The sequence below is a fragment of the Paenibacillus sp. 2003 genome, assembly GCF_031455635.1.
In the GTDB taxonomy this organism is placed as follows: Bacteria; Bacillota; Bacilli; order Paenibacillales; family Paenibacillaceae; genus Paenibacillus; species Paenibacillus amylolyticus_B.
In genome coordinates, this window is record NZ_JAVDTB010000001.1 from 2,710,560 (window position 1) to 2,768,230 (window position 57,671).

General features: G+C 46.7%; 62 protein-coding genes (2 of these 62 cut by a window edge). 2 read left to right on the top strand and 60 right to left on the bottom strand.

What is annotated here, in order from left to right; all coding sequences use genetic code 11:
• The 21 genes from asnS to J2X75_RS11735 all read right to left on the bottom strand — a co-directional run.
• On the bottom strand, positions 1-600 hold the 5' portion of the coding sequence (asnS, locus tag J2X75_RS11635; RefSeq protein ID WP_310336534.1) for an asparagine--tRNA ligase. Its footprint begins 696 nt before the window's first position; only the first 600 of its 1,296 coding nucleotides appear in the window; the start codon lies at positions 598-600; its stop codon lies off the left edge, out of view.
• Positions 601-701: 101 nt separating this feature from the next.
• Entirely contained in the window at positions 702-1,907 is a 1,206-nt protein-coding gene (locus J2X75_RS11640) for an acetate/propionate family kinase (RefSeq protein WP_124116234.1), read from the bottom strand.
• A complete protein-coding gene (locus J2X75_RS11645) occupies positions 1,904-2,776 on the bottom strand; it encodes a 3-hydroxyacyl-CoA dehydrogenase family protein (protein WP_017687750.1) in 873 nt (290 codons plus the stop codon). Before J2X75_RS11645 ends, J2X75_RS11640 begins: the two co-directional genes overlap by 4 nt.
• Before the next feature lie 133 nt (positions 2,777-2,909).
• Positions 2,910-4,412 (bottom strand): AAA family ATPase, encoded by a 1,503-nt coding sequence (locus tag J2X75_RS11650; protein WP_124116233.1) that lies wholly within the window; start codon positions 4,410-4,412, stop codon positions 2,910-2,912.
• Positions 4,405-4,932 carry a hypothetical protein gene (locus J2X75_RS11655; RefSeq protein ID WP_091017992.1) on the bottom strand — a complete coding sequence of 176 codons (528 nt, stop codon included), beginning with the start codon at positions 4,930-4,932 and terminating at the stop codon, positions 4,405-4,407. Before J2X75_RS11655 ends, J2X75_RS11650 begins: the two co-directional genes overlap by 8 nt.
• A gap of 300 nt (positions 4,933-5,232) precedes the next feature.
• Positions 5,233-5,763 carry a cell wall elongation regulator TseB-like domain-containing protein gene (locus J2X75_RS11660; protein ID WP_310336537.1) on the bottom strand — a complete coding sequence of 177 codons (531 nt, stop codon included), beginning with the start codon at positions 5,761-5,763 and terminating at the stop codon, positions 5,233-5,235.
• Between the two features lie 39 nt (positions 5,764-5,802).
• Positions 5,803-7,110 carry an amidohydrolase gene (locus J2X75_RS11665; RefSeq protein WP_310336538.1) on the bottom strand — a complete coding sequence of 436 codons (1,308 nt, stop codon included), beginning with the start codon at positions 7,108-7,110 and terminating at the stop codon, positions 5,803-5,805.
• On the bottom strand, positions 7,097-7,750 hold the full coding sequence (locus J2X75_RS11670; protein WP_036607616.1) for a redox-sensing transcriptional repressor Rex: 654 nt from the start codon (positions 7,748-7,750) through the stop codon (positions 7,097-7,099). Before J2X75_RS11670 ends, J2X75_RS11665 begins: the two co-directional genes overlap by 14 nt.
• A gap of 213 nt (positions 7,751-7,963) precedes the next feature.
• Entirely contained in the window at positions 7,964-10,825 is a 2,862-nt protein-coding gene (dinG, locus tag J2X75_RS11675; protein ID WP_310336540.1) for an ATP-dependent DNA helicase DinG, read from the bottom strand.
• Between the two features lie 141 nt (positions 10,826-10,966).
• The gene (locus J2X75_RS11680; RefSeq protein ID WP_091017999.1) at positions 10,967-11,614 is read right to left on the bottom strand and encodes a tetratricopeptide repeat protein; all 648 of its coding nucleotides are present in this window, start codon (positions 11,612-11,614) and stop codon (positions 10,967-10,969) included.
• A 93-nt stretch (positions 11,615-11,707) separates the two neighbouring features.
• Complete coding sequence (gene panD, locus J2X75_RS11685; protein ID WP_017687742.1) at positions 11,708-12,091, bottom strand: aspartate 1-decarboxylase; 384 nt, start codon at positions 12,089-12,091, stop codon at positions 11,708-11,710.
• Positions 12,084-12,980: a pantoate--beta-alanine ligase gene (gene panC / locus J2X75_RS11690; protein WP_310336543.1), complete on the bottom strand. Its 897-nt coding sequence runs from the start codon at positions 12,978-12,980 to the stop codon at positions 12,084-12,086. The genes panD and panC overlap by 8 nt, the downstream gene beginning before the upstream one ends.
• Entirely contained in the window at positions 12,977-13,855 is an 879-nt protein-coding gene (gene panB, locus J2X75_RS11695) for a 3-methyl-2-oxobutanoate hydroxymethyltransferase (protein ID WP_310336545.1), read from the bottom strand. Before panB ends, panC begins: the two co-directional genes overlap by 4 nt.
• A gap of 342 nt (positions 13,856-14,197) precedes the next feature.
• Positions 14,198-15,175, bottom strand: a complete 978-nt coding sequence (locus tag J2X75_RS11700) for a biotin--[acetyl-CoA-carboxylase] ligase (RefSeq protein ID WP_310336546.1) — start codon at positions 15,173-15,175, stop codon at positions 14,198-14,200.
• Entirely contained in the window at positions 15,162-16,460 is a 1,299-nt protein-coding gene (locus tag J2X75_RS11705) for a CCA tRNA nucleotidyltransferase (RefSeq protein WP_310336548.1), read from the bottom strand. Before J2X75_RS11705 ends, J2X75_RS11700 begins: the two co-directional genes overlap by 14 nt.
• Before the next feature lie 62 nt (positions 16,461-16,522).
• Positions 16,523-17,683, bottom strand: a complete 1,161-nt coding sequence (bshA, locus tag J2X75_RS11710) for an N-acetyl-alpha-D-glucosaminyl L-malate synthase BshA (protein WP_076209934.1) — start codon at positions 17,681-17,683, stop codon at positions 16,523-16,525.
• A 99-nt stretch (positions 17,684-17,782) separates the two neighbouring features.
• Entirely contained in the window at positions 17,783-18,481 is a 699-nt protein-coding gene (bshB1, locus tag J2X75_RS11715; protein WP_036607631.1) for a bacillithiol biosynthesis deacetylase BshB1, read from the bottom strand.
• Entirely contained in the window at positions 18,478-18,918 is a 441-nt protein-coding gene (gene mgsA / locus J2X75_RS11720; protein WP_017687735.1) for a methylglyoxal synthase, read from the bottom strand. The genes bshB1 and mgsA overlap by 4 nt, the downstream gene beginning before the upstream one ends.
• Positions 18,919-18,929: 11 nt before the next feature.
• Positions 18,930-19,733, bottom strand: coding sequence for a 4-hydroxy-tetrahydrodipicolinate reductase (gene dapB / locus J2X75_RS11725; RefSeq protein ID WP_017687734.1), 804 nt, complete (start codon positions 19,731-19,733; stop codon positions 18,930-18,932).
• A gap of 80 nt (positions 19,734-19,813) precedes the next feature.
• Entirely contained in the window at positions 19,814-20,338 is a 525-nt protein-coding gene (locus J2X75_RS11730) for a tetratricopeptide repeat protein (RefSeq protein WP_310336551.1), read from the bottom strand.
• A gap of 50 nt (positions 20,339-20,388) precedes the next feature.
• Complete coding sequence (locus J2X75_RS11735) at positions 20,389-20,718, bottom strand: nucleotide pyrophosphohydrolase (RefSeq protein WP_017687732.1); 330 nt, start codon at positions 20,716-20,718, stop codon at positions 20,389-20,391.
• 172 nt (positions 20,719-20,890) lie between these two features.
• Between J2X75_RS11735 and J2X75_RS11740 the strand changes: the two genes are divergently transcribed.
• Complete coding sequence (locus J2X75_RS11740) at positions 20,891-21,760, top strand: YitT family protein (RefSeq protein WP_310336554.1); 870 nt, start codon at positions 20,891-20,893, stop codon at positions 21,758-21,760.
• 110 nt (positions 21,761-21,870) lie between these two features.
• Here J2X75_RS11740 and J2X75_RS11745 read toward each other — a convergent pair whose 3' ends face one another.
• The 32 genes from J2X75_RS11745 to mtrB form a co-directional block, all read right to left on the bottom strand.
• Positions 21,871-22,740: a sporulation protein YpjB gene (locus tag J2X75_RS11745; protein WP_310336556.1), complete on the bottom strand. Its 870-nt coding sequence runs from the start codon at positions 22,738-22,740 to the stop codon at positions 21,871-21,873.
• 66 nt (positions 22,741-22,806) lie between these two features.
• On the bottom strand, positions 22,807-23,433 hold the full coding sequence (locus J2X75_RS11750; RefSeq protein WP_310336557.1) for a DUF1405 domain-containing protein: 627 nt from the start codon (positions 23,431-23,433) through the stop codon (positions 22,807-22,809).
• Positions 23,434-23,547: 114 nt separating this feature from the next.
• On the bottom strand, positions 23,548-24,432 hold the full coding sequence (locus J2X75_RS11755; protein ID WP_310336558.1) for a menaquinol-cytochrome c reductase cytochrome b/c subunit: 885 nt from the start codon (positions 24,430-24,432) through the stop codon (positions 23,548-23,550).
• A 21-nt stretch (positions 24,433-24,453) separates the two neighbouring features.
• Complete coding sequence (qcrB, locus tag J2X75_RS11760) at positions 24,454-25,125, bottom strand: menaquinol-cytochrome c reductase cytochrome b subunit (protein ID WP_017687726.1); 672 nt, start codon at positions 25,123-25,125, stop codon at positions 24,454-24,456.
• A 15-nt stretch (positions 25,126-25,140) separates the two neighbouring features.
• Complete coding sequence (locus tag J2X75_RS11765; protein ID WP_036607648.1) at positions 25,141-25,680, bottom strand: QcrA and Rieske domain-containing protein; 540 nt, start codon at positions 25,678-25,680, stop codon at positions 25,141-25,143.
• A gap of 192 nt (positions 25,681-25,872) precedes the next feature.
• Positions 25,873-26,295 carry a DUF2487 family protein gene (locus J2X75_RS11770; protein ID WP_310336561.1) on the bottom strand — a complete coding sequence of 141 codons (423 nt, stop codon included), beginning with the start codon at positions 26,293-26,295 and terminating at the stop codon, positions 25,873-25,875.
• A gap of 152 nt (positions 26,296-26,447) precedes the next feature.
• The gene (locus J2X75_RS11775; protein ID WP_017687723.1) at positions 26,448-26,627 is read right to left on the bottom strand and encodes an IDEAL domain-containing protein; all 180 of its coding nucleotides are present in this window, start codon (positions 26,625-26,627) and stop codon (positions 26,448-26,450) included.
• Between the two features lie 23 nt (positions 26,628-26,650).
• Positions 26,651-27,157 carry a gamma carbonic anhydrase family protein gene (locus tag J2X75_RS11780; protein WP_310336563.1) on the bottom strand — a complete coding sequence of 169 codons (507 nt, stop codon included), beginning with the start codon at positions 27,155-27,157 and terminating at the stop codon, positions 26,651-26,653.
• A 47-nt stretch (positions 27,158-27,204) separates the two neighbouring features.
• Positions 27,205-28,323: a hypothetical protein gene (locus J2X75_RS11785; RefSeq protein WP_036607656.1), complete on the bottom strand. Its 1,119-nt coding sequence runs from the start codon at positions 28,321-28,323 to the stop codon at positions 27,205-27,207.
• A gap of 233 nt (positions 28,324-28,556) precedes the next feature.
• Positions 28,557-29,156 (bottom strand): histidine phosphatase family protein, encoded by a 600-nt coding sequence (locus tag J2X75_RS11790; protein WP_307534838.1) that lies wholly within the window; start codon positions 29,154-29,156, stop codon positions 28,557-28,559.
• A gap of 43 nt (positions 29,157-29,199) precedes the next feature.
• Positions 29,200-29,835 (bottom strand): anti-sigma factor family protein, encoded by a 636-nt coding sequence (locus tag J2X75_RS11795; protein ID WP_036607660.1) that lies wholly within the window; start codon positions 29,833-29,835, stop codon positions 29,200-29,202.
• Positions 29,832-30,425: an RNA polymerase sigma factor gene (locus J2X75_RS11800; protein ID WP_036607662.1), complete on the bottom strand. Its 594-nt coding sequence runs from the start codon at positions 30,423-30,425 to the stop codon at positions 29,832-29,834. Before J2X75_RS11800 ends, J2X75_RS11795 begins: the two co-directional genes overlap by 4 nt.
• Before the next feature lie 699 nt (positions 30,426-31,124).
• Positions 31,125-32,219, bottom strand: a complete 1,095-nt coding sequence (locus J2X75_RS11805; RefSeq protein WP_124116217.1) for a prephenate dehydrogenase — start codon at positions 32,217-32,219, stop codon at positions 31,125-31,127.
• A gap of 26 nt (positions 32,220-32,245) precedes the next feature.
• Positions 32,246-33,346 (bottom strand): histidinol-phosphate transaminase, encoded by a 1,101-nt coding sequence (gene hisC / locus J2X75_RS11810; RefSeq protein WP_307534835.1) that lies wholly within the window; start codon positions 33,344-33,346, stop codon positions 32,246-32,248.
• An 86-nt stretch (positions 33,347-33,432) separates the two neighbouring features.
• Complete coding sequence (gene trpA / locus J2X75_RS11815) at positions 33,433-34,239, bottom strand: tryptophan synthase subunit alpha (RefSeq protein ID WP_310336566.1); 807 nt, start codon at positions 34,237-34,239, stop codon at positions 33,433-33,435.
• Positions 34,236-35,435 (bottom strand): tryptophan synthase subunit beta, encoded by a 1,200-nt coding sequence (gene trpB / locus J2X75_RS11820; protein WP_017687714.1) that lies wholly within the window; start codon positions 35,433-35,435, stop codon positions 34,236-34,238. Before trpB ends, trpA begins: the two co-directional genes overlap by 4 nt.
• Positions 35,432-36,133, bottom strand: coding sequence for a phosphoribosylanthranilate isomerase (locus tag J2X75_RS11825; protein ID WP_310336769.1), 702 nt, complete (start codon positions 36,131-36,133; stop codon positions 35,432-35,434). Before J2X75_RS11825 ends, trpB begins: the two co-directional genes overlap by 4 nt.
• A 35-nt stretch (positions 36,134-36,168) precedes the next feature.
• Positions 36,169-36,957 (bottom strand): indole-3-glycerol phosphate synthase TrpC, encoded by a 789-nt coding sequence (gene trpC, locus J2X75_RS11830; protein ID WP_076250003.1) that lies wholly within the window; start codon positions 36,955-36,957, stop codon positions 36,169-36,171.
• Positions 36,947-37,987 carry an anthranilate phosphoribosyltransferase gene (gene trpD / locus J2X75_RS11835; RefSeq protein ID WP_091018280.1) on the bottom strand — a complete coding sequence of 347 codons (1,041 nt, stop codon included), beginning with the start codon at positions 37,985-37,987 and terminating at the stop codon, positions 36,947-36,949. The genes trpC and trpD overlap by 11 nt, the downstream gene beginning before the upstream one ends.
• Before the next feature lie 68 nt (positions 37,988-38,055).
• Positions 38,056-39,624, bottom strand: coding sequence for an anthranilate synthase component I (gene trpE / locus J2X75_RS11840; protein WP_310336571.1), 1,569 nt, complete (start codon positions 39,622-39,624; stop codon positions 38,056-38,058).
• Between the two features lie 690 nt (positions 39,625-40,314).
• Positions 40,315-40,692: a chorismate mutase gene (aroH, locus tag J2X75_RS11845; RefSeq protein ID WP_047843558.1), complete on the bottom strand. Its 378-nt coding sequence runs from the start codon at positions 40,690-40,692 to the stop codon at positions 40,315-40,317.
• A gap of 5 nt (positions 40,693-40,697) precedes the next feature.
• A complete protein-coding gene (aroB, locus tag J2X75_RS11850; protein ID WP_036607679.1) occupies positions 40,698-41,792 on the bottom strand; it encodes a 3-dehydroquinate synthase in 1,095 nt (364 codons plus the stop codon).
• A gap of 1 nt (position 41,793) precedes the next feature.
• Complete coding sequence (gene aroC, locus J2X75_RS11855; RefSeq protein WP_017687707.1) at positions 41,794-42,963, bottom strand: chorismate synthase; 1,170 nt, start codon at positions 42,961-42,963, stop codon at positions 41,794-41,796.
• Between the two features lie 178 nt (positions 42,964-43,141).
• The gene (locus J2X75_RS11860) at positions 43,142-43,936 is read right to left on the bottom strand and encodes a CheR family methyltransferase (RefSeq protein WP_062835189.1); all 795 of its coding nucleotides are present in this window, start codon (positions 43,934-43,936) and stop codon (positions 43,142-43,144) included.
• Positions 43,937-43,961: 25 nt separating this feature from the next.
• Positions 43,962-44,405, bottom strand: coding sequence for a nucleoside-diphosphate kinase (gene ndk, locus J2X75_RS11865; protein ID WP_017687704.1), 444 nt, complete (start codon positions 44,403-44,405; stop codon positions 43,962-43,964).
• Between the two features lie 154 nt (positions 44,406-44,559).
• On the bottom strand, positions 44,560-45,534 hold the full coding sequence (locus tag J2X75_RS11870) for a polyprenyl synthetase family protein (RefSeq protein ID WP_310336576.1): 975 nt from the start codon (positions 45,532-45,534) through the stop codon (positions 44,560-44,562).
• A 343-nt stretch (positions 45,535-45,877) separates the two neighbouring features.
• Positions 45,878-46,498, bottom strand: a complete 621-nt coding sequence (locus J2X75_RS11875; protein ID WP_307534827.1) for a UbiX family flavin prenyltransferase — start codon at positions 46,496-46,498, stop codon at positions 45,878-45,880.
• A complete protein-coding gene (locus J2X75_RS11880) occupies positions 46,499-47,365 on the bottom strand; it encodes a UbiA-like polyprenyltransferase (protein ID WP_310336579.1) in 867 nt (288 codons plus the stop codon). It lies immediately after the preceding gene.
• A complete protein-coding gene (locus tag J2X75_RS11885) occupies positions 47,358-48,086 on the bottom strand; it encodes a demethylmenaquinone methyltransferase (protein ID WP_036607690.1) in 729 nt (242 codons plus the stop codon). Before J2X75_RS11885 ends, J2X75_RS11880 begins: the two co-directional genes overlap by 8 nt.
• Before the next feature lie 15 nt (positions 48,087-48,101).
• The gene (locus J2X75_RS11890) at positions 48,102-48,965 is read right to left on the bottom strand and encodes a heptaprenyl diphosphate synthase component 1 (RefSeq protein WP_124116206.1); all 864 of its coding nucleotides are present in this window, start codon (positions 48,963-48,965) and stop codon (positions 48,102-48,104) included.
• A gap of 101 nt (positions 48,966-49,066) precedes the next feature.
• Entirely contained in the window at positions 49,067-49,618 is a 552-nt protein-coding gene (locus J2X75_RS11895) for a hypothetical protein (protein ID WP_310336581.1), read from the bottom strand.
• 121 nt (positions 49,619-49,739) lie between these two features.
• Complete coding sequence (mtrB, locus tag J2X75_RS11900) at positions 49,740-49,961, bottom strand: trp RNA-binding attenuation protein MtrB (protein ID WP_017687697.1); 222 nt, start codon at positions 49,959-49,961, stop codon at positions 49,740-49,742.
• 147 nt (positions 49,962-50,108) lie between these two features.
• Here mtrB and J2X75_RS11905 point away from each other — a divergent pair, with 147 nt between their 5' ends.
• Positions 50,109-50,270 (top strand): hypothetical protein, encoded by a 162-nt coding sequence (locus J2X75_RS11905; protein WP_307534820.1) that lies wholly within the window; start codon positions 50,109-50,111, stop codon positions 50,268-50,270.
• Positions 50,271-50,336: 66 nt separating this feature from the next.
• Here the strand turns inward: J2X75_RS11905 and J2X75_RS11910 are convergent, their stop codons facing one another.
• From J2X75_RS11910 to J2X75_RS11940, 7 genes are all read right to left on the bottom strand, one after another.
• A complete protein-coding gene (locus tag J2X75_RS11910; RefSeq protein ID WP_024630670.1) occupies positions 50,337-50,609 on the bottom strand; it encodes an HU family DNA-binding protein in 273 nt (90 codons plus the stop codon).
• Between the two features lie 217 nt (positions 50,610-50,826).
• The gene (locus J2X75_RS11915; RefSeq protein ID WP_310336582.1) at positions 50,827-51,813 is read right to left on the bottom strand and encodes an ABC transporter permease; all 987 of its coding nucleotides are present in this window, start codon (positions 51,811-51,813) and stop codon (positions 50,827-50,829) included.
• Positions 51,810-53,327 carry a sugar ABC transporter ATP-binding protein gene (locus J2X75_RS11920; protein ID WP_310336583.1) on the bottom strand — a complete coding sequence of 506 codons (1,518 nt, stop codon included), beginning with the start codon at positions 53,325-53,327 and terminating at the stop codon, positions 51,810-51,812. Before J2X75_RS11920 ends, J2X75_RS11915 begins: the two co-directional genes overlap by 4 nt.
• Before the next feature lie 114 nt (positions 53,328-53,441).
• Positions 53,442-54,539, bottom strand: a complete 1,098-nt coding sequence (locus tag J2X75_RS11925) for a sugar ABC transporter substrate-binding protein (RefSeq protein WP_074095648.1) — start codon at positions 54,537-54,539, stop codon at positions 53,442-53,444.
• Positions 54,540-54,755: 216 nt separating this feature from the next.
• Positions 54,756-56,234: a stage IV sporulation protein A gene (gene spoIVA, locus J2X75_RS11930; RefSeq protein ID WP_017687692.1), complete on the bottom strand. Its 1,479-nt coding sequence runs from the start codon at positions 56,232-56,234 to the stop codon at positions 54,756-54,758.
• A gap of 454 nt (positions 56,235-56,688) precedes the next feature.
• Positions 56,689-57,468, bottom strand: a complete 780-nt coding sequence (locus tag J2X75_RS11935; RefSeq protein WP_310336584.1) for a hypothetical protein — start codon at positions 57,466-57,468, stop codon at positions 56,689-56,691.
• 46 nt (positions 57,469-57,514) lie between these two features.
• Positions 57,515-57,671, bottom strand: the 3' end of a protein-coding gene (locus J2X75_RS11940; RefSeq protein ID WP_017687690.1) for a 2Fe-2S iron-sulfur cluster-binding protein. Its footprint extends 194 nt past the window's final position; only the last 157 of its 351 coding nucleotides appear in the window; its start codon lies beyond the right edge, outside the window — the gene reads right to left on this strand; its stop codon occupies positions 57,515-57,517.

Sequence of the window (57,671 nt, forward strand, 5' to 3'; positions counted from 1 at the left end):
TACCTTACCCAGCGCCATGGCTGCGGCTTCCATATACAATTGACCACTTTGTGTCAGATAAGCATCTTCATCAAAGTATTTGATGTGGAACAGGTTCGTTGTTCCTTCTGCAGACGATGGTGTCAAAATCGGAGGATCAACTTGTGTGAATCCGTTACCATCAAAGAACTGCTGAACAGCGCGAATAATCTCTGCACGAATCACCATAACCGCACGTTGCTTCGTAGAACGGAGCCACAGATGACGATGGTCCATCAAGAAATCAACACCATGCTCTTTAGGCGTGATTGGATAGTTTTCAGTCAGATGAATGATTTCGACCCCAGTAACAGTCATCTCGTAACCGGACGCACTGCGAGGTTCTTCACGAATAATCCCTGTAACATACAAAGAACTTTCTTGTGTCAAGCTCTTGGCATTGTTCCAGATCTCTTCGCTAACTTCACTTTTTACAACAACCCCTTGAATATATCCGGTTCCATCACGCAACTGCAAAAACTGAATTTTGCCGCTGGAACGTTTGTTGTTAATCCAGGCACCGATCGTTACGGTCTCGCCCACATGCTCGTTCACATTACGAATTACACAATTCGTATCCATGCCATATCTCCCCTTGATTCCTGAAATTTGAAAATGCAGCGGACAGGCTGTTGCCTGTCCTCTGCACTTCCTTGCCATTCTATATTTACTTTACAGTTAGATTACTGAGAATTCAATACGATTCGATGCGTATCGCGAGCAATGACCAATTCTTCGTTTGTTGGCACAACGAGAACTTCCACTTTGGAATTCGCTGTTGTGATCCGGCGTGGTTCGCCAGAACGAATGGCATTCAACGCTTCATCCAGTTCAACACCCAGATAAGTGAGCTGCTCACATACTTTTTGGCGAAGTACAACAGAGTTCTCACCTACACCAGCCGTAAAGACGATCACGTCTACACCGTTCATTGCAGCTGCATATGATCCGATGTATTTACGCAGACGGTATTCGTACATTTCAAAAGCAAGCGTGGAGTTGGCATCGCCATTCTCCATACCTTCCGTAATCTCACGCATGTCACTGCTGATTCCCGAGATCGCAAGCAATCCACTGTGTTTGTTCAACATGGAGTTCACTTCGCTTACGCTCAGTTCTTCCTTGTTCATTACATAAGGTACGATGGCTGGGTCAAGGTCACCCGAACGCGTTCCCATCATCAGTCCCTCTAGTGGAGTCATACCCATCGATGTATCAACGGATACGCCACCTTTAACTGCTGTTACACTACCACCGTTACCGATGTGACAAGTGATGATTTTCAGATCTTCCACTGGACGATCCAGATATTCAGCAGCTGCCTTGCTTACGAAATCATGGGAAGTACCATGTGCGCCGTAGCGACGCACTTTATATTTTTTGTAAAGTACACGCGGAATAGCATACAGATATGCTTTTTCCGGCATCGTCTGATGGAACGCTGTATCGAAAACCATTACCTGAGGCACACCTGGCATATTTAATTCAGCTGCACGAATACCCATCATTGCAGCAGGGTTATGAAGTGGAGCCAAGTCGAACAAACGACGTATTTCAGCTTTGGCAGCATCATCTACCAATGCAGATTCTTTAAATGCTTCACCACCGTGAACAACACGGTGTCCAACAGCTTGAATTTCACTTACAGAATCCAGTACACCATTTTCTTTATGAGTCAAAATATCAATGACTTTACGGATCGCTGTTGTATGCTCCAGAATCTCGCTAACTTCTGTAACATCCTCGCGGCCTGTCGGTTTGTGTGTCAGAATGGAGGAATCCATTCCGATCCGTTCCACCAAACCTTTAGCCAGTACAGATTCGTCAGTCATATTATACAGTTGATATTTGAGCGAGGAACTCCCCGCATTAATTACGAGTACTTTCACAGTCGGTCACCATCCTTGTCGTACTTGAAGAATCCTTCGCCTGTTTTGGCACCCAGGTGTCCTGCACGCACCATTTTCTTCAGGACTGTAGAAGGACGATATTTCAACTCTCCGAATTCACGGAACATTCTTTCGAGTGCAGCTTCAACAGAATCCAATCCAAAACGGTCAGCCATTTCGAGTGGTCCATGCTGGAAGTTGTATCCGATACGCATTGCATCATCGATATCTTCAGCAGATGCAACACCTTCTTGCAATACATGCAACGCTTCGTTAATCAGCAGGCAGATCAAGCGGGAAGTTACGAATCCAGGTGATTCATAGATCATGACTCCTTTTTTGTCTGCTACTTCTTCAACAAAACGTCTGGTTTCTTCGAATGTTGTATCCGAAGTTTTCAGTCCACGAATAATCTCTACAAGATCAACCCGGGATACCGGGTGAATAAAGTGCATACCAATAACACGCTCTGGGTATTTGGTCGAGCTTGCAAGCTCGGTCAAACTCAGCGTGGATGTATTACTTGCCAGAATGACATTGCTTGGGCAAACTTGGTCCAGTTGGCTGAATACTGCTTTTTTCGCATCCAGATCCTCAGAAATCGTCTCAATGACCATGTCGCAAGTTCCAAGTTCAGCTAAATGAGCTACCTTGGTAATACGGGAAAGAATCAATTTCTTCTCCGCTTTTGTAATCGCCCATTTCTCCAGTTGTTTATCCAGATTGGTTTCGATCATGTCATATGCATGATCCAGCTTTTGTGTTGTATGCTCCACGAGAAGCACATCAAGTCCTTTGGCTGCGAGCATCTGGGAAATACCTTGCCCCATCGTACCGCCGCCGACAACTCCTATTTTTTTGAAAAACATGGTTCTACTCCATCCTTTCGGTTCTCTATTTCTCTATTGTACCCTGTTCGCCGAAAATTACAAATTTCGACCCAACATATAATAATATCTTAGCACGAGTGAAATGTAAAAAAAAATAACCAGCATAAATAAATTATGCTGGTAGAAGGGCACTGTCACGAAATTGACAACGAAATTGCTCGCCAGACAAAACTTCCTCACGAATCAAGATGTCGAGTGAATTGTCGAAAATTGTCCGTTGTTCTTCAAGTAACCGCTTTGTCTGTTCCATCAGTTCTTGCAGAATCAATTTATTCTCTCGCATCAGTTCCTCGGTTGTGACCATATCCATGTTCACAATCCCAAGTGAAGTCAATCCCGAAGCCATCATCGTCTGTACAACATTGGTTGCCTGATCAAAGTCATTGCGTGACCCAGTGGAACGTCCACCGTAGTACATTTCCTCCGCAGCGGCTCCTCCGAGTGCAATCATGATCTGCTCTTCCAGGAAACGCTTCGTATAGAGGAACTGTTCCTGTTGCGGGTTGTGACGTACATATCCCAGCGCCTGACCACGCGGACTAAGTGCCACCTGACTAACACTGCCTGGACGAACGAGTTCAGCCATAATGGCATGTCCCAATTCATGAATGGCGACCCTTTTCTTCTCTTCCACACTGGACTCACGGTCTGTCTTCTCACCCATCATGACTTTATCAATGGCCAGGGACAAGTGCCGTTGTTCAATGTGTAACAGCCCGTCCCGCATGGCGTATATTGCTGCTTCGTTCATAACACTTTCAAGCTGCGCACCGGAAAACCCATATGATTCCTCGGCTGTCTTCTCCAGATTAACTTCCTCCATCAGAGGTTTGTTCACAGCATGCAGTTCAAGAATGTGCTTTCTGCCCTTTTTGTCGGGCAAGTCCACTTGAATGTGACGGTCAAAACGTCCCGGACGTGTCAGGGCACTATCCAACATTTCTTTGCGGTTCGTTGCAGCTATAACCAGAATTCGAGGTGTCTCAGAAGAATAAATTCCATCCATCTCCGTCAAGAGCTGATTCAGAGTCTGATCATACTCGCGCTGTTGACCACCTTCACGTTTACCCCCGATGACATCAATCTCATCGATAAATATAATGGCATTTTCCTTATTTTCCTTGGTAGCACGGGTTCTCGCATCCTTGAACAAATCCCGAATTCTGCTGGCACCCACACCAACATACATTTCCACGAACTCACTACCCGATGCTGCTACAAATACAGAATCTGTGTAATGGGCAGCAGCCTTGGCCATCAACGTTTTCCCTGTCCCTGGAGGGCCTGTCAGCAAGATCCCTTTTAACGGACGAATTCCAAACTTCCGAATTTCTTCATGTTTGATGAGAAAGTCAAGTGCTTCACGCAATTCCTGCTTGGCACTGTCCTGACCTCCAATTTCTTCAAAAGTAAGCTTCGAAGGTCCTTTCTTCTTCCGTTTACGTTCCTGTGCAGCGCCTACTGTAATCCCGCCGCGCATTTGCATCATGAACAGCAGACCACCGACAACCGCCGCCGCAATAAGAATCGGAACAATATTAACACCAGTAAACGCAAGGAAAATAATCAACACAGGAAAAAATCCGATGGCAACTTCTTTTGTCCATTTAGGCATTAGGCCACACTCCTATCTGACCGGGCACACGCGGCAGAATAATAAACTTGCTGGCATCTCCGTCACTGAGACTGACATATACATTGTTGTCATCCATAGCTGTATTCACTTTAATCCCGTTCGTCGCCATCTTCGACAACGTTGGTGTAATCTCGGTGTACTGCTTGTTCTCCATCGCCTGGGCTACGGTAAACATGGCATCACCCCACCAGTTCTCAAGCGCCTCGTTGGAATGATCCACAACATCCAGCTTTAACGAGCGTGAACCAATCACCGTCTGTCCTTCTTTGTGAATATATTGTACCAGTCTGCCCAAATCAACATCCGGTTGCAGATCCAGTTTCAATTGTACGTCATTGCGGTTAATAGTTAATTGAACGTCATTGACTCCATCGTACTGGGTAACCATCTTTTCAATCGGATTCTGCACGGCCACCTGACGATATACAAACCAACCTCCAAACAACACAACGGCTGAAATGACGGCAGTTAAAGCAATAGGCAATACTTTTAGCTTCAAGTGAATTACCCCTCCCAGATTTTGGCCTAACCTACTGGCTTATTGGTATATACGAATATGTGCACATTGACTCCTGCGAGAATTTCGACAGGATTATTTGTTTTGAATGTAACTTTGAGTACATATCTGAGTATATCACATCGTATATACATTTTCGAAGGCGAAAATATGAATAAATTATTAATTTTAACTATTTAAATCAAAAATGTTTACAGACAACACAAAGAACCGGTTCAGTCGGATATCCGTCTGCCGGTTCTTTCATTTCTTTAATTCTCTAGTTATGTCACTCTATTTGTTCTAGCTGTTCGGGAGTGTGTAGACCAGGTCCACCTGTTCTCCATTGCTAAAACGATAAAAGCGATAGTGGTTATGCGTACCGTCTTTATAATACACTTGCCACACATATATTCCATTCACAACTCCGGGCATGATTCGTTTAATCTCGCCGGCAGGAACTTCAGAACTGAAGCGATTGCGGATCTGCGATTCGGACATGCCATTCTGCAGCAGCTCACTGTGTACAGCGTTTGCACCCTTAGCCGGTTGATTGTTTGCATCGAATTTAACCCAGACCATAACATCCTGGTTATCCTTATTTTTGCCGATCAGGGTCCAGTAGATGTTGTCAGAGCCTTCTTTGTCTCCCCAGATGTACTTGCGCAATTCATCATAGGATGTAATGCCCAGTTGCTTCTGTGCTGCCTGTATAGCGAGAGCTTCTTCCTTGCGCTGGTCCTGCGTGACATAGACGTAATAACGCTGAAGTCCAAACAGAATCAGAACCAGTGCAAGCAGCGAAATCCATATCCACTTCTTTTTTTTCTTCAAAAGCCGAACTTCCTTTCCCTATGATGCTCTGTCCTGCAATTAACGAGCAAGCAGACCATCAAATGCCAATTGAGACTCACGCAAAATGCGTTCTTCATCCAGCGTCAGACATTCGCCGTGTTTGACCACTTGTTTTCCATCCACCCATACGTGCTCAACATCTTTGGCAGAAGCCGAGTAGATCGTATGTGAGATCAGGTCTGTATGTGGATAGAAATGTGCCTGTTCAATGTCAAGAGCGATAAAATCAGCCTTCATGCCGACCTCAAGTGCTCCGGTATTGTTCAAGAAAATGGATTTGGCACCGTATGACGTTCCGAGGAGTAACGCTTCGCCTGCTGGCACAGCCGTCGGGTCACCAGATACACCTTTGTGGATCAATGCAGCCATTCTCATTTCCTCGAACATATCCAGGTTGTTGTTGCTTGCCGGTCCGTCTGTTCCGAGTGACACGGTAACTCCTGCTTTCAGTAACGCAGGTACCCGCGCAACACCGGAAGCGAGTTTCAGGTTACTTCCCGGGTTATGGGATACAGCCACATCATGACGGGCCAAAATTTCAATCTCTTCGTCATTCAGATGCACCGCATGTGCAACCAGGGATGGACGAGAGAAAAAGCCCAGTTTCTCCAGATGTGCCACAGGACGCAGTCCATAATCAGCCACGTTCTGCTCCACTTCACGAAGCGTTTCAGACATATGTGTATGGAGAGGAAGGTTCAGGTCGTTCGCGACCTGTACAAGCTTCTCTATGTAGTCAGGAGGGCATGTATATGGGGCGTGTGGCGAGATTACGGTTGTAATGCGACCATCTGCCTGTCCATTCCACTCACGTGCAAACGCTGCCGACTCGTCCAGCTTCCGCAGTTGCTCTTCTTCCGAGCACAGCCCGATTACACCACGTGCCAGTGCTGCTCTAACGCCTGATTGCTCCACAACTTTGGCAACTTGATCCATGTGATCGTACATGTCCAGGAAAGCTGTAGTTCCGCCTTTCAACATTTCAAGCACCGATAGCGAAGTTCCCCAATATACGTCTTGTGAAGTCATTTTCGCTTCCATCGGCCACATTTTTTCCTGCAACCATACTTGCAACGCAAGATCGTCTCCGTGCCCTCTGAGCAACGACATTGCTGCATGACCATGCGTATTGATCAGACCCGGCAGGAAGAACAGTCCTTTTCCATCCACTTTGGTACAATTTTTGTCTCCATCCGGCAATGTCTCACCAATATGCACAATCTTGTCATCCTCAACAACCATGTATCCTTGAACCACGTTCCATGTTGTGCCGCCTTCATTAACGGCAAATTTGCCGTTGTGAATTACCCATCTATTTGTTGTCATCTTCCTCGTCGTCCTTTCCAGTCTCCAAGTAATAGGCCAAACTAAGCAGATCCGTTGTAAAGTCAGCATGGTGAATGCGGATATGCGGCGGTGTTTTTAGAATGGTTGGTGCAAAATTAAGAATCGCTTCGATTCCGGATTCAATAAGCTGATCGGCTACATTTTGGGCTTCCGTATCCGGAACCGTGATAATTCCGATGCGGATGTTTTCTGTTTTAACCGCTTCCGTCAATTCATTCATTGGTTTTACCGTCAAACTGTTAATTTGACTACCAATCTTCGGTCCATATGCATCAAATACAGCAACAATCTTCATGTTGTCTTTCAGATATGCATTGTAGTTAGACAAGGCTTGACCGAGATTACCCGCTCCTACCAGAGCTACATTAATTTGCTGATCGATTTTGAGAATGTGACGAATTTTCTCGATCAAATAGGATACATCATACCCGATCCCTTTACGACCAAAATCACCGAAGTAAGCCAGGTCTTTACGAATTTGGGCCGGATTCAGATCCAGCCTCTGTCCAAGCTCTTGAGAAGAAACAGTAGCCACCTCACGCTGATGCAACTCGTTCAAATAACGCAAGTATACAGGCAGACGTCGTACCACCGCTTCCGAAATTTTATCCGATTTCATTCTTGCTCCCCCTTACCAAGGCCACGATAAAATAATAGATGAAAAGATGAGCATTCTGTATAAATTCAAAGATAGACGTTGTATACAGAATGCTCCTTGTAATTTAGGTTATAAGTTCTTACGTGCAACTGCTTTAATCGGATACGGAAATATCTAATAAAGTTTAACGCCAAACGATAGTGTCATGCAATGATATAACGAACAAAACAACCATTATTCTTGTTCATTAACAGGTTTTTCCAACCACTCGGTAATTCGTGGAACCATTTGCTCCGTGAGCATATGCTCCATTTTGGGACCAGGTAAAGAATATAAAAAGAATTTACCATAGTACGCTTCAATCACCCGTGTATCATAAACAATGACAATTCCTCTGTCCTTCGCTGTACGCACCAACCGGCCAAATCCCTGCTTGAAACGAATGACCGCTTGCGGCACGGACAGTTTCATGAACGGATTTTTCTTCTGTTCCTGAAGCAACTCACTCTTGGCTTCCACCAACGGATGATTCGGTGGCTGGAAAGGCAGTCGCACAATAGCGAGACAGGTTAGCGCCTCTCCCGGGATATCTACACCCTCCCAGAAGCTGCTTGTACCCAGAAGTACCGTAGCTTTGGCATCTTGGAACCTGCGAGTCAATTTGGAACGACTTCCACTGTCAACGCCTTGCCCAAGCAACGAGATGTCGTTACCAGATAGCGCCTCCTTCAGCGGATCATAGACCTGTCGCAACATCTTGTATGAAGTAAACAGAACCATCATGCGTCCACGCGTGGCAATTGCCGTCTCTGCAAGTGATTGCACCAGCATATTGACAAAGTGCGCATCACCCACACTGCCCTTCACACTCGGGAAATCACGCGGAATCACCAGAAGTGCCTGATCGCGATAGTTGAAAGGTGATGGCAGCATCGACGTTAACAACCGATTATTCTCGGAAGCTTCCTGCAAGCCAAGCTGTTCAATCATGAACTGGAATGACTTATCTACCGAAAGCGTAGCCGATGTAAGCACAACACTTTTCTTTTTATCAAAAAATAAATCCTTAAGTTGTGCACTGACATCTACAGGTACAGCATACAGCTGAAGAGATTTGCTGCGGAATTGACCGCTGGCTTCCATCCAGTACACCGTTTTGGCATCATCCATACGCATGAAGAAACGTAGATTCTCCTTCAATGTGGTCAGATCTTTCAGCAGTCCTGTAATATCCGTGATCAGACTATCCGATTGATAATCATCCTGATCCTCTTTCACTTCAAGCAGCAATTTGTCCCCTTTGCGAACCAAATCGCCCAGAGTCACATAGATCTGGTTCTCCAGATCCTGCAACTCCTGCCATTTTGCAGGTTTCTGAGAAGCTTTCAGGCGCAGGGAAAATTGCCCCGTCTCTCCCGGTGAAGCATCACTTCGTTCAGGCAACAGACCGAACAAGGCGTCACTCATACGATCCCACAGTTCCTTGACCTCAACAGCCAGCGGGAACATCTGATCCACCATGGAGCCCCATTGCACCGAATTTTCATGCCCGGATAACTGCGAACGAAGCATAGGCAGCTGCCCATTACGACTGTCTTTAAACAGGCGGGTCAGTGTGTGAACCAAGGTGAAATATTTCATATGCATTCCAAGATGTTTACCAGCTACATCCTCCAGATGATGTGCCTCATCGATCACAAGACTCTCATAGGCTGGCAGCAGCTGATGCGCGGCTTTCACATCCGTAAATAATTTGGAGTGATTGGTGATTACGATATCTGACAACCCGGCCTCATGTTTGGCACGATGGTAGAAACATTTGCGGAACCATGGACATGATCTTCCCAGACAAGACTCAGATTCGCTCTGTACCGTCTCCCAGAAGTCCCCTCCGCGTCCGCTAAGGTTAAGTTCCTCATCATCTCCGGTTTCGGTCTGCGTAAGCCAGACAATCATCTGAGCAGCTGTGAAATAATCCTCTTTGGGTGTGGCGAATTCACGTTTATTGATTTTGTGTTCAAATTTGCGCAGGCACAGGTAATGTCCACGTCCTTTGAATACAGCAGCCTTAAACGGGAACGGAACCACTTGAGTCAGCATCGGAATGTCCCGCTCTCTCAATTGCTCCTGCAGGTTGATTGTATGCGTGCTGACCATAACTTTCTGTTCTTGCTTCACACTTTCGTAAATAGCAGGCAAGAGATAACCCAGAGATTTACCAGTGCCTGTTCCTGCTTCGATCAAGAGATGTTTCTCTTCATCCAGGGCTTGCCTTACACTGCTGAACATCTGAGTCTGCGCTTCACGCTCTTCGTAATGATCCAGCGTATCCTTCAGGTTCTCCCGAACCTGGTCCATAAACTGTTCGAAGCTTACACCATCGAGGGGGTTAGCCTCCCGCTCATCGCGTGGTGCACCTATATCAGTCCAATCACTTACATTAAGAGCAAGCTGACGATAATAGGTATGTCCGTCCAGATCCTGAATCGGCTCTGCTTCCTTCTCACTGCGCATTCCGTCCAAAAACCAGCCCAAGTCACTGTCTTCTGGTGCAAACAGGTCACTGAGGCGCTGAATCGTTATGAGCGGTAATTCCTTTAACTCATCCAGACACTTAAGCAGCACATAGGCTGTCGCCAGTGCGTCACTGTCTGCCTGATGAGGGCGATCATGTTGAAATCCAAATTCGGAAGACACATAACCAAGTTGATAAGAACCCAGTGATGGGAATGTAATCTTCAGAAAATCAATCGTGTCCAGAATGCGGCCAGTGAACGGCAAATAACCGCAACGGTCAAGAGCATTCTGCAAAAAGTGAAAATCAAAAGCGACGTTGTGTCCAACAAGCACCACATCATTAAGCAGCGGAACCATCTCCATCATCATCTCTTCGAGTAAAGGAGCGTCCGCCACATCTTCATCGGTGATACCCGTCAACCCCGAAATAAACGGGGGAATCGGTACACCAGGGTTCACATAAGAACTATATATTTGAGTTATGCTGTAGTCATGATCTATGATGGCAAGTCCGGCCTGTATAATCTCACCGTCGGACTGCGTGCCGGTTGTTTCGAAATCCAATACGGCAAATTTCATTGCAATGTACGGTCCCTTCCATTCCAGTCTATGTTACAGCATAGCAAAAAAAAGGGGATTTGAAAATTAACTGACAAAAAAGCGGTGTCCCCGCCGCTATGCCAAAGGAGGGAACACCGTTTTTTGTCGCCGAATTCCCGCTTAATGAAGGGTCGTCAGCTGATTAGCATATTGCAATTTTCCCCTGTTCAACCTGCAAGCTTCCATGTTGTACAGTGGTTCGGTCAATGTCGGGTCATACTGAAGGGCCTGTGCAAAGAGTGAACATGCAGCTTCGGGATTCGCAAGCTTGGCTTGAATACAGCCCAGGGCGTTACATACAAGCCCTTTTAATCGAGGAGAACCCTTAAGGTACATGATCTGCTGCAAATGTGTCCCGGCTTCCGCCATTTGTTCCAGATTCAGATACGCGAGCGCCAGGTAAAAACGTGTCAATGCACTCTCCGGATGGTCGGTCACAACCCGGGAGAACTGCATGATCGCCTGCGGATACATCTGTAATTTGAAATAGCCCTGACCTCGACTGAAACATTCCAGATGGAGTTCAGGCAGAGCAGTAACAGCTTCCTGTTCCGGTTCAAGGGAAGTAGGCTTATCCATCTCCCGCTCCCTCACCTGGCTCATCTTTTCTTCAAACATCAGCCATTCATCCAGCATTCCGTCACTCATCCGCTTAAGCAAATTCCACTTTTGCAGCAATTCCTGTTTGTTCAGGCCTTCAGCGGAAGGATAGCTCTTGATAATTTCATCTAACATGTCGTTCATTTCTGCGAAAACATGCTGGAACATCGATGCATCCCCACCCTTGAAAAAATGGATTAGTGCAGTGACCTGTACTCATTTTTTGCTTCAAGGGCCGATTTCATTCTCCTTACCAGTCGATTACATAATTGTTGCGTGGACTTCCTGTTTCATCGTTTGTACAGGTTTATTCTGTCCATCTACAAACACAACGGTTGGTTTGTGAGTATTTGCCTCTTCTTGCGACATCATGGCGTAAGAAATGATAATGACGTTATCTCCAGGCTGCACCAGACGTGCAGCTGCGCCGTTAAGACATATGACCCCGCTTCCGCGTGGTCCTGGAATCACATAAGTTTCCAGACGTGCACCATTGTTGTTGTTCACAATTTGCACTTTCTCGTTTTCCATCAAGTCGGATGTTTCCATCAAGTCTTCATCTATGGTAATGCTACCCACATAGTTCAAGTTGGCTTCCGTTACCGTAGCCCGGTGAATTTTGGATTTCATCAGTGTTCTAAACATGGGACAGTACCTCCGATTTTTGCAACCTTATATTGTCAATCAATCTTGTTTTTCCGAATTTCACCGCAAGTGCAATGAGCAGATCATCACGTCCTTGAACTTCTTCCTGATCTGCGAGCGGCTCCAGGCTTGGAAAAGCCTGAATCTCGGCGTAGTCGATAACCGCAAGCGGTGAGGTTGCAATCTGCTCGCGCAGAATACGACGGATCTCTGCGGCGTTTATAGCTGCACCTGTATCTGCGGCTTCCTGAGCTACACGCAGTGCCTTCGACAGAACCAACGCCTGTGTACGCTGTTCAGCGCTAAGATAGACATTTCGTGAACTGAGGGCAAGCCCATCCTCTTCGCGAACAATTGGACAGGGTACAATTTCTACAGGCATATTCAAATCATTCACCATCTGTTGAATGACCGCAACCTGCTGAGCGTCTTTCATTCCAAAAAATGCACGCTGTGGCTGTACGATGTTGAAGAGCTTGGAGACTACAGTTGTTACCCCATCAAAATGACCCGGACGGGAAGCACCACATAAGCGCTCCGTCAGTTTTGAGACAGATACCGTCGTTTGCGTTGCCTGTGGATACATCTCTTCCACAGAGGGAATAAATACGATATCCACTCCTTGTGAGCGTGCTGTTTCCACATCTCTGGCTTCATCCCGTGGATAGCTGTCAAAATCTTCATTAGGGCCAAATTGAATCGGATTAACAAATATGCTTAATACCACGATATCGCTCTGTTGTCTGGCTGCCTGCATCAAGCTTGCATGACCTTGATGAAGATAACCCATTGTTGGTACCAGACCTACAACGGATGCATTGGAACGAATCGCTTGACGCTTCAAGCTTAGTTCCTGTCTTAACTCTGCGATTGTCCGTAGTACTTTCATGAGTTACTCACCACCTTTTCCTTGCGTTGTCCGCCGTACAGTTGATCCAAAACACCATCCGCAGCATTGAATACATGCTCTTCGGCCGGGAACGAACGATCTTTCACTTCTTTCACGTAAGCTTCGATGCTGGTTCTGATTAATGTACCCACATCTCCATAGGTTTTGACAAAACGTTTGGGCGTATACGGAGATGCGTATTGAACCACATCATGGAATACCAGTACCTGACCATCACAGCCTCGTCCTGCTCCAATTCCAATGGTAGGGATGGATAGTTCCTCCGAGATCGCCCGTGCAACTTCTTCCGTAACCAGTTCAAGCACAATACCAAACGCACCAGCAGCTTCCAAGGCCTTGGCTTCGTCCATCAGACGTTTCGCATCCGCTGCATCCTTGCCCTGAATGCGGTAACCACCAATCTGATTAACTGATTGAGGTGTCAGTCCGATATGTCCAAGAACAGGCACGCCTGCTTGCACGACTGCTCTGACGGTGTCCGCTATCTCAACTCCGCCTTCCATTTTAACCGCATGGGCATGCGCCTCTTGCATCAGTCGACGTACACCCTTAAGCGTCTCATCCACGCTGCCATGATAGGTCATAAAAGGCATATCAGCCACAATAAACGTCTTCTCAGCACCGCGCACTACGGAACGTGTGTGGTACACCATGTCGTCGATGGTCACCGGAAGCGTCGAATTATAACCCAGTACTACATTGCCAAGTGAATCGCCAACCAGGATCAGATCGATACCTGCTTCCTCTGCTAGGAGTGCTGTAGGATAATCGTAAGCCGTGATCATCGTAAGCGGCACGCCATCCTGCTTATATTTTTTCATTTTCACAATATTCAACGCTTGTTTGTTCGCCATTTTCTCTCATGGCTCCTTTCTTCTTTTCAAATAAACGCAACAAAAAAACCTTTTAGTTTTCCACTAAAAAGTCCCGAAAAGTCAAAAAAGAGTCACTTGCGATCGTCCCTTCTGTCTCGGTCCTCTTCGGCTCAGAGCAGAATCCAACAACTCACTTAAACGTATTTCATTCTTGCACTGCGGTCTGCTTATAAAACACATCAAAGCAGAACAAAGGTTACTGTTACGGGAGTGCAATTCGGTCTGCATTAGCCGATATCGCCTCACGAACACAGTATACCAAAGTTCTGCTCAAACTTCACGTCTTATGTTCATTTTACCAGTGAAAATTCGACAAATTGTTTATGATTTCCAGGAAATCTCACCAGAGATGATTAGTGTATGTTCTCCATCGTGCTTCTCCACGATAAGTGCTCCAGAAGGGTCAAGACCGATTGCCTTCCCTTCAATGACACCATGAGGATTCGTCACTGTAATCTCTCGATTCATCGATACGGACAGGGCCTCCCATAGGGCTGAGATTACGCCAAATCCTTCTTTTTGATACAAAAAATACAACTGTTCAAGCTCCGTCAAAATGGCAGCCGTTAGTTTGGTGCGATCAACGGATTGCCCCGTCTCCATCTTGAGCGAAGTAGCTATAGTTGTAAGATCTTCCGGATAATCCTCGGGATCAAAGTTCACGTCAACACCTATACCTGCAATACAGTATCTGACTTCATGATCTTCCACCGTGGATTCAAGCAATATGCCACATACCTTGCGTCCGTCAATCAACAGATCATTTGGCCATTTGATGCCTGCATCAGCTCCTGAACAAGCTCGAACGGCACGACATACAGCCACTCCTGTTAATAAAGTTAACTGCGGCGTGTGCTGAAGTGGTAGATCAGGGCGCATCAGGACACTCATCCAGATTCCTTTACCCGGAGGAGAGAACCACTGTCGACCGAAACGTCCTCTTCCTCCTGTTTGTTCTTCCGCAATGACCACAGCACCTTCTGCCTGCCCTTGCTCAGCTAGCTTGAGAACATCCCCTTGCGTAGACAGGGTCGAGGCCAACAAAACAGCCTTACGGCCAAATACGGTTGTATCCAGTGCCAATTGGAGGCCAGTAGCATCAATGCTATCCGGCTTCGTTACCAGACGGTATCCTTTGCGGGATACAGCTTCAAACTCATAACCCATGTCTCGCAACTTGTTCACATGTTTCCACACAGCGGTCCGACTGATGGACAGATTACGGCTAATCTCTTCACCCGATACGAATCGTCCTTCTGCATTTAATAACATATGTAACAGATCTTCATGTTTGGTCATCTTGAACCACCCGCTTCACTTCTGCACTTAGTGCTTCATGCTGATTCGCTATCGTTCCAATCGCTGTTTCTCGTAACAAATGTTTCATCAGTTGACCCAGCCAGGGCCCGCCTTTGCGCTGCACCATTTGTAACACTTGTTCCCCTGTGATATCCAGCTCTTTCAAGTCATGCACAGAGATCGATTGACTCCATTCGCCGGCAAGCTCTTGAACCAAAACAACCTGCGTTTCTGCCTGTTCAGACTGATTCCTCCACCCTTGTGGCAACAGCGACCGTATCTGAAGCCAATCATCCGCAGCCTGAACGCCGCAAGCCAGAACCGTAACGATCCAATCGGAACGGAGACTGACCGTGTCCTTCTGCTCCTGAACTGATGAATGAATCAACTGCTCTACCTGAAGGACCCCTGTTATTCGAGAACGATGTTCATTGGAGAATGTCCACTGACGTAATAATACATCTGCTTCATCCTTGCTATAACCGCCAGCAATCAGGATGAGTGACCAACGGAGTAACACATGCTGACCTGACAATTGTTCCAGATTGGATAACAACGTCTTGTTAAAACGCGCCGAGCTAACCGGCGCTTTGATGTGCGCAAGCGCATCACTTCTGAATAACAGCTCCAACCCTCTTAAAGGATGCGGTCCCGACATCATTTTTACCATCTCGGTGCGTACCCGCTCCATCGCTATATGTTGAAGCAGGTCTTTCTGCCTTACAAGACCCTTCCACGTGTTATGGGCAATTTTGAAATCAAATACGGAAGCAAACCGGACACAGCGTAGCATCCGCAGTGCATCTTCACCAAATCGTTCCATCGCAGAACCCACACATCTGACTCGCTCTTCCTTGATATCTGCCTGTCCACCAAACGGGTCAACGATTGTCCCAGTGACGTCCATAGCAAGAGCGTTCATTGTGAAGTCACGCCGCTGTAAGTCTTCCTTGATATCCTGAACAAATTGAACCGCAGCAGGTCTGCGGTTATCCTGATATTCGGATTCTGTTCGAAAGGTGGTCACTTCAAAATAATAACCGCCTGAACGAACGGTAACCGTACCGTGTTGCAGACCTGTAGGAATACAATCGTCAAACAGTTCCATGACTTGCTGAGGAGAAGCAGATGTCGTGATATCCATATCGTCTACAACTCGTTCCATCAATTCGTCACGAACACAACCACCTACCCAATATGCCTTGTAGCCATGTTTGTTTAATGTTGTGAGTACATTCTCACTTTGCATTGCCATTTCACGATCTACCTGTGTCCATTGAACCACCACATATCACCTCTTCTCTTGCCTGTTGTGGTATGCACAGTATGAATTCGTCAAAGAAATGATTAACCGCAAACCGGCTTCAGATTCGGAACTTCCCTTCCCAACACCCGGTAATAAATCTGTTCATATTCATGCCGAATAGCATCATTGCAAAAATCGTGATGCGCTCGCTGAAGACATGCTTCCCTGAACTCAGCAGCCAAACGATCGTCCGTCAATAAACGGATGGTGTTCTCGGCCATGGATTGTGTATCCCCGATCGCGGATAAATAACCCGTCTTACCATGTAAGACCAGTTCCGGAATTCCTCCAGCCTGTGAACCGATCGTGGGTACGCCACAAGCCATTGCTTCGAGCGCTACAAGTCCGAAACTTTCCTTCTCCGATGGAAGCATCAACACGTCAGCCATGGAAATGACCTGAGCAATGTCATCCTGTTTGCCAAGGAAATGAACTTTATCATTTAACCCGAGATCATTAATTTTCCATTGCATCTTCGGCAAATCAGGTCCTTCACCAACAAATAACAGTTTGGCAGGAACCTGCTCCTGTACCTGACGGAAGACCTCTACCACATCCTGAGTTCTCTTCACCGGTCGGAAATTGGAGATATGCATTAATATTTTTTCGTCGGGCGCAGCAAAGTCTCTTCGCAGACTGGCAGCATCCCGCGGATAATATATTCGTTTATCAATAAAATTATAGGTTAGATCGATTGGGCGCTGAATATCCAGCAGTTCGACCGTTTCCCGAATCAAATCTTGTGATACGGCAGTAACCGCGTCACTTTCATTAATGGCTAGACGGATCAGATCCTTCAGAGATTCATCCTGAGCCAGAACCGTAATATCCGTTCCGTGTAACGTGGTAACCACTTTAAGGCCGTCCCCTACCATTTGTTTCGCAAGAAAGGCGCATACTGCGTGTGGCACGGCATAGTGAACATGCAGCAGATCGAGCTGCTGTGACTTAGCCACCTGAGCCATCTTTGTTGCCAGTGACAGGTCATACGGAGGATAACGGAAAACATAATAATCATTTACTTCAACTTCGTGATAAAAAATATTTTTCTGGAACGTACCCAGTCTGAACGGGATACTGTTGGCAATAAAATGAACCTGATGCCCCTGTTCGGCAAGTAATTTGCCCAGCTCCGTTGCGACAACGCCAGACCCGCCGAGGGACGGATAACAGGTGATGCCGATTTTTAGCTTTTTATCCATCCTGTGGACGCTCCTTTGATCTCCCGCTTCATGCAGGTTGATATAATGCAATGGAATAATGAAACCCTTCGTTTCATTAAACATAAAATGTGAAATCGTTTATTGGGCACCCGAGCCAAATTGATGAACCACGTAAGGTGTAATTGTAGCAAAACCTTCTGCAAACGGGATGAGACTGCGTTGTCCGAGCAAGGAATCACGGGCTCTTACACGTTCGATATACCCTTGATTCAATGGCGTCGAGACCGCTCCGTCTCCCAGTTCGAATTGGGAACGATAAGAGAGCAATGATGCTTCTTTTTGCTCATAGTGTTCCGTAATATCGACAATCAAATCCGTAGGCCCGATGTCATTAATAAAGTAAAAATAAAGTTCCTTCACCTGCACGGCAGGCATGTCCGGCATGTAGTTGCGAAGCTTGGCGTTAAATACAGCCTCCTGCACAAGCTTACTGCAATTGACATGATCCGGATGACGATCTTCCCAATACGGAGCAAACACCATCCGAGGGGCATGACGCCGTATCTCAGCCGTCACAGCCTGTACATGTTCAGGCGTAAGATATAAACCACGATCAGGAAGCCCCAGATTCGTTCGACACGAAAGACCGAGGACGCGGGAGGCTTGCTCCGCTTCCTCGGTTCTGCGCTCTACTGTTCCGTTGGAAGACATCTCAGCACGAGTCAGATCACACACGCCTACTTTCAAGCCAGCAGCGGTATGTTTGGCAATCGTTCCACCCATACCAATCTCCGCATCGTCTGCATGTGCTCCAAAGATGAGAATATCCAGACTCATTCGGAATCACCCGAATTCAATCCAGCCTCCGGCTTGTATTTATGTACCAGCTCTCTCCAGGCAAAATCACCACGATCCAGAGCCTTAACCAGAATCTCAGCGGTTGCGATATTGGTGGCAAGTGGAATCCCCTGTACATCACAAAGACGCAGCAACGCATTAATATCCGGCTCGTGAGGTTGTGCCATCAGTGGATCGCGAAGGAAAATAATCAGATCCATCTCATTTTGCGCAACCAAAGCTCCAATCTGCTGATCTCCGCCCAATGGGCCTGATTCGAATCGATGAATCTTCAGCGACGTTCCTTCCATAATACGAAGGCCTGTCGTTCCTGTCGAATATAATTGATGGTCCGTAAAAACAGGCTCATATGCCGTCACGAAGTTAACCATCTCTTCTTTTTTACGATCATGGGCGATAAATGCTATTTTCAACATGACAATCTCCTTTAGTCGATAAAGTGGTCAAATCCGTAGATCATTCCTGTATATTCCATAACCTTTTGCACACCAATCTTAACACCAGGCATATAACCTGCGCGCTCGTAGGAGTCATGCCGAATTTTGAGTGACTGTCCATAGTCTCCGAAAACAACTTCCTGCTGCGCGAATACGCCAGGCAATCGTACACTGTGAATTCGGAAGCCGTTGTAATAACCGCCGCGTGAGCCTTCAATCGTTTCTTCCTCATTCGGATTACCCTGACGAAGTTCTTCCCGATTGGCAGCAATCAGTTCCGCAGTTTTGATCGCTGTTCCGGAAGGGGCATCCAGCTTCTGATCTCCGTGATATTCGATGATCTCCACATTAGGCATATGTTTGGCAGCCTGTGCTGCGAATCGCATCATCAGAATGGCACCGATCGAGAAGTTAGGGGCAATAAGCCCTCCAATTCCTTTGTCCTGGCATTGCTTGTCCAACTGTTCAATCTGCTCCGGCGTAAAGCCGGTAACACCCATGACAGGTCTGACTCCATGACGGATCGCGATCTCGGTATGTGTAAAAGCATATTGCGGTACTGTAAAATCAACCATAACCTGCGGTTTTGTTTCGGCAAAAGCCATTTCGATATCATCAGTCACCAGCACCCCACACTCTGGCAAACCAACAAGGGTTCCTGCATCCGTGCCTGCTCCGGAGCGGTTGACAGCCGCTGCAAGCTCCAATTCCGGGTCCTGAAGTACCAATTTCACAACCTCACGGCCCATACGGCCAGCCGCTCCGATCACGGCAACTCTAATTACTTCACTCATATTGACTGCATCTCCTCGCTATGTTGGATCATATCGTTGAATCCATTTCAATTCGAAAGAAAACTTTGCAAAATGAATTCTTATTGAATGGATTTCATACGTTGCTTGATTTCCTGTAACATCTGATGCAGCTGCCCATTCTGTGGGTCCAGCAAAATTGCCTCACGCACCGCCTGAATCGCATAGTCAAATTCATTCAAATCACTGTAAGCCAGCGCAAGCATAACATGAGCTTCCACTGAGAGCGGATCAAGTTTGACCGCTTCTTGCAGAATCGTTGACGCTTCCACATAGCGCTCCTGTGTTGCAATACCCGCCTGCTCCAACAGCAACTTCGCTCTGGAGGTCAATTGTTTTGCTTCCAATGTCTGCAGATGTAAAATATACTCTTCTGTTCCTGGCGACAATTCAACCGCCTTACGTGCATATTCAAGCGCCGGAACCAGATGTTTGCTGCGGGCGTGGGTAATGGAACAGCGATAATATAACTCCGCATGTTTTGGATGAGCGTGAATGGCTGACTCGAACCAACGAATCGCCTGCTCAAAATCATTTTGCAATATACAGCGGTAAGCCTGCTGCATATATTCTTCCGGTTTCATCATTAAGCTGACCCTCCCCGATCGGGTGATGGTACAGCATATGTAATCTACGCCTAATCGGTGTTTTTGGGAGTCCACCGATTGGCATCGCGGGTGTTAAATTTATGCATGACTTTATCGTGCGCCTCAGCCAGATCAATTCCCAGTGAGTTCGCAAAACAAATCGTGATAAATAAAATATCTCCAAGCTCAAGTTCAATGGAATTGGCTGCTTCGGAAGATTTCTTCGGCTTCTCGCCGAATTCATGATTCACTTCCCTGGCGAGCTCCCCAACCTCTTCAGACATCCGGGCCAACATGGCCAGAGGACTGAAATACCCCTCCTTGAACTGGGAGATATACTGATCAACCTCACGCTGCATTTCTGCGATGCTTTTCTCCATGAGAACGGATTCTCCTTTTGAAATGATGTCGTATTTGTTCCTAATAATATCAGTTATTTAGATTCACTTCCACCATCATCAGCGACAAATCATTTTTAAAGAATCAATAAACAGGTATACTAGATGGGAATGATTGCTTCTTCATTCTAATATATCTACAGCGAGGGATCTTATGAGCACTGCCAAAACCTGGATTCAAGTTAAACTGGTTCTTCCCATCGTGCTGGGTACAGCCTTGTATGCATTTGGGCTCCTCTATTTCATTATCCCCAATCAGCTTATGGAAGGCGGCATTACCGGGGTTACGGTGCTGATCAATTACGCTTTTGGCATCTCACCTTCACTTACAACCTTGATTCTGAATGTCCCACTCTTTCTGATCGGGCTCAAAATTTTGGGCGGCAGACAGATGATCTATACGGGTATCGGAATCGGGGCATTGACCGTTTTTCTATGGTTGTTTGAGAAGTTGATTCATCTGGGCTGGATTGAACCATTACATACCGAGAATGACTTGCTGTTAGCAGCACTATATGCAGGTGTCACCCTTGGAGCCGGTCTTGGCATTGTATTCCGTTGGGGCGGAACGACGGGTGGCTCAGACATCATTGCCCGTATTCTCAACCGCAAGTATGGATGGAGTATGGGTCGAGTTTTACTGGGCATTGATTTTGTCATTATCGGGCTCTCTCTCATCTACATCCCCAAAGAAAAAATTCTGTATACGCTCGTAGCTGTATTCATCGCTTCCAAAGTCATCGACTTTATTCAGGAAGGTGCATATTCTGCCCGGGCATTTATGATCATTAGTGACCATGCACCCGAGATTGCGGACCAGATCACACGGGATATGGATCGTGGCGTCACCCTCATTCCAGCGATTGGTGCATACTCTAAACAGGCCAAACACATGGCCTACTGCGTGATCTCCAGGCAAGAGTTCAGGCGATTGCAGACGATTGTACGTTCCATTGACCCCAGAGCATTTGTCATCATCAGCGATGTTCACGATGTACATGGCGAAGGATTCAAAGAAAGCTGATATAACACAGAAACTACAAGAAAACCTCTTTTTACATGAAGAGCCGTTAGCGTGGCTGTTCATGTGGAAAGAGGTCTTTTTTTATATACCACGATCAAATTCATATCCGATTAACGCCGAAAAGGAAAAACCCCCTGCTGCTGTGCACGATATTTACGATATCCGGCGTAACTTAGCGTCGCCACAATGACCGAACTTATCAACAGCCCGGCTGCCCTGCGATCAGGGCCTTGTACAAACGGTACAAAGGCACTCTCGTCCTTTTCGCGACCAAATAACTGGTTCACCAGCTCCTCCCCGTGGCCCACCATGCTCTTTAACTGAGCCAGATCAGGCTGCTTTGCAGCGGTAAGCCCTTTGGTATGAGATAACCAGGCGTCCATCTGAGCAATCTCATACGGTTCACGGCGAATCAGTGCGGCAGGACGAATCGTCTCATAATGCTCCTCCAGAACGGTGTAACGGTTTGCCAGTACGGCCGCAGTTTGCCCTTGATTTGTAGCAGCGGATAAAGCGTCCAGATCGTTTTTCACGATTTTATAATACTGAAGCCATAAAGGCTTGGTTGGATTCGCGAGACTATCTGCTGCAAGTCTGAGTTTGGCAGAGGACTGCTGAAGAGAAGCATCGTCATTTTTCACCCTCACAACGGCTTGTTTCACTTCAACAATGGTTTCGGACAAGGCGTGAATGCCCTCAACTGTCGTTTGTCCCTCAAAAGAGATATGCTCCAGACTTTTACTTATACGCAGAATGCTGCCTCGCACTTCTTCAATATTATTCTCGAGCGCCTGCCGATACAATATGGCTGCTTCCTCATTCAGTTGTGCAATTGAATTGCTTGTGGACACTTGCTGATCTGAATTCGAATTTAATGCTTCACTTTGCGCGGATACACGATATGCTAAGTTCGTCCAAAGCAACAGAGCCATGAACGATACCACCAGTAATCCAGTTTTGATCCCAAACGTTCTCTTCATGGACATCCCTCCCACCACCAATGTATGGCGGGGGACAGTTCATTAGAACAAGCTCAAGATCGGATATCAGGTTCGTTTCGCTTGTCTTAAGGCTAGCCACGCGCACAGAATGCTCACCAGTGTCAGTCCGAATGTGAAATTACGTACACCATCTACATGATCATAGAGGGAACCTGGTAACCAAGGGTAAATATCATATGTATAATCCATCGTATCGTTCAACAGCGTCCAGAGACCTGCAACGACAAGGGAAGCCCAGCGGAAGCCGAAAAAGCGTACATAAATAAGAGCTTCAATGGACATTGCACTATGCGAAGCAATCAACATCCAGTCTTGCCAGTGCTGTGTACCGCCTTGCATCCACCCAGCGAAAATAATGGACACGGCCCATACGCCATATTTCACAGATGTGACTACGGCAAGCGCCTGAATCACATGACCGATCCGTTTGATAATGATGGACCGTGGTGGGTACAAGACCCATAACAACGCTAAAGTAAAAAACAAACTCGCTGTTGGGCTATCCGGCACAAATACGATCTGCCACACCGGCTGCTCAGCCAGCGTCAGTTTCATTTGCTCTCCGTACCAGATGTATCCGTACACCGTTCCTACCGCATTACACCAAAATAATAGCCACAGGAAATAACGATTGGTCAGAAATTCCCTACTCCAGAAATACGATAAAGCCACATTCCCTGCCCCTTCCTTCATCACATATTGTGCACGATACAGTGCTGTTCAAAAAAAACACTTCAAAAAAAACCTGACCGCATAAACGATCAGGTTTCATTGGTTATTTCGATTTTACTGTTCTGCTTTCTGTTTCGCAAGCCATTCGGTCAGATGAGTAATCTCTTCATCCGTAACGCCTTGAGCAATAGCATTATTGTACTGAGGCTGCATTGCATTGTAGCCTTCTTTAATAATGGTCAGAATCTCTTCCTGGCTGTGCTTGTCACCCACACCTCGAAGTGAAGGTCCAGTTGCTCCCTTCATATCAGCCGCATGGCAGCCAATACACCCAGCCTTCTTGTACGTTTCCATTGCAGGATCATCCTGTTCCACGATCGCAACTTCTTCTTGTTGTCCAGGTGCATTGGAAACTGGTGGGAGCCCCTGTTCACGCCTCTCCAGTGCTTCTTCTTCACGTTGAATATGTTCAGGCTTCTGTCCACTTGCTTCCAACTCATGCTCATAGTGCGTCCACGCTACATTCGTCAGGTAGAATACAGAAATGACCGACAAAATCATCAGTGATGAAGCAATGGGGCGCTTATAGAAACGCCGCTCCTTGCCTGTGTCCAGAAATGGTGCCAGCAGCAAAGCTCCGAAAGCGACTCCGCTGACCCCCAGTACCCCGAGCAGAACGTAATCGCCCGATGCGTATGGATACTTCAAGTACTGATACAGAAAAAGGAAGTACCAGTCCGGCATAGGAATTACGGATGCGCTCGGATTGGCCGGATAGCCCAAAGGTGCAGGTTCTGAGATCGTGAGAACCAGAATCCCCACCAATACAACGACACCAACCATCCATTCTTTCAGCAGGAAGTTGGGAATAAAGGCTTCTGATTTGCCGGGATACGCCGTGTAATCAGGCGGGGTAATAAATCCCGCCCCTTTACGGACCCGTGAATCACCGACAAAGATAACCTTTTCCTCATCATCCTTCTTATGTCCGTGAGCCATTGCGATTCCTCCCTTCTCAGTTTATAGTGGTCCCGAAATGCCCTGTCTGCGGATCATGATAAAGTGTCCGACCAGAAGCACCAGAAGCACAGCGGGGAGGAAGAATACGTGCAGGGCAAAGAATCGGGTTAGTGTCTGTGCACCAACAATCGTACCGCCTTGCAGGAATTCTTTAATAATCGGTCCCAGCCAAGGAACCGTATTGGCAATCTCCAGTGTTACTTTTGTTGCAAAATAGGCTTTGTTATCCCATGGCAACAAGTACCCTGTCAGCCCCAGGCCCAACATGACGAAAAAGATCAGCATGCCGACAACCCAGTTCATTTCACGCGGTGCCTTGTAAGAGCCTGTAAAGAACACACGCATCGTATGTAAGAACATCATTACGATAACCAGACTGGCTCCCCAGTGGTGCATGCCGCGAACAATTTGGCCGAAGGCTACTTTGGTCTGCAGATACTCCACACTTGCGTAGGCATTGATAATATCAGGTACGTAATACATGGTCAGGAACATGCCTGACAAAATCTGAATAACAGTAATAAAGAACGTCAATCCACCAAAGCAGTACACGAATGCGGAAAAGTGATGAGCCGGATTTACATGCTCTGGAACTTCATGATCCGCAACGTCCCGCCAGATTGGCGTGATGTCAAGACGCTCGTCAATCCAGTCATAGACATTTTTAAACATCTGCGTTCACGCCTCCTAATTCACTCGGGTGTTCGGAACAATGTCGCCCAGATATACCCAACCCTGCTCTTCCTTGACTACGTACTCATCCAGCGGTTTGGGGGCTACGGCAAGATTCTTCCCTTCCTTGTCATAGTGCGCGCCATGGCAGGGGCAATGATACTCGTCAGGGTATTGCTTGTCACTATTCCAGCCTACTGTACATCCCAGATGTTTACAGATAGGTGAGAGTGCATAAATTTTACCCTGCTCGTCTTTGCGAATCCACGCCACTAACGATGCATTACTCAGATACCAACCATCCTGTTGTTTAAGTTCAAAGGTGAATTCTTGAGGCTCATTCGTAATTTTGCTGATTTCAGCTACTTTGACAGAGGTGCCTTCTCCCTTATGTTGCAAAATCGGGTCCACCGCAAAACGGACCATAGGAAGGATTGCACCGGCGGCCATGTAGGCTGTAGCTCCACCAAGCGTGTACGTCAAGAACTGCCTGCGTGACATCTCCATGCGGCTTGGCAATTTCAATGAAGCTTCGTGGTCATGCTCACTGCTCATACTGTCTCCAACCCCCTTTTTCAGCCAACTCTCTCAAACGTTTTCATTTTCATAAATTCCACGACTTACTAGAACATACATAATCATATAGTAGCCCTAGAACACCGTCAAGAATTTGTCACACATTTTTAAGGTTCAATTGTAAGCGTTATTAAAAAATTGTTGTAAAGTTGTCACATTTGTCGCTAAAAACTATTTTTTCCACAACTCTCGTATCTTTTCCCCTACAAATCTCGCAATCCCTTCTTCTCCAACCTCATGAGTTAAGACGGACCGACTCAAAACCAGATCAGCAGATGGAATGTCCACGCCATCCAAATGACCATCTGATGACATAATAACCACATATTTGAATCCTGAGGATTTAAGCTGTGCGGACAAGGAATTTAATGTCATTGACAATTCCGAATTAGCATAATGAAAGGCTGGATAAGTCATGATTCTCCCTTTGAAGGGAATTTCGACCATGTCCAGAAAATCTCTCAGCCGCTCCAATGCCTCGGTAGCTTCAACTGGCGACTGCTCACCGCTAATAGCTGTGTATGGAATAAGGCATGTATCCAGATAGAGTTGCAGTTCAGCCCAGCTGTCTTGAGTCATCTCACTGAATTTCAATTCCCTATATCCCCTCTCTATCCATTTTATTCCCATATTATATATGACCATATCTTATAAATCCAGACATTCATTTCAGAATTACACATATCAAAAAAGGAAATACGCCTCTGCGCATTCCCTTTTATCTCAGAAAGGATATATTTTGCCTATCAGTTTATGGTCCTCAGTTCATCCGTCAGACTCCGGAAAGCTACTTCGTCTCCGGTAGCTAACGCTTTATCGATTTCCAAATAGAGCTTCTCGCTGCGCTGTTTGCGAAGCGCTTCGTCCCACACCATCTCAGCTGCCAGCCCCAACATGACTTCATACGTAACTTTCATTTTATCCAATAGGATGCACCTCCAAAACGGATTTAAGAGCTCCTATATTCTTTTCCTTTGGTAACATAACCCAGTGAAGTTCTGGACATCCGCTCCAGATCGGCATCAGTCAGCTCACGTATCACTTTGGCAGGTGTCCCCAAAGCAAGAGTATAGGGCGGAATATTACTATTCTCAGTAACAACAGAACCGGCTCCAATCAGCGTATATTCGCCAATGTCGGCTCCATTCAGCAGAATGGCTCCCATGCCGATTAATGATCCTGTTCCAATACAACAACCATGAATGATCGCTGTATGTCCTACTGAAACATCATCTCCCACAATCAAAGGTTGATCAGTATTGACATGCCCGACAACGTTATCTTGAATATTACAGCGCTTTCCAATGATAATAGGTGCCAAATCAGCCCGCAGGACTGCATTGAACCAGACGGAAGACTCTTCTCCCATTCTCAAATCACCGATCAGTTTTGCACCTTCAGCCATATATACCGAAGGGTGTAACTGAGGTTGTAGACCTTTGTATGGAATTATCATTATTATTATCACTCCTTAATTTGGGAGTGATTTTAGCAACTTGTCCTTCACTTGTCAAACATAATAGGTGTAATGTCTCCTGAGATGGAGCGACAGGATGCAGCAAGACGTGTGCCCCAGGCTGTCATTTGTATAGTCCTGCCTTCCTCATGTTCCCCAATACGGACCATGCCAAGATGCAACATCATTTTAACAATTCTGTTATCATAGATGGCCTCGGCCGTATCATAATAGAACGGCTGAATGAATGGACCGATCTGACGAAACAGCGACTCGGCGGTTGACCATTCCTGGGCACATTCGCCTGTCCAGTACACAATAGAGGACAGATTGGGAATAGCACCTTTATACAATCTTAACCAAAACCTAAATAGCTGTATCATTTCGGCTGTTTTCTCTGCCCCCAGCTTGTCTTCTCCAGCTGGTGATAGCTTCAGCGTGCCTTGCTCCTCCCGAACCAGCCGATGGTGAAATGCATAGTCGTAGAGAAGTGCAAAACGATCCGGGTAATCCTTGAAGGAACGGCCATATCCGAATCTCCATCCACCTTTGCCCACCAATTCCTCACTAATGTGCAGATGCTCCATAATCTGCTGTTGAGAGCGACGGTACATCATTCCTTCAGCGTTAAGGGCAATCTCGTGCTGCTGGACAAACTGCAGGAACAACTTGAGATCATCCGCTAAGAGATGATATTCATCCCGATACATGGGTGGTTCCGTTGTTTTGGTAATCCCTGCTCGCAGATGTGTGGATAACACATCCCTGAATCTTAATTTCAGATCCTGGGGTACCTGATACAAATACCTGGTCTGCTGCGTTGTCCCATTGAACAACCATCCACTCTTATTAAAGCGAACGATGAGATCACGTGGACTCGCGCCAGCCTCACTCTCCTTTTTGTCCATCGATTGACGGGCTATGGCAATGAGTTCTTCCATACCATAATACTGGCGAGGATCAAACAACAAGTTGTTCAAAAAGCGCTGATCTGCTTGATTCAGTTGACGTACCTGCTGCTCAAAAAAGGGTCTGCTGCCCAATGTAGTGAGAATACTCTGGATGAGTTCGTGTTTGGAATTGGGCTTGCATTCACATTGGTAATAGTCTGCTATTCGATTAAGCTGGCCAATATCGGCAAAAGTAAGCATATCCGCTAGATTCATGGGTCCATCGCCTCGCCCGTTAACTACTTCGACTGATGATTCGGAGCCTGAAATAGTTTGGTTTTGTAAACATCGTTGACGGAATTCCCATAATCTAAACCTCTTTTTGGAAATCTTTTATGTTTTAAACCATACTATGCCCCAAGTTGGTCAATCAGAAGAAAAATGAGAGGTTTGAAATCATATAAAGTCTTTATTTCCCCATAAAATGCAAAAAAACAACCCAAGTTGGATTACTCAGGTTGTTTCGCAGTGTCCAAAGACAGATGTCGTGTGCAATTATATAACAGCGGACTCCAGTCATCACGTTCCTTTTCCAGGATCGTCAGTGACAGGTTTCCAATCCGTTCTGTATACCGATCTTTAAACAAGGCTGTTAACAGGTTGGCCAAGAAAGCTCCGTGAGTGACAATGAGTACGTTTTGGTCCGAATAGGCAGACCATAGATCTTCCAGAAACGCCAGTGCACGAATCTGGATATCCGCTATCTGCTCCTGTCCCAAGTCCAATGTCTCCCAGGCTTGGCCCCAACGGGCAACCCGTTCTTCTGAAGTCAGACCTTCAATCTGACCAAAAGCCCTTTCTTTCAACCGTGCGTCCGGCTCAAGCAAAGGTACATTCAACAGCTTGGAGATAATCTCCCCTGTTTCCTGTGCCCGCGATAATCCACTTGTGATGATATAGTCCCATTGGTATTCTTCCTTCAGCAGACGTCTTCCCAGGCGCTCTGCCTGTTCACGACCTTCTCCATTCAGAGGAATATCCGTCTGACCCTGTATACGGCCCGCCGCATTCCAGTCTGTAAGACCGTGACGAATAAGCCCGATTCGCACTTACATCCCTCATTTCTCCACACGGCGAACGAAAGGTTATTACCTATGCACTCGCACCTTGTTTGCGTTTATTCGTTGTTCGATGCATACGTCCAAGAGAAAATAACGCCATTCCTATTGCAAGTAAAGAGAGTGCCATCCAATACTGCGGATAAGCAGGTCCCATGCTCACAACAAAAGGTTCTATGATACTTCCTCTGTCCGCTCCAGTCATGTTGTACTGATACATTCCAGAGGACGATGGTCCGCTTCCGGCAACCCCTGTCTCCAGGATACCCGTAGTAACAACTTTGGTTTGCTCAGCTTCTGATACGTCTGGCTTAAACATTGCCATATACAGAAAGCTGCATAAAAAAATAGCCAGGAACGCGGCAATCCACAAAGACATATGCTTGCGGATCACAGCAGAGAAACGATTAACCTTTACCTCTTCCGGCAGTAACCATGGAGACTCCGCATAGATCCGGTCCATCACGTTACGGTTCACTCTCTCTGCTTGTTGTTCTGTCACTGGAACCGGAATGCTGTGCAGCAAGATCTGAGCTTCTTCCCAGACCTCAAACTGCTCGGAGCACTCTTCACAACCAGCGAGATGAGCATGAAATGCAATCCGCTGAGGATGAGTTTCCGGCAAGTCCCAGACCAGTGCAAACAGTTCCTGGGCTTCATTGCAATTCATCGGTTCTTCATCCCTTCATATGGCTCGTACACCGGTTCGAAGAAATAAGGTTCCAATTGAGTTTTTACGCTTGATCTTGCTCTGAATAATAGCGATTTCACAGAACTGACGCTCTGCCCAAGAATATTCGCAATCTCTTGGTAGTCTAGTTGATCATACTCACGGAGTATAATCGCAGAACGCTGCTTCTCCGGTAAATTGTTAATCGCATCCCTAACCAGCATCACCCGCTCGCTGCGTAGTACAGCATACTCCGGTGTATTCTCCGAAGGAGCAACGGGAACAATCCCGCTCTCTTCAAGTGGGACATTTCCGCTGCGCTGTTTGCGAAGCTCACTCAGTACCGTATTTCTCGCAATGGTATATAACCAGGTTGAGAATGAGGCATCCACCTCACGGAAAGAGTGCAGACTGCGGAACGCCTTATAGAAAGTCTCAGAACAGAGATCTTCCGCAAGCAGCTCCATATTGGAACTTTTCAACATATGATATACGAAAGCCAGTATTTTACGCTGATAACGACTCATCAGCTCGGAATATAACTCCAGGTTACCTTCCTTGATCTCTCGAATCAACTGGGAATCCGTCATTTGAGTGCGACCCCTCCTCGCCCATCCATGTGCTTCTCCCCGTTCGACTCTATCCATGTATTACCGAACAGGCACAAAAAAGTTGCGGTTCTCACCGCATATAAAAAGCGTTCAGCGCCATAACTGGCCTTCCCGCCAAATTCCCCTATGTAATGGCAATTTCCCCAACGTTTCTACATTAACAGTATTATTGTACAACGGTCTGCATCATCCTGGCAAATCCATTGGCATCCACAGAACCCGACCTGTCATTCATATGCAGTCATTTTCACGTTCATGACTTCATTTTGAGCCTTTTTGGTGAGCCTCTCTTATATAGACGGACGACGTACTGAAAAGGTTACAAAAATGTGATATTTTTTTGATCTAAGGTATCCCTAAAAAAAGGAGTTATTATCCTGAATTACCGAAAGATATAATTAATTCGAACAATTTTACTGAAAGTGTTGACAAAATGAAAACGTATACATATAATAAGGGTACAGTATGGTTTCTCTCCACTCCTATCCAATAACTGTATTGCTCCACGTGAGCAATGGCCGCTTTTGTAAGCGGTCTTTTTTTTGTCTTTAAAAAGATATTGATATGTTAATATTTATATAATTCCTATATAAAACCCTCTTTGATCCGTGACTGAAAATTAAATATGAACTTCAATATTACCTCACAAAAAAGAGGGCTTTCGCCCCCTTTCACGTCTTATATCCACACTTGATAGCCTAAGGAATCCAATAACGTCTTGGCTCGTTCCATATCTTCTTCCTGACGGAAAGACAGACGCATAATACCCGGCACATCCACCCGGTTTTCGATAATCTCCAAGTTGCTCAAGTTGATATCATTCGCACCAAGCTCAGTTGCGATCTTACCGATCATACCCGGTGCATCCTGGACATCAGTATATAGATCAAATAAAGGCGAAATCATGCCTTTGCGTCGTTCTGGTAATATACTACGGAACTCGCGGGCCTGACGGAATGCCTCCTCTATGCCTTCACCGTTCTTATGCTCCAGCATATCCGTAAAGGCCGTCATCTGGCTATTCCAGTCCTTAAGCAAGCCCAGCAGTACATCACGGTTGCTAAGCAAGATATCTCTCCACACAATCGCATCACTGGACGCAATCCGGGTAATATCCCGAAAACCACCTGCAGCCAGCATTTTATACAGTGGATTCGACTCATTATATTCACGCACCTGATTCACCAGCGCAACAGCAATAACATGTGGCAGATGACTAATCGCCCCCACGATGTCATCGTGCAGCAGAGGCTCCACACGCACGATCTGTGCCCGCGTATACGCAAGCAGCTCAGACAGCCTGCTGTAGGCTTCCTCAGGTACATGTTCTGAAGGGGTTAAGACATAGTATGCATTCTCAAACAACACAGCTGAGGCCGCATCTACGCCTGCACGCTCCGACCCCGCCATAGGATGACCACCAATGAAGTAAGCGTCAGTCAACCGCACATGCTCGGCACATGCGGCAATGGAAGCTTTAGTGCTTCCTACGTCCGTGATGATACATCCTTTTTTCAATGGCAGCTTGGAGAGCTTTTCGAAATAGGATTCAAGCAAACCTACGGGAACGCACAAAAAAATAAAGTCGGCATCGTCTACCGCTTCTTCCAGAGAGAGCGTAGCATCATCCACTACACCGCTCGCTATGTACTTGTCCTTCAGTTCATCCAAGTGGGCGTAGCCCATCACGGTTACATCTGGCTTGCCTTTGAAGCAGAGCGCCAGTGAACCGCCGATGAGTCCTACACCAATCATTGCAATTTTTAGTTTCATGGGTCCTCACTCTTTCATCGCCAGTTTTAAGGGCGTGCTACCGCCTTCTCAGCCAGCGTGTTCTCCAGTGCCGTGACAAAAGCACGGTTCTGTTCTGATGTTCCGACGGACACACGAATGTAAGTTGGGTATACGTGGAATCCTGGGCGAACGATAATGCCTTGTTTGAGCAAGGATTGGAACGCAATTGCTGAAGGCATATCCAGATCAACCATAATGAAATTACCCTGTGAAGGGAAATATGACAATCCCAACCGTGTAAATTCATTTTGCAGGTAATCCCGATCCGTTGCATTCCGCTTCGAGCACTCTTGAACAAAATCCTGATCCAGTAGTGCAGCGGTTGCCGCAACCTGTCCAAAACGGGAGGTGTTAAACGGTTCACGTACACGGTTAATCAAATCAATAATTTCGGGACGTGCAATGCCGTACCCGATCCGGAGTGAAGCCAAACCGTAAATTTTGGAAAATGTCCGCAGTATGACCAAGTTCGGATACCGTTCGATCAATGGTACGCTTTGCGGATATGCTTCATCGGTTACGAATTCATAATAAGCTTCGTCCAGTATGACCATCACATGAGCAGGCACACGGTCCATAAAGGCTGTAAGTTCCTGCTCGGAGATAATCGTACCTGTCGGATTATTTGGATTACACACCCATACTGCTTTGGTTTTGTCGTTAATTTGCGCGAGCATCGCGCTCAGATCATGCGTGCCATCTTTCAGAGGCACTTCGATGGTCACGGCACCCTCAATATCTGCATTGCTTTTATATACGGAGAATGTCTGATCTGCCATGATGGTCTCGTCACCCGGCAAGAAGAAAGCTCTTGTGATCAAAGCAATAATCTCATCGGAACCACAACCAAATATTAAGTTGTTCCGTTCAACGCCAAGATGCTTGGCAAGAACTCCCGTCAGCTCAACCGAGCTACCGTCTGGGTATATGCTTATATTAGTCATTTCTCTCGTAATGGCTTCCAGGGCGGCAGGAGAACTGCCGTACGGGTTTTCGTTGGAGGCCAGCTTGATGACTTGTTCAAGCCCCAGTTCACGTTTCACTTCTTCAATCGGTTTGCCCGGCTGGTACACAGGCAGATTGACAATCTGGGATTTCGGTTTCAACCCGACCGCCTCCTGTTATTGAAATAATGTTAGACACGAATCATCATGCACCTCACGTGTCCAAAAGATGTCCTTTCAGGACATCCCTATCCCTTTAATTGTGCCACAAAGTTGCGAATTTGCAACAGTCCTGCTGCACGCGTATCCGGATTTTCAAGCAGAGGAATCGCATCTTCCACCTGACGAACAATGGCACTACCTACAACAACGCCATCGCAGATGCGGGAGAAATGTGCCACCTGCTCATGACTGGAGATACCAAAACCTACCGCTATAGGGAGGTCTGTCAGACTTTTCACCGTCTCAATGAAGCTTTCAACGCCATCAAAGAAAGAAGCTCTCTCTCCGGTTACGCCAAGAGAAGATACACAATAGATAAAGCCACTCGCTCCCGTTACAATCCGCTCAATCCGGGCATTAGATGTAGGTGCAACAAGCGGCACCAGATGCACACCAGCACGATTTGCGCGTTCTCGCACCTCTTCCGCTTCCTCAATCGGCAGGTCCGGAATGATCATGCCACTAATATCGTGTTTGACCAATTCATCAAAGAATACATCCAGTCCTGTCTGCAATACCGGATTATAATAGGTGAACAGTACAAACGGCAGTTTCACACCTGCCTTACGAGCTTTTGCCGCGGTTTCCATAACAGTACGAATGGTAATCTGGCTTTTCAGCGCACGTTCGGAAGCACGCTGAATGACTGGGCCATCCGCAAGCGGATCGGAATAGGGAACACCCAATTCCAAAATATCCGCTCCAGCCTGTTCAAGCTCCTTGATGATATCAATCGTTGTGTCCACATCCGGGTCCCCCACGGTTAAGAATGGAATAAGTGCCGTGCGATTCTGTTCCTTCAATTGCTGGAAGGTCTGGTCCATCAGATTCATCCCAAGTCACCTCCCGTGTATTTCATGATGGATTCAACATCCTTGTCTCCACGTCCCGACAGACAAATGACTACAATATCATCTGCTGTAAGTTCAGGCGCCAGTTTGACAACTTGGGCTACCGCATGTGCAGACTCCAGAGCAGGAATGATTCCCTCCGTCCGACATAGGAGTTGCAGGGCATCCAATGCTTCCTGATCGGTGATCGGTACATATTTTGCCCGTTCAATATCCTTGAGATAGGAATGCTCTGGACCAACACCCGGATAATCAAGTCCGGCCGAGATGGAATGCGCTGGCTGAACCTGTCCATACTCATCCTGCAACAGGTAACTCATAGATCCCTGAAATACACCATGCGTACCTTTGGTCATCGTCGCAGCGTGATACTCGGTTTCGACCCCTTTGCCTGCGGCTTCAACACCAACAAGCTTCACATCCTGATCACCGATAAATGGATAGAACATACCGATCGCATTACTTCCTCCACCGACAGCTGCTACAATTACATCCGGCAAACGCCCTTCGATCTCCTGAATCTGACGACGGGTCTCATCACCAATCACACGTTGGAAATTCCGCACCATCATCGGATATGGATGAGGACCAACCACTGATCCGAGCACATAGAACGTATCCTCCACATTGCTGACCCAGTAGCGAAGAGCTTCATTACCAGCATCCTTCAGTGTCCGTGTTCCGGACGTAACCGGAATCACTTCTGCTCCGAGCAGCTTCATCCGAAATACGTTTAACTGTTGACGCTCTGTATCTTCTTCGCCCATAAATACTTTGCATTCCAATCCAAGCAATGCGGCTACGGTTGCCGTTGCAACGCCATGTTGACCTGCACCTGTTTCGGCAATAACTTTCTTTTTGCCCATCCGTTTGGCAAGCAAACCTTGTCCAATGGCGTTATTAATTTTGTGCGCTCCTGTATGATTAAGATCTTCACGTTTCAGATAAATTTTCGGTCCGCCCAATCGGCGTGATAATTGCTCTGCATGATACAATGGTGTTTCACGTCCAGAATACTCGCTTAGCAGATAGTTCAGTTCCTTGTTGAATTCCTCATCTTCAGAGAAGTGGCTATATGCCTCCTCCAACTCTATGAGTGCGTTCATTAGTGTCTCAGGTACAAAGCGGCCTCCGAAGTGACCGAAACGCCCGTGTTGATCCGGCAATTGATGTGTCATGCCTGCTTCACCCTTTCTACGAATGCTGTAATTTTGGCAATATCCTTCACACCTTCAGTCTCCACGCCGCTGGATACATCGACGCCGAAAGGTGCATATGTCTGTATTAGTTGTTGTACATTGTCCGGCTGCAAACCACCTGCAACGAACAGAGCAATTTCGCGACTTTTTGCCCATTCAGCATAGGCAGGGATTCGCTCCCAGGCAAACGTTTTCCCGGAGCCCCCTCCATATAGAGGATCATGGGTATCAAGTAATATCGCATCCACGAATTTATCGTAAGTATCAAGAGCCCTTATGGCTGCATCATCAGCTTCCGGTCCCGTTTCATCTTTGGGAAAAGAAAAAACTTTGAACACTCTGGCATTCCACCGCTTCTTCACCTGCTGGCAAAATTCCGCAGTCTCCTGTCCATGCAGTTGAATAACATCCAGGTGAGCAATCTCCATAGTGTGTTCCAACTCTTCGAGCGTAGGATTCACAAATACACCTGCAAGCTTCGGCCGATCATAGGTAGACCATTCGAACAACACCGTTCTTAATGCAGCAGCCTGCTCAGGTTCGATTCGACGGCGTGATTTGGCAAAAACAACACCAATGTAATCCACAGGCAAGTTTATCATCGATTTTAGCACTTCAACGTCCTGAAGTCCACATATTTTTACGGCCGCTGGCAGCGGGTTTCTCAGTTCTGACATACTGTCGCCTGTGCCATCGTGTATGGAAGTATTCATCATTTGGGTCCCATTAGATCATATACAGCCGCCTCGACATCATCCTTGCGCATGAGATGCTCACCTACGAGAATACCATGAACACCGGCCTGGATCAGAGGTACTGTTGATTCTGGTCCGTCAATACCACTTTCGCTAATCAAGGTAACGCCACTTGGAATCAATTCCATCAAATCCAGTGTCGTGTTCAGACTGGTTTCGAATGTTTTCAAATTACGATTATTGATGCCCACAAGTGTTGCCTGCGGAATCTCCAATACCTGCTCCAATTCTGTTCGATCATGGACTTCAATCAAAGCGTCCAGCCCCAAACTTTTGGCAAATTCCAGATATTGACGAATCTGTTCAGGTGTCAGAATACTGGCAATCAGCAATATCGCATCCGCACCTAGTAATCTCGCCTCGGCAATCTGTCGTTCATCTATAATAAAATCCTTGCGTAATAGCGGAATATTCACCGCTTGATGGATCGCCTGCAAGTACTCGTTGCTGCCTTGAAAATACGACACATCCGTTAATACGGAGATGCAGTCTGCACCCGCACGCTCATAAGCAGCAGCGATCTCTACCGGATGAAAATCCGGGCGAATCAACCCTTTGGATGGCGAAGCTTTCTTCACTTCAGCAATAAGGCCGAGCTTGCGATTGCGTCCACTTGATAGTGCTTGTTCAAACCCCCGGGTTGCGGGTAGTTGTTCGATTTTTTGGATAGCCTCATCCATGCGAAATGTCTGTGCCAATACTTCTACTTCTTTATGTTTGGTTGCAACGATTCGATCAAGATACATGACTGTACGCCTCCGTTGTATGAATTAACTGTTCAAGCTTCCCGGCAGCTTTGCCCGAATCTACCGCTTCTGCGGCAAGTGTGACTCCTTCAGCAATGCTATCTGCAAGACCGGATACATAGATGCACGCTCCCGCGTTCAACAGAACAACATCGCGATAGGCACTCTGCTCACCCTGGAAGATCCTCTTAATAATTTCGGCATTCTGTGCCGCATCTCCTCCAAGCACCGCTTCGAGCGGATGCATAGACAAGCCCATATCACGTGGATCAATATCATAGGTGTGCACTTCACCATTGCGAAGTTCAGATACCTGAGTCGGTGCCGAGATACTGATTTCATCCAGACCATCATGGCTGGCCACAACCAACGCTCTTTTGAGACCAAGGCGATTCAGTACTTCAGCAATCATCGGCGTCCGGGAACGATCATACAGGCCAAGCAATTGGCGATCTGCTCCCGCAGGATTGGTTAACGGTCCGAGCATATTGAAAATGGTACGAACACCGAGCTCTTTTCTCGGTCCTGCCGCATGTCGCATGGAAGGGTGATATACCTGGGCAAAACAGAAACAGATTCCGATATCATCCAGACATTGTCTGGCCTGCTCGCCGTTCAGATGGATATTTACACCAAGTGCCTCTAATACATCTGCACTACCTGCTTTACCTGAAGCTGAACGGTTGCCATGTTTGGCAACCCGAACCGAGACGGCTGAGGCAATGATGGCGGATGCTGTGGAAATGTTGAATTTGTGAATACCCGATCCGCCTGTTCCACAAGTGTCCAGCAAGCCGCTGCCATCCGTTAGAATTCGTCCGCCCTGACCACGCATCGCTTCAGCAAAACCGGTGATCTCATCCACCGTTTCCCCTTTCATCCGCAGCGCCATCAGCAAACCTCCGATTTGAGCCGGCGTTGCCTCACCTCTCATAATCGAGTACATCAAATCTCTTGCTTCGGCTTGCTCCAGATGGCTGCCCTCCAAAATCTTCGCCAGGCCATTCTTCATGCCTTCCTCACGAGTAATCTCAGCAATGGGGGTTACAGGGTTCTCATTCATTATTGGGTTTATGTTCATCTCCGGTCTCTCCTCTCTCAGTTCTTAGCGGCCGCTGGTGTGACAAAGTAGTCTGCATTGGCCAGTCTCAATGTGCTGTCCTTTTCTTTGGCAGGAAACATTGCTTCTGCTGTTCGAATCGCTTTGAGCAATGCTTTAGCTTTGTTAACCGTTTCCTCATATTCATTCTCAGGCACAGAATCCCATACGATTCCCGCTCCGGCCTGTACATATGCTTTTCCTTTTTTGAAAATAATCGTACGAATCGTAATACAGGAGTCCATGTTACCCGAGAAACCAAGGTATCCGATTGCTCCTGCATAAGCACCCCGTGCCTCTTTCTCCAGTTCCGCGATAATCTCCATTGCTCGCAGTTTCGGTGCACCGGATACGGTACCCGCTGGCAAGCAAGAGAGGAATGCATCGAAGAAATCCTTATCTTCTCTAAGCTCGCCCGTAACGTTGGATACCATGTGCATAACGTGAGAATACCGTTCAATCTCCATGAACATGTCACACTTCACACTGCCGAAGCTGGATACCCTGCCCAGATCGTTACGCCCCAGATCAACCAGCATCAGATGCTCCGCGCGTTCCTTCTCATCCTGGAGCAGATCAGCAGCGAGTGCACGATCTTCCGCTTCTGTTGTCCCCCTTGGACGTGTGCCTGCAATCGGTCGTGTCTCCACACGATTCCCGTCCACCTTGACCAGCGCTTCAGGCGAAGTACCCACGATAATCTCATCATCCATTTTGAGGTAGTACATATAAGGTGATGGATTCAGGGTCCGAAGCACACGATACACGTGAAGCGGAGAAACTTCCGTATCAATGTGGAAACGCTGGGATAATACCACTTGAAAAATATCACCTGCGCGAATGTAATCTTTGGCTTGCTCCACATTACCGATAAACTGCTCCTTCGTGAGGTTGGAGCGAATATCCCCCAGTTCCACGTCTCCCGGAATAGAACGCGGATTCAGGTTCTCCCCTGGTCCTTGCTGCTGCAAACGTTCTGCGGCCTGCTCCAGCTTCTCCGAAGTCACTGCATACGCTTGACGTATCTCGTCATCCGTTGCACCGTCCTTGACGTGTACATTCCCGACGAGCAGCATCTGCTGCTTCACATGGTCAAACACGATAATCTGGTCACAGAACATAAAGCGAATGTCATCCATATTCAAGTCATCCAGCGCGTGGGCTGGAAGCTTCTCATAATAGGAGAGCAGATCATATCCGAAGAAGCCAATTGCCCCACCTGTGAATGGTGGCAGTTCATCATCTTTTGGACTGCGATACTTACGCAGCAGTGCTTTCAGTTCTTCAATCGGTTTGCCTGGCAATTCACGAGTTTTCCCTGCTTCTTCTACAACAATCCGGCCCTTCTTGGCCGAAATCATCAGGAACGGATCTGTACCGATGAACGAGTATCTCGCCCATTGGATACCCCCCTCTACACTTTCCAGCAGGAATGCCCGGTCGTTGTCAGCATAACGGCGGAATATACGAATCGGAGTCTCCATATCTGCCAGAATCCGTTTGACTACCGGAATCAGATTATACTCATTCGACATTTTCAGTACTTGATTAACGTTTGGCGTTATCATCAGATCACGTCCTTTCAGATTTATATAAGTTCAACTAGAGAGGTTTACACTGAACACTCCGATGACAGAACAACCTTCCGATCGCTGTTATCCCCAGATTTTTTTGACTCCCTTTCTAAAGGGAAAATCCGGTGATAAAGGCGAACGCTCCGCTTCATCGGGTTATTTCTGTCCTCTCCGTTTGTGTAAAAAGTTTAGTTGAACCTATAAGGGTAGAAGGAAAAATAATATGTACAAAAAAACCTCTACCATCAGGTAGAGGTTTGGTTATAAGCTGTATTTAACAGGGTGATGCTTCATAAATAACAAGTCCCTATACTTCGCTGTCGGATTATTCACAGGTCGCTGAATTGATGCATCTCACATCATCCAATTCGGGAAAATATATCAGTTATAACACTTCAACTCCCATTCCAATATTTCGTAAAATATAGGAGAGTGCATTGATTGTGTTTGTACCAAAATATATCAAAACAAAAGGTGTCCTATGACACGTTTGTTTTCCCTGCTCCTGTTACCTATTCCGTAGCACGACGTACCGTGAATCAGTTGACCGGTTTCTGTTGCCCCGGTTACCACCCACTGGACTCTGCTATATACTCCACTAGCTCAGCTGCTCTCAGCTCAATCTCTACTCTACTCAACTGGTTCTCACTATACATCATTATGATCGGTTTGACAACCCACTACTTAAGAGCCAGAAGGTGCTGCCAAATCCGGACGTAATGCCTGTGCACCGTTCAGATACACATGGTTAATTTCATTCTGAGCTTTGTTTGTATTGACATGCACCATGAAACGAATGCACTGCGCCAAGGCACCTTTAACAGGAACCTCCAGTGCACACATTAGTGGTACGAGTTCCCAGCCATCCAGTTGGCGAATAGCTTTTGCCGGGAATGCAGCATCCAGATCCCCAGTTAACGTAATCCACACACTGCAGATATCTTCCGGTTGGATCTCATTGCGATCCACGATCTCCTGCAATAATACAGCCGTTTCCTTCAAAATCTGTTCTTCGTTGTTCTGCGTGACTGTTGTAGCCCCGCGAATTCCCCGTGTGACCATTGCTGTTATTCTCCCTTCCTGAGCATTTCAATGACGTCCCGAACTGCCGACACAGGTACGTCCTTCACAATTCTTGCAGCCCCGATCCGATCAGGAATGATAAACACCATGTGACCTTCACGGAATTTTTTGTCATGCATCATCGCTTCCATTAATGCATCCGTGTCGAGATGTGCAGGCATCGTTGTTGGAAGGCGGAGTGAACGCAGCATGCGGACCGTATCTTCATAGAGCCCTGCTGGCGCACCAAGCTTCTCACCAAGCAATGCTGATCCAGCCATACCGATCGAGATCGCTTCTCCGTGCAGGAATTCTCCATAACCGGCAATCGCTTCAATGGCATGACCAATCGTGTGTCCCAGGTTCAACAACGCACGTTCTCCATTTTCACGTTCGTCTCTGGATACTATCTCTGCCTTAATGCCACAACCTCGCTCCAGGCCATATCCTAACGCTTCCGGATTAAGCGCAAGCAACTCTTCCGCATGCTCCTCACACCAATGTGCAAAAGCCTCATCACGGATCAGCCCGTGCTTCAGCATCTCTGACAACCCTGCCGAAACATCTCGTGGTGGCAAGGATTGAAGTGTGTCCACATCATAGAGCACTAGCTCGGGCTGGTGGAATGCACCGATCATATTTTTGGCCAGCGGATGATTGACAGCCACCTTGCCGCCTACACTGCTGTCATGCGCCAAAATCGTTGTAGGTACTTGAACAAACTTGATTCCACGCATATATGTAGCGGCAACAAAGCCAGCCAGATCACCTACGACACCACCACCTAGGGCCAGAATCGCAGAACTCCGATCCAGCTTACCTTCGATCGCAACAGTCATCATATCCTGGTATACCGAAAGGGATTTCGATGTTTCACCAGAGGGCACAACCGCCGATACGACTGTATAACCAGCCGTACGCAGTGTTTGCTCCAAACCTGACAAGTATTTGGGAGCCACATTTTCATCTGTAATGATGAGTAACGGACTTTTTTTGGTCAAGCCATATTGCTCAAAATATTGAGGGGCTTGTGCCAGTAGGCCGCTGCCAATCAAAATCGGATATGAGCGTTCCTCCAACTGTACCGTCAGCTGACGCATATTAGTAATTCTCCAGTTGAGCGTTATAACTAGCAACATTCGCACGGATCTCTTCCATGGAATCACCGCCGAATTTCTCCAGGAATGCTTTGGCAATTTCCCACGCTACAACATGCTCCATAACTACACTTGCTGCTGGTACAGCACAAGCGTCCGAGCGCTCAACCTGAGCCGTAAATGCTTCTTTTGTATCGATATCGACACTTTGCAGTGGCTTATACAACGTTGGGATCGGCTTCATCACACCACGTACAACTACCGGCATACCGTTCGTCATGCCACCTTCGAATCCGCCCAGACGGTTGGTCGCCCGGTGGTAGCCGCGCTCATCCGTATGCATGATTTCATCATGCACCTGTGATCCACGAATGACTCCGGCTTCGAATCCGATACCAATCTCTACACCTTTGAATGCATTAATGGACATTACGCCTTGAGCGATTCGTGCATCAAGCTTGCGATCGTATTGAACATAACTGCCAAGACCAATTGGCACCCCTTCAACGATACATTCCACGATTCCTCCGATGGAATCGCCTTCTTGTTTAATCTGGTCGATGTAGGCTTCCATCTTCTTCTCTGTCTCAGCATCTGTGACACGTACAGAGGAAGCTTCTGTCACTGCGATCAATTCATCAATCGGAAGGTCCTGATATGGAGCTTCGATCTCTCCAATACGAAGTACACGTCCAGCTACCTTGATTCCAAATTCGGCCAGGAATTGACGTGCAATGGCACCACATGCCACACGTACCGTTGTCTCACGTGCACTGGATCGCTCCAGTACGTTACGCAAGTCTTTGAGATTATACTTGAGTCCACCGTTCAGATCAGCGTGTCCGGGACGAGGACGATGAACGCGACGTTTCTCTTCGTCACTGCCTTCGATCGGCTCAATATTCATAATATTCTGCCAATGTTTCCAGTCGTTATTTTGAACAACCAGCGCTACCGGAGCACCTGTTGTATATCCGTGACGGATACCACCAACGAAATTCGCCTGATCTTTCTCGATCTGCATCCGGCGTCCACGACCATATCCCTTTTGGCGGCGGTGAAGCTGGAAATTCAGTTCTTCAAAATCAATCGTCAAATTACTTGGCAATCCTTCAATAATAGCGGTCAATTGGGGTCCGTGCGTCTCCCCTGCGGTTAAATAGCGTAAACTCATAATACGTTCCCCCTTTAAACTGTTAAACTTCACATTGCTAAAATCCCATAATTTCTTTGCTTATTATAGTATAGCTGACCGGCTTTGACAAGAAAGTCGGCTCTTTCTTGTACTTGGTATACAAATAACCGCCTGAACACATGTACATGTGCTTCAGACGGCTGAACAACCATTATCATTATTTTTTCCGATAGAAAAATGTTTCTGCTGTCTCCAGACCATATTGTCCCGGGGAGAAGATCTGCTCCGTACTGCCCACAAATAAAATACCGCCTGGACGCAAACTTGCTGCAAATTTGTGATACAACAGGTTTTTGGCTTCCTCGGTAAAATAGATCATGACATTTCGGCACACAATCAGGTCGTACCCATCGTCAAAACGGTCCACCAGCAAATTTTGTTTCATGAACTTGATCGAATTTTTGAGTTGCTCATCAATACGGTATACTAAGCCATCCTGCTTGAAGTAACGGTTCGCCGTTTCCTTTGGCACATCCTTAAGTGAGCGTTCCATATAACGCCCTTCCTTGGCTTTGGCCAATGCACCTTCATCCAGATCACTTGCCGTAATCGAGCTGTCCTTCAAAATGCCCATCGTGTCCAAAATCATGGCGAGTGTGTAAGGTTCTTCACCTGTTGAACAGGCTGCACTCCAGACTTTGACACGACGCTTGGACCCCAGCAGCTCAGGCAGGATCTCGTCCCGCAGCACTTCCCAACGATTGGGATTACGCCAGAATTCCGACACGTTAATGGTCATACGATCAAGGAACTCGTAGAACAATGATTTATCTTTCTGCATAGCATCAAAAAAGTTAGAAAATGTATGAAACCCGTTTTTGTTGCGAAGTGTGGTCAGCCTTCTTTTCATCTGGCCTTCCTTGTATTGAGCAAGATCAATGCCTGTGCTCTCTTTGATTTTACGAATGAATCCGGTGTAATCCGGGTCTAGTAGTTGTTCTTGCTCCAGCATCGTGTATCACCCTTTTGGCTAATAATTACAACCAGGCTGCGATGCTCTTGTCGTATACCACCAGTTCATCTGAAGCAAAGAAATTTGCTGCTTCACGGGAAGCACTTTCCGGTGAATCTGCCCCATGAATCAGATTATGTGGTGTGTGGCTGGCGAAGTCTCCGCGAATGGTACCCGGAGCTGCTTCCTTCACATTGGTTTTTCCGATGACAATGCGCGCAAGCGCCACAATATCGTCCCCTTCCCACACCATGGCAAATACAGGCCCAGATGTGATAAAACGAACCAAATCATCGAAAAACGGTTTGCCCTCATGTTCAGCATAATGGCGTTTTGCCTGATCCTCAGACATCTGCACCAATTTGCCTGCCACCAACTTAAATCCTTTGTCTTCCAGACGGCTAATAATTCGACCAATCAATCCACGCTGCACACCATCCGGCTTCACCATCAAAAATGTACGATCCATCAGCTCACTCCTCACTCACGGTTCAAAGTTAATCACTATGTAAACGCAATCCCTCTGATTGTAACATACATGTCCAAATCCTCCCAATGAGGAATATCACAAGTCTGTTCATCTTTGGGTATGAGCGATCTGAGAGTTGAAGGTCATACAACATTTAATGCGTACGTTTAACCACAAAATGAGCGATATCACGCAGGTTTTTGGTCGTCTTGATGTTAGGTAGCTGATCGAGAGCATCGAGCGCTTTCTTCATATATCGGTCAGCAAGGGCTTCTGCTTTAGCGATTCCTTGACTTTGGCGAATCATTCCAATTGCATCCGATGCACTTGCCCGTCCTTCTTCATGCTGGACACGGGAAATCTCCTTAAGCAAAGGTTCCCGCAGATCGGATTCTTCTAGGGCATAAAGTACAGGAAGAGTAATATTTCCTTGCTTCATATCACTGCCTGGTGGCTTGCCAAGTTGTTTCTCGGTACCTACCAGATCAAGTACATCATCTTGAATCTGGAAAGCCATCCCCACATTGTATCCGTACGCATACAGCAGGGAAGATACATGCTCAGGCGCGCGTGTGGCCAATGCCCCTAACTGACAGCTAACCGCAATCAGAAGTGCTGTTTTACGGCGAATCCGCAGCAGATAGTTACGAACACTTTGTCCCGTATTGAAAAAATCGCGAATTTGCTCCATTTCACCAATGGACATCTGTACCATGGCTTTAGCAAGAATACGATGAATAGCTGGATCGGATAATCCGGCAGTCATTTCAAGTGCCTTACCGTAGATATAGTCTCCAGTGTACATGGCAATCCGATTATCCCATTTTGACTTCACCGTGGGTTTGCCTCGGCGTGTCTCCGCATTATCAATAACATCATCGTGGACGAGGGATGCCGAATGTATGAGTTCCAGCGGAACCGCAACCAGCTTCAGACGTTCAATGTCGTATGTACCAAATTTCCCACCAAGTAACACAAAAACGGGCCGCAACCGTTTTCCTCCTGCTTTGAGCAAATGAAGTGACGTTTCACTCAGCAGCTTCTGTTCTCCTCGAACACTGCGATACAACTCTTTCTCAATGTAATCCATGTCCTTTTTTAACAACCCGAAAATATCCAATAGTTTCATTCGTTCACCCGTATCAGCGTATTGTCAGTCCATAAATTCATGCTTACCTTCCCCTCCAGCAAGTCGGGCCTGCAGGCATTACGAAAAACCCGGCTTACCGTTCTTGCTTGTGTTTTTCTATAAGGTAATCTAACGTATTTTTCTTCTCCGAATGTCATAGCCGACACCCGGAAATTAAACTCTGCGACTTGTTCTGAAACAAAATACAGAAGTTGCCGGAGCATGGGTCAAGACTGTGGTTCATGAAGACTCACCATCAGCACTCACCAATACCCCGGGATTCGGGGGACAAATAAACCGAGCAACACTTTGGCAAAAAACAGCCTTGTATCGAACTCAGTCGTTATCCCCGTTCATCCGGTTCTCCCCATCTTGTAAACAGTTGATGTGGGATGCGCAAGCTATCCAGCACTTTCCCCACCAAAAACAGAATCAACTCATCCATAGTTTGAGGTTTGTAATAAAAAGCAGGCATAGCCGGTATCATTCGTACACCAAGACGAGAAAGCTTCAGCATGTTCTCCAGATGGATTGCATGAAGAGGCGTCTCACGTGGTACGAGGATCAATGTTCTTCCCTCTTTCATCATAACATCGGCTGCACGAGACATCAGATTATCCGACGATCCCTGCGCGATGGACGAAAGAGTTCCCATCGAACATGGCATGATAATCATGCCGTCGGCCAGATAAGAACCACTTGCAATGGAGGCCCCTATATCACTCACAGGATGATAGATCAGAGAACCGGCACGGTTGCCGAATTTTTCTTCCAGCACCGTGTCCCGATTCGTCACATCCCAGTCCAATTCTTCTTTCAGTACACGCCACCCTGCATTGGATATGACCAGATGAACGTTATATTCCAAATCAAGCAGCGTTTCAATTAATCGAATGCCATATATGCTGCCACTCGCTCCGGTAATTCCGACAACCAGTCGTTTATTGTCCGGCTGCTGTACCATTTATTTCACCGCCAGATCAATCAAAGTGAACGTAAATACGATTATACTAAGCAAACTGTTCATGGTAAAAAACGCCGTTTGAACACGGCTCATATCATTAGGCGATACAATATAGTGTTGATAGAACAGAATTCCATACGTCACCAACATGCCTGCGCCATACCACCAGCTCAGATCTGTCATCAACAATAACGCAAGAAAACCAATTGCAGTAATTACATGGAAGAACTTAGCGATCTGCAAGGATTTAACCAGGCCAAAACGGGAAGGTATGGAGTGAAGCCCCTCTCCCTGATCAAATTCCAGATCCTGACATGCATAGATAATATCAAAGCCCGCTGTCCAGAACACAATCGTAACGTACAGCACAATCGCTGTCCAATCCATCGTTCCTGTTACAGCTACCCAGCCACCAAGTGGTGCCAAACCAATCGTCATTCCGAGAACGATGTGGCATAACCATGTGAATCGTTTGGTGTACGAATACAATACCAACATAAACACAGCAATAGGCAACAGCTGCATGGATAATACATTAAGATTGGATGAGGCCCAGAATAACAATACAAATGAGATAATGACAAATATAACAACTTCCCCATTTTTCAACAGTCCTGCCGGGATGGCTCTCATCGCGGTACGCGGGTTTTTACCATCAATCGCTTGGTCAATAATTCGGTTCAAACCAAAAGCCGCACTACGTGCGCCGACCATCGCAAGCAATACCCACATGATCTGCATCCAGCTTGGGAAGGTATCATTCACTACCATGGAGCCGAGAATGGCCCCCATAAATGCAAAAGGTAAAGCAAAAAGCGTGTGTTCAATCTTGATCATTTCTAAAAAGATGCGAATTTTCCTAAACATGCTGATTCTCCTTGGTTCCAATATGCAGTGCCGCTATACCTCCGGTCAGAGGGTAGGCCTGCACTTGTTGTAATCCAGTTTCTGCAAAAATGTCTGCCAGTTCCTGCCTTCCCGGAAAAATGGCCAGTGAGTCCGGCAGCCATTTGTACTGCTCAAAACTTTTAGCAAACACTTTGGCAAGATTCGGTAAAACCTTCTCAAAATAAAAATAATAAATGCCTTTAAACGGCTGCCATGTTGGCTTGGACAATTCCAGGCACACAACCATACCGCCCGGTTTGACCACACGTTTCATTTCAGACAACACTTGTCTGAGATCAGGTACATTGCGCAGCCCGAACCCAATCGTCACATAATCAAATGAATTGTCTTCGAAAGGAAGTGACATCGCATTTCCCTGTGTCAGGGTAATCTGCTTCTGACGTTGAACCGCATTGATCTTTGTCTGGCCGACCTCCAGCATGTTGCTGCTGAAATCAAGTCCGTGCATGTGCCCCGTTTCACTTGCCTCTGCCATAGCAAGTGTCCAGTCACATGTGCCGCAGCACAAATCAAGACCGGTATCGCCTTTGGACATATTCATCTTTTTCATGGTGAATTTACGCCAAGCCTTATGCCTGCGGAAACTTAGAATATCATTCATGACATCATATTTTCCGGCTATACTCTGAAAAACCGAATGGACATATTCTTCTTTCGGTTTGGTCTCTCCGCTCCCCATTCGTCTGTCTCCCCCTCAATCTTCCCTTACTGCCGCATGTGAAGGCTGCAAATATGCCAAGTAAGGCTCTAGAATTGCATGTATCTCCTGCAAGCCCATCCGCCCTTCCTCGTCTTGCAACAACAGTTGAATGCGGTGTGTACACTCGCGAAGCTTGTCCAGCAAAACCTCGCCAACCCTATGCTTCAGCACCATAGCGTTCCATGCACGTGCATCCGGTTCAGACTGACGCAACACATTGCGCTCATCGTCATTACCATGCTCGTATATGTGCCAATATGCATAGCTGTGAAGATATTGTTTCGCGTCATTCATCCGCTTCAGTTCTTCCACGATCGTTTCGCAGGAGCTGAATTCAGTCAACAGGCTGTTCCATAAGGACTCTTCGTTATGTTGAATCATGCCTGTAAATGAAAGAAACAGCTGCATCCTCAGCTGTACCGTTTCACGCAAGTATTCATCAGCCGAAACGAGAAGCTTCTTCATCCGTTCATACAGCGTCATCTTGCGTGCGTTCACTCCGGATACAGCACCACTGAGTTTGCCAATCATTTCAATTCTGCCCGCTTGGGCAAGCAATTGATAAAAACGGCTACTTAAATAATCCCCGGCGAGTACATTCAACTGGCGTGAACGCATCTCCTGCTCTCTACGCTCACCGGAAATGGTATCGATTCGATCATGCGTATCCATGGCCAACTGAACGAGCGAAGTTGCAAGAGCATATAACTCTTGATGCACCTTTTCGTCTGTGCGGCCCACAAATACCTGCAACAGACGTGCCCGGCTATCCGGAAATGATGGGATTTCCGTATGTTGTCGAATCATGTCGTAATCCGTATATTTCTTTGCTAGTTGGGGTACGCGATATGAATTCATTCTCAGCCTCCGAGCCTTAACATTGTTAAACCATTTCTGCACTACAATCTTATATATTATAGCATATGTTGAACGGGCACGCACTGAATCCTGCTATTCTATTACCCCTGACTTCTCATTTCGAATTGCTTCTTCCAGAGTTCGGTCTCCATCAAATGAAACCAGTCCTTCAATTCATCTGAAAAGGCCGCACTTTTCCAGTTCCGTAATGTTTCAATCGCATACAGAGGCCACTCTCCACGCCGAATATCAGCAGCAAGCAACAGATGTCGTTTATGCATCCATTCATCTTCTGCCATCACACGCAGCAGCACCTGATCCACGTTATCCAGACTCCGAAAGCCCAGATCCGCCACAGCTGCCATGTTCTCATATATTTCAGTGTAACTTGTACCCGTTCCTTTAACTTTGAGGTCCAGTGTCAAAATGGACTGTTTCCATTCCACTCTTGCAATGGGAGTTGATAGTTGCATGGAGCTTAGCACATCAACCAGATTGTCATTCGTTAGCTGAACCGGATGATGTGATGCAGAGGCAGGTTGTACGTTTTCCCCGCCCCATGTACGCATATGTAAGGTTTGTATCGCAACAAGCAGAAAGACCGCCGCAACCGTTGCCAGCATTGAAGCAGTAACAATCATCCGCGGATTCATATACGCCTCCTTGCCTTTACCTGTTAGTGTAGTCTGTCCGGTAAAGGCTCATACCTCATTGTACAATGAAAAAAAGCAGGCTATGCCTGCAATCTTCATTTGATTGTATTCAATCTGTCCATTACTCCGATTCAATCTGTCCATGCTTGGTAATCAGCGTGGCTTTGCCCCGGATTTTAATAGCTGAAGTATGGGTGGTAAATTGGGCAAACATCACTTCACCCTTGTCCAATTTCTCGGTGTGGTGAAAACGTGTATCCTGACCTCGGGTTAATCCGATCACCTGGACACCATTTTCCTCTGCCTTAATTACAATATAATCATTGCCGGTTGGATGATCCATCACGCATGTCCCCTTCTTTAGTTCGATAGCGTTAATGATGATTAAGATTGTTTCATTTGTCAACCTGCGCCTTATACGAATGAACCGCAAGAATCGGCGACCCTCCGGTCATACTACAGTTGTACAGCCACAGAAAGGAGAATCTGCATGAAGTACACCCCTGCCGCACTTACAGACGAGCATATTCATCAGTTAAAAGAAATCGAACAGCATCTGTCTGAAGCTGCTGGCGAAGATCTGATTCTGGTTGCTTATACCGGGCAACCGGATGATCCTGAGCACTCGGATAGCCGCAAGAATCATCGTTAAAGGGCAAAAGAAAAGGCCGTGAACAAGTCACGGTCTTTTTGTCGACATATGGAATATGTAGAAATCTTATTTAATTCCGTCTTTGAGCGCTTTACCTGGTTTGAATGCAGGAATTTTGCTCGCAGGAATTTCGATTTCTTCACCTGTTTGCGGGTTGCGTCCTTTACGTGCAGAGCGCTCGCGAACTTCGAAGTTCCCAAAACCAACCAATTGTACTTTATCTCCGCTTTGAAGAGCCTCAGAGATTGCTTCGAATACGGCATCAACCGCTTTCGTTACATCTTTCTTGGACAATTCAGTCGCTTCAGATACGTGTGTAATCAAGTCTGATTTGTTCATTTGTTTTTCACCTCCTGTATCAATGTCCTGAATGTTATACTGTGTTTCCGTTTTATAGCGAAATATACGTTCATACGCAAAAAATCTACGTACATCTTGAGCGCTGAACACAAATCTCCGCCTGCGGTCAACAGTCATTTTCGGCAGAATGTCGTCTGAAACCACGGGCATTTCAGACGCCGAACAAATTTCATACTAATACAGACAGCCCACAATTTCAAGTCCGGTTGCGGTTTAAGACGTAAAATGTAACCGCCAGGGCAAGCACGAGAACCCCACCTTTTACAATATCATGTGTGAAATACTGTACGTTCATCATCGTTAAACCGTTCACAAGTACACCAATCAGAACCGAACCGATGAAGGTTCCGATGACATTTGGTTTACCCGCACCAAACACAGAGAAACCGACAAATACTGCAGCTACGGATTCCATTAACAACGGTGATCCCGCATCAATTTGCCCAGATCCTACTTTGGAAGCATAGATGATACCCCCGATTGCTGCAAACACTCCAGCGGCTACATAGGCGAGTGTACGCACCTTTTTCACCTTGATTCCAGACAACCGTGCAGCTTCCTCATTACCACCTGTAATGTACATCTGGCGACCATATTTCGTATACGTCAAAAAGATATGCACACTTATTACCGCAATAAGTAGCATGATTACCGATATCGGCATACCAAGCCATTTACCCTGCCCTATTAGTAGGAATGTCGGGTCCATCTCTCCCGCAGCTTTGCTCCCGTCAGGGAACTGCATGTGATTGTAAATGGTATATCCCTGTGCATACGTTTTGTGAATACCTCCGATGATGTACATCGTGGCAAGGGTTGCGAGCAAATCCGGAATACGCAATTTTACAATGAGCAAAGCGTTCAGTAAACCAATAACAGCGCCAATGATTAGTGGCACAATAATTACAATTGCCAGTGGTTGTTGATACCAAATCATTAACGAAGCAGTAACGACGGTCGTCAATGAGACAGTCGCCCCTACCGAGAGATCAAATCCATCAACAATGAGAGATAACGTAACACCGATCGCTACAAACGTAACGATAGAGATCGAGCCCAAAATATCGGTCAAGTTACTGTACGTAAAGAAATAAGGCAATTTAATGCCAAAAAATGCGATAACACCTATGATGACTATAATTGCCCCGTAACGGAACGCAAAATCCAGTGATTTATCCTTCATGATTGCACCTCTTGTCCACCGCTTGCATAGTATAGCAGCTGTTCTTGATTAGTCTCGCCTCGTTTGAACTCTTTTACGATAACTCCCTCGCACATGACAGCGATTCGGTCGCCAATTCCCATGCCTTCATCCAATTCACAGGTGAAATAGATTACACCCTTGCCCGCCAAAGCCAGTTCATTGATGATGCGGAAAATGTCACTTTTTGCCCCAATATCTACGCCTTTGGTTGGCTCATCAAATATAAATACATCCGCATCCGCATTAAGCCATTTACCAATGGCTACCTTCTGCTGGTTACCACCGCTTAGATATTTCACTTCCTGCTTCACGGACGATGTTTTAATTCCAAGCTGTTTCACCAATGACTCTGCATTCAGACGTTCCCGCTTGCGGCTTACGAAACCTAATGTACTAAGACGGCTTAGCAAAGGCAGACTTAAATTCCGTTCCACGTTCTCCTGAATCAGGATTCCTTGTTTACGTCGCTCCTCCGGTACAGAAACAATCCCCAGAGCCGCCGCATCCGCAGGCTGAGACAGGCGGAGATTACGGTTGTTAAGCCGGATCTCGCCTCCCTCCAGCCGATCTGCACCAATCAGCAAACGAGAGCTTTCCGTTTTACCCGCGCCTACCAGACCTACCACAGCGAGGACTTCACCTCGGCGTACAGAGAGGTCAACACCTTTGACCTTCACTCCACGACGAAGCCCACGTGCCTCCAATAACAGCTCCCCCACGGGCGCTTCCGTCTTCGGAAACTCTTCTTCGAATGGTTTGCCCAGCATCTGTGTGACCAAGTCGTTGATCGTCAGTCCTTTTGCTTCACCAGTAAATACATGTTGCCCATCTCTCATAACCGTAACGCGATCACAGTGACCCGTCACTTCAGCAAGACGATGGGTAATGAAAATGCAGGCTACGCCCCGTTCCTTCAACAGATGAACAATCCGGAAAAATGCATCCGTTTCTTCCTGGCTCAGCGGTGCAGTAGGTTCGTCAAAAATGATAACCTTGGCATCCTGAATTAAAATCCGTGCCAGCAGTATCATCTGTTTTTCTGCAAGCGTCAGATCGGCCACTTTTTGGTGAACGGATATGTCCGCCCCTAATTGTTTCAACGCCTCAACTGCACGCTGTTGCAGCTTCCGCGGACTTTTCCACCACCCCCCGGCAGATGAAGCCAGCTGATCCAACATGATGTTCTCCGCAGCCGTCAGCTGTGGCACCAGTGCCGCATCCACTTCCTGATAGACACAGTGAATCCCACTTGCCTTCGCGTCTCCCGGAGAACTTAAATGAAGCGCTTGTCCACTCAACTGAATCGTACCCTGGTCCAATGGATAGGCACCCGACAGAATCTTCATTAACGTGCTCTTACCGGCACCATTGGCACCCAGCAGCGCATGAATCTCCCCACCTTTTACAGAGAAATCCACATCCTTCAGTGCAGGAATACCTGAAAACTGCTTGTGGATATGTTCCATATGAAGCAGAATTGGTGCAGTGCTCATGATGTTAACCTCCAATCGTTCCCTTCCGGGAGCATCCCTTTTTTCATCCAGACAACACATATCTTCATTTATGTTTGAAAAAGCGCGCCTTGCGGCGCGCTTCCCATACGCTGCTTATTTAGCAGTAATTCCGTATTCGCTCATCCAGTCCTTGATTCCTTGTGTGCTGCCACCCCAACCTTCAACGAACTCTGACAGCTCAGAAGTGGAGATTTGTTTATCTGGCAGAGCTTCACGTTGAACATAGACCGGGTTAAGAACAACTGCATCTTCCGTCTCGTCCCCGTTCAGTTTTTGATAAGCATAACGTACCTGGACGCGACCAATATCCGTTGGATCAACAGCCGCAGAAGCAACCCAAGGATTTTTCGGGTCCTGAATCATTTGCAGGTCCTCGTCACTCATATCAATACCATACACTTTGATCTCATCACGTCCAGCTTGTTGAATCGCACGCGCTGCACCTTTGGCGAACTCATCCCATGCAGTCCATACAGCTGTAATCTCACCTTTTGGATACTGCTTGAGAATAGCTTCCATTTTGGCTTGAGTATCCAGCGCCGGGTTCTGTGCAGAACCAAATGTAGCTATTTCCTTGATGTCCGGATTTGCTTTCATGAATTCACCGTATGCAATCTGACGGCGTTCCATCGGTGCGAAACCAGCTACCCATACTTTGACAATATTGCCTTGTCCATTGATATCTTTTTTCATTTGCTCCAGCGTCAGTTCAGCCATCTTCTGGTCATCCTGCGACAGGACTGTGGCTCCCGGAACACTGATAGCTGCGTCAAACACGACCACTGGAATATTCTGTTCTACTGCCTTCTTCACGCCTGGCTCTAATAGGGAATCCCCATGATCCGTGAGAATGGCATCGAATTTTTGGTTAATAGCGCTATCAAGCAAGGATACCATCTTTGCTTTGTCATTATCGGCAACAAACGTTGTCAGTTCTCCACCGAATTTTTCGATTTCTTCTTTTACACCCTGTACATATTGCTGCGAGAAAGTACCTGTATTGAATTCCATAATAAGTGCGATCCGTTTTCCGCTTAGTGGGCCTGTGACTGCTTCTGTTTTTGGTGTATCATCTGATGCACCCGAAGCCGGAGTGGCTGCCGGTTCTTTTTTGATTCCGCAAGCGGACAGCGCCAATGTAAATACTAACAACACACTCAACCATAGCCATTTTGTCTCTCTTCTTTTCATCTCTGTATCCCCCTGTCCAATCTCTGTGATCTCGATCACAATAGTTGAATATTAATATAACGGCTAATCCCTAGTATGTAAATGGGTTTTAGCAATTTAAAGCTAAAACTCGCTAAGTTTTTTCGAAAGCACTATTCTTCCTATCCATTTCATCCAAAATAAAGAAATCACATAAAAAAGACCGCGAGGGGATGCCCCTTACGGTCTTTTGATGTTTTACAGAATGATAGCGATCAAGCCACCTGAACCTTCGTTAATGATTCTTCCCAGCGTCTCTTGCAGTTTGTATCTTGCATTATCCGGCATCATGGCAATCTTGCCCTGAATCCCTTCTCGCACAATAGAGTGCAGAGAACGACCAAACATGTCTGAATCCCATACCTTGATCGGATCGTTTTCGAAGTCCTGCATCAGGTATCTCACCAGTTCCTCACTTTGTTTCTCCGTGCCGATGATTGGAGCGAACTCCGATTCCACATCAACCCGGATCATGTGAATGGACGGTGCCGTTGCTTTCAGACGTACACCAAATTTGGTACCCTGACGAATGAGCTCAGGTTCATCCAGAGCCATCTCGGCAAGAGATGGAGCAGCAATGCCGTATCCGGTCGTTTTGACCATCTCCAGCGCTTCTGCAAAGCGGTCATATTCTCTCTTCGCATGCGAGAATTCCTGCATCAATTGCAGCAGATGATCCTTACCACGAATCTCGATGCCGACCACTTCCACGAGAATCTGATCATACAGTTCATCTGGCGCATACAGGTCAATTTCGGCTACACCCTGCCCCATATTCATGCCACTCAGGCCTGCGCGATCGATGAATTCATATTCCATGAACTGAGCGACAACCCGATCCACGTCACGAAGTCTGCGAATATCCTTAACGGTATCCCGTACGGAATTTTCGTAATTGCTACGCAGCCAGTGAGTCTCGTTGAGCACCATAACCCAGCTCGGCAAGTTTACATTCACTTCATGCACAGGGAACTCATAGAGCACTTCACGAAGTACACCCGTCACATCATCTTCCGTCATCGTGGCTGCACTGAGTGTCATCACCGGAATGTCGTATTTGGCAGCAAGCTCACTACGCAATTGCAGGGCTTCTTCACTGCGAGGACGAGTGGAGTTGATGACCAGGACAAACGGTTTACCCACTTCTTTTAATTCCGCAATAACCCGTTCTTCGGATTCCACATAGGAACTGCGGGCAATTTCGGCGATTGTGCCGTCTGTTGTTACCACAACACCCAGTGTAGAATGCTCCTGAATGACTTTGCGAGTACCAATCTCGGCGGCTTCCTGGAACGGAATTGGCTCCTCGAACCAAGGTGTGGAGATCATGCGCGGACCATTCTCATCCTCGTACCCCTTGGCTCCTTCCACCGCGTAACCCACACAATCCACCAAACGTACATTGACATCGAGTCCTTCGGCCACCTTGATCTGGACTGCGTTATTCGGTACAAATTTTGGCTCGGTTGTCATGATGGTTTTGCCTGCCGCACTTTGTGGAAGTTCATCCACTGCACGGGCACGATCAGCCTCGCTTGCGATGTTAGGCAATACGATCGTTTCCATGAATCGTTTAATAAATGTTGATTTTCCCGTCCGGACTGCGCCGACAACCCCGAGATAAATATCCCCTCCGGTCCGCTCAGCTATGTCCTTAAAAATGTCCACTTTCTCCAATGAAATCCCCTCCCTAAATTACTCCGAAGGAAAAATGCTAAAGAGCATCCGCTTCGTTTTTTCAATCAGAAGACTGAAATCCCTGCAACGGTAGAGCCGCCTTTGTGAGTGCCCGGAAGTCGTCCGCCGCCGAACATTGCATTCTGATGAAACCGGCGAGAGCGGCGTTAACTCGTACATGCAATTGGACTAGTATCATCTTATGTATCCGTATGCGGCAATATGACGCGTATTTTTGTTTTTTTATCTTATGGTGATGACATTAGGAGAATCCCCCGATCTCGGACTGCGCGTCTTTATTTCAATCTACTTTATGTGATCCGTGAAGCTTTTATGACGGTTTATTGCTCATACTGACAAAAGAAAAAGAGATATCCCTTATTTGGAATATCTCTTTTTGAACCATTGGAGCCATGGTGGTTATACAGCTAAATCATTTGAATTGCAACCATGCTTATTTTATTGGCTGGGCAATCGGCGCATTATTTTTCCAAGCGTAGAAAACGGATTTTACAGGTACGAAGTAGGAGTGTTCCACCAGCAAATCCCGAACATCTTCAGTTTCTGCTGGAGACACGTCAGACTTTTCCACTGCCTGCATAATGTCAAAAGCATAATCTACATAGACCTTGCCTTCATCATCCATCATAAAAGGTAACGCCTGACCTGAATATACACTATTCAACGTTATGGAAGGTGTGCCCGCCTGTGCAGCCTGCTCCATATCCACAGCATATAACCCCGGATACAGTTCTTCCCCGCTTGGCAGCTTATTGTTATGTACGGACTTATATTGATTAACCATTCGTTGCACATCATTCACTTTCTGTACGGTTAGAAGATCCATCACTTTAACGGTTGGATTCACTTCTTCATCCTGAATAAGGAAGTAAGCGCTCCCACCACTTTCAAAAGCAGTCCCTGGTATTTCATCCAGATACCCCAGTTGTTTCAACTTGGGCAGATCCACTCTGAACTTTTCATATTTTGGCGTTTCCATATCTGCATTGATGATTGGCAAAATCCCCTCATCTTGCTGGAATGCCTCTACCGCACTCTGGATACGGCTCACGCTTTCCCGATAGGCTATCTTAGGGTCTGAATTACTCTGGGATGGATACATACAACCACTTGCTGTAAAAGCAAACAACAGGAATAACAGCAGACCGCCCGTCTGATGTTTCAGACGCTGCCGTCTGCTTCCTTCCACACATTTTGGCTTGTTCCTAATCATTCGTGTCCTCCTTGAATAACTCATTAGAGAATCAATTTCATAACGCTCAGAACCAGTCGTCTTCCTGTTGTTGACGTTCCAGTTGTTTCCGAATGGCTGCCTTCAGCGGGTCCTCTGGAACATGAACCGATAGAGATCCACACACCTTGGCCTGACAGGACAGTCGTGTACCTGCTTCCAACAGTGAACCCAGCTTGCGCTTT

Coding starts and splice junctions, on each gene's coding strand:
- J2X75_RS11645 (WP_017687750.1), bottom strand. CDS start 2,776: ATGTTTTTCAAAAAAATAGGAGTTGTCGGCGGCGGTACGATGGGGCAA.
- J2X75_RS11650 (WP_124116233.1), bottom strand. CDS start 4,412: ATGCCTAAATGGACAAAAGAAGTTGCCATCGGATTTTTTCCTGTGTTG.
- J2X75_RS11665 (WP_310336538.1), bottom strand. CDS start 7,110: ATGACAACAAATAGATGGGTAATTCACAACGGCAAATTTGCCGTTAAT.
- J2X75_RS11670 (WP_036607616.1), bottom strand. CDS start 7,750: ATGAAATCGGATAAAATTTCGGAAGCGGTGGTACGACGTCTGCCTGTA.
- dinG (WP_310336540.1), bottom strand. CDS start 10,825: ATGAAATTTGCCGTATTGGATTTCGAAACAACCGGCACGCAGTCCGAC.
- J2X75_RS11680 (WP_091017999.1), bottom strand. CDS start 11,614: ATGTTCCAGCATGTTTTCGCAGAAATGAACGACATGTTAGATGAAATT.
- panD (WP_017687742.1), bottom strand. CDS start 12,091: ATGTTTAGAACACTGATGAAATCCAAAATTCACCGGGCTACGGTAACG.
- panC (WP_310336543.1), bottom strand. CDS start 12,980: ATGAAAGTACTACGGACAATCGCAGAGTTAAGACAGGAACTAAGCTTG.
- panB (WP_310336545.1), bottom strand. CDS start 13,855: ATGGCGAACAAACAAGCGTTGAATATTGTGAAAATGAAAAAATATAAG.
- J2X75_RS11700 (WP_310336546.1), bottom strand. CDS start 15,175: ATGACCAAACATGAAGATCTGTTACATATGTTATTAAATGCAGAAGGA.
- bshA (WP_076209934.1), bottom strand. CDS start 17,683: ATGGATAAAAAGCTAAAAATCGGCATCACCTGTTATCCGTCCCTCGGC.
- bshB1 (WP_036607631.1), bottom strand. CDS start 18,481: ATGAGTCTGGATATTCTCATCTTTGGAGCACATGCAGACGATGCGGAG.
- mgsA (WP_017687735.1), bottom strand. CDS start 18,918: ATGTTGAAAATAGCATTTATCGCCCATGATCGTAAAAAAGAAGAGATG.
- dapB (WP_017687734.1), bottom strand. CDS start 19,733: ATGAGTGAAGTAATTAGAGTTGCCGTGATCGGAGCGGCTGGCCGTATG.
- J2X75_RS11730 (WP_310336551.1), bottom strand. CDS start 20,338: ATGATGAAACCGGAAGAATATATGCAGCAGGCTTACCGCTGTATATTG.
- J2X75_RS11735 (WP_017687732.1), bottom strand. CDS start 20,718: ATGGAGAAAAGCATCGCAGAAATGCAGCGTGAGGTTGATCAGTATATC.
- J2X75_RS11740 (WP_310336554.1), top strand. CDS start 20,891: ATGAGCACTGCCAAAACCTGGATTCAAGTTAAACTGGTTCTTCCCATC.
- J2X75_RS11745 (WP_310336556.1), bottom strand. CDS start 22,740: ATGAAGAGAACGTTTGGGATCAAAACTGGATTACTGGTGGTATCGTTC.
- J2X75_RS11755 (WP_310336558.1), bottom strand. CDS start 24,432: ATGGCTCACGGACATAAGAAGGATGATGAGGAAAAGGTTATCTTTGTC.
- qcrB (WP_017687726.1), bottom strand. CDS start 25,125: ATGTTTAAAAATGTCTATGACTGGATTGACGAGCGTCTTGACATCACG.
- J2X75_RS11765 (WP_036607648.1), bottom strand. CDS start 25,680: ATGAGCAGTGAGCATGACCACGAAGCTTCATTGAAATTGCCAAGCCGC.
- J2X75_RS11780 (WP_310336563.1), bottom strand. CDS start 27,157: ATGATAATTCCATACAAAGGTCTACAACCTCAGTTACACCCTTCGGTA.
- J2X75_RS11785 (WP_036607656.1), bottom strand. CDS start 28,323: ATGAATCTAGCGGATATGCTTACTTTTGCCGATATTGGCCAGCTTAAT.
- J2X75_RS11795 (WP_036607660.1), bottom strand. CDS start 29,835: ATGAATTGCAATGAAGCCCAGGAACTGTTTGCACTGGTCTGGGACTTG.
- J2X75_RS11800 (WP_036607662.1), bottom strand. CDS start 30,425: ATGACGGATTCCCAGTTGATTCGAGAGATCAAGGAAGGTAACCTGGAG.
- J2X75_RS11805 (WP_124116217.1), bottom strand. CDS start 32,219: ATGAAACTAAAAATTGCAATGATTGGTGTAGGACTCATCGGCGGTTCA.
- trpA (WP_310336566.1), bottom strand. CDS start 34,239: ATGAATCTGATGGACCAGACCTTCCAGCAATTGAAGGAACAGAATCGC.
- trpB (WP_017687714.1), bottom strand. CDS start 35,435: ATGACACATCAATTGCCGGATCAACACGGGCGTTTCGGTCACTTCGGA.
- J2X75_RS11825 (WP_310336769.1), bottom strand. CDS start 36,133: ATGTCAGAACTGAGAAACCCGCTGCCAGCGGCCGTAAAAATATGTGGA.
- trpC (WP_076250003.1), bottom strand. CDS start 36,957: ATGTATCTTGATCGAATCGTTGCAACCAAACATAAAGAAGTAGAAGTA.
- trpE (WP_310336571.1), bottom strand. CDS start 39,624: ATGATAACGCCAAACGTTAATCAAGTACTGAAAATGTCGAATGAGTAT.
- aroH (WP_047843558.1), bottom strand. CDS start 40,692: ATGGTCACACGGGGAATTCGCGGGGCTACAACAGTCACGCAGAACAAC.
- aroB (WP_036607679.1), bottom strand. CDS start 41,792: ATGCGTCAGCTGACGGTACAGTTGGAGGAACGCTCATATCCGATTTTG.
- aroC (WP_017687707.1), bottom strand. CDS start 42,963: ATGAGTTTACGCTATTTAACCGCAGGGGAGACGCACGGACCCCAATTG.
- J2X75_RS11860 (WP_062835189.1), bottom strand. CDS start 43,936: ATGCTGGAGCAAGAACAACTACTAGACCCGGATTACACCGGATTCATT.
- ndk (WP_017687704.1), bottom strand. CDS start 44,405: ATGGATCGTACATTTTTGATGGTGAAGCCGGATGGTGTGCAGCGTGGA.
- J2X75_RS11870 (WP_310336576.1), bottom strand. CDS start 45,534: ATGAAACTATTGGATATTTTCGGGTTGTTAAAAAAGGACATGGATTAC.
- J2X75_RS11875 (WP_307534827.1), bottom strand. CDS start 46,498: ATGGTACAGCAGCCGGACAATAAACGACTGGTTGTCGGAATTACCGGA.
- J2X75_RS11880 (WP_310336579.1), bottom strand. CDS start 47,365: ATGTTTAGGAAAATTCGCATCTTTTTAGAAATGATCAAGATTGAACAC.
- J2X75_RS11885 (WP_036607690.1), bottom strand. CDS start 48,086: ATGGGGAGCGGAGAGACCAAACCGAAAGAAGAATATGTCCATTCGGTT.
- J2X75_RS11890 (WP_124116206.1), bottom strand. CDS start 48,965: ATGAATTCATATCGCGTACCCCAACTAGCAAAGAAATATACGGATTAC.
- J2X75_RS11895 (WP_310336581.1), bottom strand. CDS start 49,618: ATGAATCCGCGGATGATTGTTACTGCTTCAATGCTGGCAACGGTTGCG.
- mtrB (WP_017687697.1), bottom strand. CDS start 49,961: ATGGATCATCCAACCGGCAATGATTATATTGTAATTAAGGCAGAGGAA.
- J2X75_RS11905 (WP_307534820.1), top strand. CDS start 50,109: ATGAAGTACACCCCTGCCGCACTTACAGACGAGCATATTCATCAGTTA.
- J2X75_RS11910 (WP_024630670.1), bottom strand. CDS start 50,609: ATGAACAAATCAGACTTGATTACACACGTATCTGAAGCGACTGAATTG.
- J2X75_RS11915 (WP_310336582.1), bottom strand. CDS start 51,813: ATGAAGGATAAATCACTGGATTTTGCGTTCCGTTACGGGGCAATTATA.
- J2X75_RS11920 (WP_310336583.1), bottom strand. CDS start 53,327: ATGAGCACTGCACCAATTCTGCTTCATATGGAACATATCCACAAGCAG.
- J2X75_RS11925 (WP_074095648.1), bottom strand. CDS start 54,539: ATGAAAAGAAGAGAGACAAAATGGCTATGGTTGAGTGTGTTGTTAGTA.
- J2X75_RS11935 (WP_310336584.1), bottom strand. CDS start 57,468: ATGATTAGGAACAAGCCAAAATGTGTGGAAGGAAGCAGACGGCAGCGT.